The 57,671-nt window shown below is 44.5% G+C and carries 51 protein-coding genes, 1 pseudogene and 1 other annotated feature; of the genes and pseudogenes, 22 read left to right on the top strand and 30 right to left on the bottom strand.

Features of this window, described 5'->3' with window-relative positions; all coding sequences use genetic code 11:
• From bamD to yjjX, 5 genes are all read left to right on the top strand, one after another.
• Positions 1 to 693, top strand: a 693-nt coding sequence (gene bamD, locus R8N46_RS13145) for an outer membrane protein assembly factor BamD (RefSeq protein WP_318189654.1), incomplete at its 5' end; no start/stop codon positions are given.
• 147 nt (positions 694 to 840) lie between these two features.
• Positions 841 to 2,334 carry a transglycosylase SLT domain-containing protein gene (locus R8N46_RS13150; RefSeq protein ID WP_025768442.1) on the top strand — a complete coding sequence of 498 codons (1,494 nt, stop codon included), beginning with the start codon at positions 841 to 843 and terminating at the stop codon, positions 2,332 to 2,334.
• A 313-nt stretch (positions 2,335 to 2,647) separates the two neighbouring features.
• Entirely contained in the window at positions 2,648 to 2,974 is a 327-nt protein-coding gene (gene hpf / locus R8N46_RS13155) for a ribosome hibernation-promoting factor, HPF/YfiA family (RefSeq protein ID WP_005381889.1), read from the top strand.
• A 108-nt stretch (positions 2,975 to 3,082) separates the two neighbouring features.
• Positions 3,083 to 3,204, top strand: a sequence feature (Phe leader region).
• A gap of 12 nt (positions 3,205 to 3,216) precedes the next feature.
• On the top strand, positions 3,217 to 4,395 hold the full coding sequence (gene pheA / locus R8N46_RS13160; RefSeq protein WP_017636154.1) for a prephenate dehydratase: 1,179 nt from the start codon (positions 3,217 to 3,219) through the stop codon (positions 4,393 to 4,395).
• Positions 4,396 to 4,419: 24 nt separating this feature from the next.
• Entirely contained in the window at positions 4,420 to 4,953 is a 534-nt protein-coding gene (yjjX, locus tag R8N46_RS13165; RefSeq protein ID WP_025768441.1) for an inosine/xanthosine triphosphatase, read from the top strand.
• A 110-nt stretch (positions 4,954 to 5,063) separates the two neighbouring features.
• Here the strand turns inward: yjjX and trpR are convergent, their stop codons facing one another.
• Both trpR and sltY read right to left on the bottom strand, forming a co-directional pair.
• Positions 5,064 to 5,372: a trp operon repressor gene (gene trpR, locus R8N46_RS13170; protein ID WP_005381892.1), complete on the bottom strand. Its 309-nt coding sequence runs from the start codon at positions 5,370 to 5,372 to the stop codon at positions 5,064 to 5,066.
• Positions 5,373 to 5,385: 13 nt separating this feature from the next.
• Positions 5,386 to 7,332: a murein transglycosylase gene (sltY, locus tag R8N46_RS13175; protein ID WP_411912876.1), complete on the bottom strand. Its 1,947-nt coding sequence runs from the start codon at positions 7,330 to 7,332 to the stop codon at positions 5,386 to 5,388.
• 364 nt (positions 7,333 to 7,696) lie between these two features.
• Here sltY and ettA point away from each other — a divergent pair, with 364 nt between their 5' ends.
• The 3 genes and pseudogenes from ettA to R8N46_RS13190 all read left to right on the top strand — a co-directional run bounded on the left by ettA (position 7,697) and on the right by R8N46_RS13190 (position 10,995).
• A complete protein-coding gene (ettA, locus tag R8N46_RS13180; protein ID WP_005381894.1) occupies positions 7,697 to 9,364 on the top strand; it encodes an energy-dependent translational throttle protein EttA in 1,668 nt (555 codons plus the stop codon).
• 344 nt (positions 9,365 to 9,708) lie between these two features.
• A pseudogene (locus tag R8N46_RS13185) lies at positions 9,709 to 9,965 on the top strand (PilZ domain-containing protein).
• A gap of 28 nt (positions 9,966 to 9,993) precedes the next feature.
• Positions 9,994 to 10,995, top strand: coding sequence for a M23 family metallopeptidase (locus tag R8N46_RS13190; protein ID WP_005381900.1), 1,002 nt, complete (start codon positions 9,994 to 9,996; stop codon positions 10,993 to 10,995).
• Positions 10,996 to 11,072: 77 nt separating this feature from the next.
• Here R8N46_RS13190 and tyrA read toward each other — a convergent pair whose 3' ends face one another.
• The 3 genes from tyrA to nagZ form a co-directional block, all read right to left on the bottom strand.
• A complete protein-coding gene (tyrA, locus tag R8N46_RS13195) occupies positions 11,073 to 12,200 on the bottom strand; it encodes a bifunctional chorismate mutase/prephenate dehydrogenase (RefSeq protein ID WP_005381901.1) in 1,128 nt (375 codons plus the stop codon).
• Positions 12,201 to 12,221: 21 nt separating this feature from the next.
• Positions 12,222 to 13,298: a 3-deoxy-7-phosphoheptulonate synthase gene (locus tag R8N46_RS13200; RefSeq protein WP_005381904.1), complete on the bottom strand. Its 1,077-nt coding sequence runs from the start codon at positions 13,296 to 13,298 to the stop codon at positions 12,222 to 12,224.
• Between the two features lie 207 nt (positions 13,299 to 13,505).
• Positions 13,506 to 14,489, bottom strand: coding sequence for a beta-N-acetylhexosaminidase (gene nagZ, locus R8N46_RS13205; protein ID WP_318098445.1), 984 nt, complete (start codon positions 14,487 to 14,489; stop codon positions 13,506 to 13,508).
• A gap of 99 nt (positions 14,490 to 14,588) precedes the next feature.
• Here nagZ and R8N46_RS13210 point away from each other — a divergent pair, with 99 nt between their 5' ends.
• Together R8N46_RS13210 and murQ are read left to right on the top strand one after the other, a co-directional pair.
• Positions 14,589 to 15,701, top strand: a complete 1,113-nt coding sequence (locus R8N46_RS13210; RefSeq protein WP_042521865.1) for an anhydro-N-acetylmuramic acid kinase — start codon at positions 14,589 to 14,591, stop codon at positions 15,699 to 15,701.
• Positions 15,702 to 15,737: 36 nt separating this feature from the next.
• Positions 15,738 to 16,667, top strand: a complete 930-nt coding sequence (gene murQ / locus R8N46_RS13215; protein ID WP_017636161.1) for an N-acetylmuramic acid 6-phosphate etherase — start codon at positions 15,738 to 15,740, stop codon at positions 16,665 to 16,667.
• A gap of 51 nt (positions 16,668 to 16,718) precedes the next feature.
• On the opposite strand, the gene R8N46_RS13220 is transcribed toward murQ, so the two are convergent.
• Positions 16,719 to 16,991 carry a hypothetical protein gene (locus R8N46_RS13220; protein ID WP_005381911.1) on the bottom strand — a complete coding sequence of 91 codons (273 nt, stop codon included), beginning with the start codon at positions 16,989 to 16,991 and terminating at the stop codon, positions 16,719 to 16,721.
• 115 nt (positions 16,992 to 17,106) lie between these two features.
• Complete coding sequence (locus R8N46_RS13225) at positions 17,107 to 17,448, bottom strand: DUF2799 domain-containing protein (protein WP_005381912.1); 342 nt, start codon at positions 17,446 to 17,448, stop codon at positions 17,107 to 17,109.
• Positions 17,449 to 17,728: 280 nt separating this feature from the next.
• Here R8N46_RS13225 and R8N46_RS13230 point away from each other — a divergent pair, with 280 nt between their 5' ends.
• From R8N46_RS13230 to R8N46_RS13245, 4 genes are all read left to right on the top strand, one after another.
• Positions 17,729 to 19,213, top strand: a complete 1,485-nt coding sequence (locus tag R8N46_RS13230; protein WP_005381914.1) for a carbon starvation protein A — start codon at positions 17,729 to 17,731, stop codon at positions 19,211 to 19,213.
• Between the two features lie 193 nt (positions 19,214 to 19,406).
• Positions 19,407 to 21,077: a sensor histidine kinase gene (locus tag R8N46_RS13235; RefSeq protein ID WP_005381915.1), complete on the top strand. Its 1,671-nt coding sequence runs from the start codon at positions 19,407 to 19,409 to the stop codon at positions 21,075 to 21,077.
• A gap of 31 nt (positions 21,078 to 21,108) precedes the next feature.
• Complete coding sequence (gene btsR, locus R8N46_RS13240) at positions 21,109 to 21,837, top strand: two-component system response regulator BtsR (protein ID WP_005381917.1); 729 nt, start codon at positions 21,109 to 21,111, stop codon at positions 21,835 to 21,837.
• Positions 21,838 to 21,908: 71 nt separating this feature from the next.
• Positions 21,909 to 22,382: a low molecular weight phosphatase family protein gene (locus tag R8N46_RS13245; RefSeq protein ID WP_115385743.1), complete on the top strand. Its 474-nt coding sequence runs from the start codon at positions 21,909 to 21,911 to the stop codon at positions 22,380 to 22,382.
• Between the two features lie 46 nt (positions 22,383 to 22,428).
• On the opposite strand, the gene ispH is transcribed toward R8N46_RS13245, so the two are convergent.
• The 6 genes from ispH to murJ form a co-directional block, all read right to left on the bottom strand.
• Positions 22,429 to 23,394, bottom strand: coding sequence for a 4-hydroxy-3-methylbut-2-enyl diphosphate reductase (gene ispH, locus R8N46_RS13250; protein WP_042521861.1), 966 nt, complete (start codon positions 23,392 to 23,394; stop codon positions 22,429 to 22,431).
• A 24-nt stretch (positions 23,395 to 23,418) separates the two neighbouring features.
• Complete coding sequence (gene fkpB, locus R8N46_RS13255; protein WP_042521860.1) at positions 23,419 to 23,850, bottom strand: FKBP-type peptidyl-prolyl cis-trans isomerase; 432 nt, start codon at positions 23,848 to 23,850, stop codon at positions 23,419 to 23,421.
• Between the two features lie 144 nt (positions 23,851 to 23,994).
• Positions 23,995 to 24,501 carry a signal peptidase II gene (gene lspA, locus R8N46_RS13260; protein ID WP_005385948.1) on the bottom strand — a complete coding sequence of 169 codons (507 nt, stop codon included), beginning with the start codon at positions 24,499 to 24,501 and terminating at the stop codon, positions 23,995 to 23,997.
• Positions 24,502 to 24,574: 73 nt separating this feature from the next.
• On the bottom strand, positions 24,575 to 27,403 hold the full coding sequence (ileS, locus tag R8N46_RS13265; protein WP_017821497.1) for an isoleucine--tRNA ligase: 2,829 nt from the start codon (positions 27,401 to 27,403) through the stop codon (positions 24,575 to 24,577).
• Positions 27,404 to 27,467: 64 nt separating this feature from the next.
• Complete coding sequence (ribF, locus tag R8N46_RS13270; RefSeq protein ID WP_005381933.1) at positions 27,468 to 28,403, bottom strand: bifunctional riboflavin kinase/FAD synthetase; 936 nt, start codon at positions 28,401 to 28,403, stop codon at positions 27,468 to 27,470.
• A 69-nt stretch (positions 28,404 to 28,472) separates the two neighbouring features.
• Entirely contained in the window at positions 28,473 to 30,035 is a 1,563-nt protein-coding gene (gene murJ / locus R8N46_RS13275) for a murein biosynthesis integral membrane protein MurJ (RefSeq protein ID WP_005381936.1), read from the bottom strand.
• 305 nt (positions 30,036 to 30,340) lie between these two features.
• On the opposite strand from murJ, the gene rpsT reads away from it, so the two are divergent.
• Positions 30,341 to 30,601 carry a 30S ribosomal protein S20 gene (gene rpsT, locus R8N46_RS13280; RefSeq protein WP_005381938.1) on the top strand — a complete coding sequence of 87 codons (261 nt, stop codon included), beginning with the start codon at positions 30,341 to 30,343 and terminating at the stop codon, positions 30,599 to 30,601.
• Positions 30,602 to 30,905: 304 nt separating this feature from the next.
• On the opposite strand, the gene R8N46_RS13285 is transcribed toward rpsT, so the two are convergent.
• Together R8N46_RS13285 and nhaR are read right to left on the bottom strand one after the other, a co-directional pair.
• The gene (locus R8N46_RS13285; protein ID WP_005381940.1) at positions 30,906 to 31,214 is read right to left on the bottom strand and encodes an ArsR/SmtB family transcription factor; all 309 of its coding nucleotides are present in this window, start codon (positions 31,212 to 31,214) and stop codon (positions 30,906 to 30,908) included.
• Positions 31,215 to 31,502: 288 nt separating this feature from the next.
• Positions 31,503 to 32,393, bottom strand: a complete 891-nt coding sequence (gene nhaR, locus R8N46_RS13290; protein WP_005381942.1) for a transcriptional activator NhaR — start codon at positions 32,391 to 32,393, stop codon at positions 31,503 to 31,505.
• Positions 32,394 to 32,779: 386 nt separating this feature from the next.
• Between nhaR and R8N46_RS13295 the strand changes: the two genes are divergently transcribed.
• Both R8N46_RS13295 and R8N46_RS13300 read left to right on the top strand, forming a co-directional pair.
• Positions 32,780 to 33,925, top strand: coding sequence for a Na/Pi symporter (locus R8N46_RS13295; protein ID WP_025768431.1), 1,146 nt, complete (start codon positions 32,780 to 32,782; stop codon positions 33,923 to 33,925).
• Positions 33,926 to 34,072: 147 nt separating this feature from the next.
• A complete protein-coding gene (locus tag R8N46_RS13300) occupies positions 34,073 to 35,215 on the top strand; it encodes a flavohemoglobin expression-modulating QEGLA motif protein (protein ID WP_213972410.1) in 1,143 nt (380 codons plus the stop codon).
• 70 nt (positions 35,216 to 35,285) lie between these two features.
• Here the strand turns inward: R8N46_RS13300 and R8N46_RS13305 are convergent, their stop codons facing one another.
• The 5 genes from R8N46_RS13305 to rppH all read right to left on the bottom strand — a co-directional run bounded on the left by R8N46_RS13305 (position 35,286) and on the right by rppH (position 40,624).
• Positions 35,286 to 36,137 carry a thymidylate synthase gene (locus tag R8N46_RS13305; RefSeq protein WP_025768429.1) on the bottom strand — a complete coding sequence of 284 codons (852 nt, stop codon included), beginning with the start codon at positions 36,135 to 36,137 and terminating at the stop codon, positions 35,286 to 35,288.
• A 9-nt stretch (positions 36,138 to 36,146) separates the two neighbouring features.
• The gene (gene lgt, locus R8N46_RS13310) at positions 36,147 to 36,968 is read right to left on the bottom strand and encodes a prolipoprotein diacylglyceryl transferase (protein ID WP_005381948.1); all 822 of its coding nucleotides are present in this window, start codon (positions 36,966 to 36,968) and stop codon (positions 36,147 to 36,149) included.
• An 87-nt stretch (positions 36,969 to 37,055) separates the two neighbouring features.
• Entirely contained in the window at positions 37,056 to 37,847 is a 792-nt protein-coding gene (locus tag R8N46_RS13315; RefSeq protein ID WP_005385965.1) for a sulfite exporter TauE/SafE family protein, read from the bottom strand.
• A 6-nt stretch (positions 37,848 to 37,853) separates the two neighbouring features.
• The gene (gene ptsP / locus R8N46_RS13320) at positions 37,854 to 40,100 is read right to left on the bottom strand and encodes a phosphoenolpyruvate--protein phosphotransferase (RefSeq protein ID WP_005385966.1); all 2,247 of its coding nucleotides are present in this window, start codon (positions 40,098 to 40,100) and stop codon (positions 37,854 to 37,856) included.
• Between the two features lie 2 nt (positions 40,101 to 40,102).
• The gene (rppH, locus tag R8N46_RS13325) at positions 40,103 to 40,624 is read right to left on the bottom strand and encodes an RNA pyrophosphohydrolase (protein WP_005381953.1); all 522 of its coding nucleotides are present in this window, start codon (positions 40,622 to 40,624) and stop codon (positions 40,103 to 40,105) included.
• 619 nt (positions 40,625 to 41,243) lie between these two features.
• Between rppH and mutH the strand changes: the two genes are divergently transcribed.
• The gene (gene mutH / locus R8N46_RS13330) at positions 41,244 to 41,924 is read left to right on the top strand and encodes a DNA mismatch repair endonuclease MutH (protein ID WP_005385968.1); all 681 of its coding nucleotides are present in this window, start codon (positions 41,244 to 41,246) and stop codon (positions 41,922 to 41,924) included.
• Positions 41,925 to 41,939: 15 nt separating this feature from the next.
• Here the strand turns inward: mutH and R8N46_RS13335 are convergent, their stop codons facing one another.
• Entirely contained in the window at positions 41,940 to 42,251 is a 312-nt protein-coding gene (locus tag R8N46_RS13335; RefSeq protein ID WP_005381772.1) for a DUF6482 family protein, read from the bottom strand.
• 154 nt (positions 42,252 to 42,405) lie between these two features.
• Here R8N46_RS13335 and R8N46_RS13340 point away from each other — a divergent pair, with 154 nt between their 5' ends.
• Positions 42,406 to 43,440, top strand: a complete 1,035-nt coding sequence (locus R8N46_RS13340; protein ID WP_213904805.1) for an NADP(H)-dependent aldo-keto reductase — start codon at positions 42,406 to 42,408, stop codon at positions 43,438 to 43,440.
• A gap of 131 nt (positions 43,441 to 43,571) precedes the next feature.
• Here R8N46_RS13340 and R8N46_RS13345 read toward each other — a convergent pair whose 3' ends face one another.
• The 7 genes from R8N46_RS13345 to xerD form a co-directional block, all read right to left on the bottom strand.
• Entirely contained in the window at positions 43,572 to 43,823 is a 252-nt protein-coding gene (locus tag R8N46_RS13345; protein WP_005381776.1) for a hypothetical protein, read from the bottom strand.
• 528 nt (positions 43,824 to 44,351) lie between these two features.
• The gene (gene vpsR / locus R8N46_RS13350) at positions 44,352 to 45,686 is read right to left on the bottom strand and encodes a cyclic-di-GMP-binding transcriptional regulator VpsR (protein ID WP_017635067.1); all 1,335 of its coding nucleotides are present in this window, start codon (positions 45,684 to 45,686) and stop codon (positions 44,352 to 44,354) included.
• Between the two features lie 244 nt (positions 45,687 to 45,930).
• The gene (gene lysS / locus R8N46_RS13355) at positions 45,931 to 47,448 is read right to left on the bottom strand and encodes a lysine--tRNA ligase (protein ID WP_005382861.1); all 1,518 of its coding nucleotides are present in this window, start codon (positions 47,446 to 47,448) and stop codon (positions 45,931 to 45,933) included.
• A gap of 34 nt (positions 47,449 to 47,482) precedes the next feature.
• A protein-coding gene (gene prfB / locus R8N46_RS13360) for a peptide chain release factor 2 (RefSeq protein ID WP_100068604.1) occupies positions 47,483 to 48,581 on the bottom strand; the annotation gives its coding sequence in 2 pieces (ribosomal slippage) (positions 47,483 to 48,505 and positions 48,507 to 48,581; 1,098 coding nt in all).
• A gap of 173 nt (positions 48,582 to 48,754) precedes the next feature.
• Complete coding sequence (gene recJ, locus R8N46_RS13365; RefSeq protein ID WP_017635068.1) at positions 48,755 to 50,494, bottom strand: single-stranded-DNA-specific exonuclease RecJ; 1,740 nt, start codon at positions 50,492 to 50,494, stop codon at positions 48,755 to 48,757.
• Between the two features lie 43 nt (positions 50,495 to 50,537).
• Positions 50,538 to 51,326 (bottom strand): bifunctional protein-disulfide isomerase/oxidoreductase DsbC, encoded by a 789-nt coding sequence (gene dsbC / locus R8N46_RS13370; protein WP_005381786.1) that lies wholly within the window; start codon positions 51,324 to 51,326, stop codon positions 50,538 to 50,540.
• A gap of 59 nt (positions 51,327 to 51,385) precedes the next feature.
• Positions 51,386 to 52,303, bottom strand: coding sequence for a site-specific tyrosine recombinase XerD (gene xerD / locus R8N46_RS13375; protein WP_005381788.1), 918 nt, complete (start codon positions 52,301 to 52,303; stop codon positions 51,386 to 51,388).
• Positions 52,304 to 52,460: 157 nt separating this feature from the next.
• Here xerD and fldB point away from each other — a divergent pair, with 157 nt between their 5' ends.
• Positions 52,461 to 52,979: a flavodoxin FldB gene (gene fldB, locus R8N46_RS13380; RefSeq protein ID WP_005381790.1), complete on the top strand. Its 519-nt coding sequence runs from the start codon at positions 52,461 to 52,463 to the stop codon at positions 52,977 to 52,979.
• Positions 52,980 to 53,064: 85 nt separating this feature from the next.
• On the opposite strand, the gene brnQ is transcribed toward fldB, so the two are convergent.
• Positions 53,065 to 54,375: a branched-chain amino acid transport system II carrier protein gene (brnQ, locus tag R8N46_RS13385; protein WP_005381792.1), complete on the bottom strand. Its 1,311-nt coding sequence runs from the start codon at positions 54,373 to 54,375 to the stop codon at positions 53,065 to 53,067.
• Between the two features lie 330 nt (positions 54,376 to 54,705).
• Here brnQ and R8N46_RS13390 point away from each other — a divergent pair, with 330 nt between their 5' ends.
• Both R8N46_RS13390 and srmB read left to right on the top strand, forming a co-directional pair.
• A complete protein-coding gene (locus tag R8N46_RS13390; RefSeq protein WP_104978805.1) occupies positions 54,706 to 55,425 on the top strand; it encodes a tRNA1(Val) (adenine(37)-N6)-methyltransferase in 720 nt (239 codons plus the stop codon).
• Positions 55,426 to 55,532: 107 nt separating this feature from the next.
• A complete protein-coding gene (gene srmB, locus R8N46_RS13395; RefSeq protein WP_213972408.1) occupies positions 55,533 to 56,756 on the top strand; it encodes an ATP-dependent RNA helicase SrmB in 1,224 nt (407 codons plus the stop codon).
• 109 nt (positions 56,757 to 56,865) lie between these two features.
• Here the strand turns inward: srmB and yaaA are convergent, their stop codons facing one another.
• Positions 56,866 to 57,642 carry a peroxide stress protein YaaA gene (gene yaaA, locus R8N46_RS13400; protein WP_318098444.1) on the bottom strand — a complete coding sequence of 259 codons (777 nt, stop codon included), beginning with the start codon at positions 57,640 to 57,642 and terminating at the stop codon, positions 56,866 to 56,868.
• Between the last annotated feature and the right edge of the window lie 29 nt (positions 57,643 to 57,671).

The following is a 57,671-nucleotide window of genomic DNA, read 5'->3' on the forward strand; positions in this document are numbered from 1 at the left end:
TCCCTTCTGTTTGGATGTGCAAGCAAAGAAGAAATCGTTCCTGATGTGCCGCCTTCGGAACTGTATGCAGACGCACAGATTTCTCTTCAAAGTGGTAATTGGCTTTCTGCAATTGAGAAACTGGAAGCATTAGACTCACGTTACCCATTCGGTGCCTACTCAGAACAGGTGCAGCTTGACCTAATCTATGCGTACTACAAAAACGACGACCTTGCTTTGGGCTTGGCAACCATTTCTCGCTTTATGCGTTTAAACCCAACCCATGAAAAGATGGATTGGGTGCTGTACATGCGAGGTCTAAGCCACATGGCGCAAGATCGTAACTTTATGCATGATTTATTCAGCGTAGATCGAAGCGATCGCGATCCTGAACCGGTAAAAAAAGCGTTTGATGACTTCAAAAAACTACTTCAACGCTACCCGAATAGCCCATATGCAGAAGATTCACAAAAACGTATGGTTGCGCTGAAAAACCGTCTAGCGAACTATGATTTAGCGACTGCTGACTTCTACCTTCGCCGTGAAGCTTGGGTCGCTGCTATTAATCGCAGCCAAGAGCTACAAAAAGCGTATCCAGACACAGAAGCTGCACGTAAGTCACTGACTATCCAGCTAGAGGCCTACAAGCAACTTGGTTTGGAAGACGCCGTAGCAAGAACTGAAAAGCTTATAGAGCTCAACCCTGTGAAGTAATTGAACTTGCTTTAAACTGAACCGCCACCGTTTTTACCGTGGCGGTTTTTTATTACTCTCAATAGTATATTCAGCCCTTTCTTGATGATCTTCCTAGCTCCACATATGCTTAAAGTTCTCCTCCCCCTTTATAAAAAGGATGTGAACGTGACGATATCTAAGCTTTGCGCAGTTATGCTGCTCCTATTGTCTGCTTCCGTTTACGCACTGCAAATCTCGCCGCTCAAACAGCCTCCTTATACCGGAGACCTCGATGTCATCAAGGAGAAGAATGTACTGCGCGTCTTAGTTTCTGCTGATTTAGGCTTTTACTACATTGAGGGCGGCACACCAAAAGGCATAGGCGCGGAATTGCTGGCGCATTTCGAAAAAGACCTTCGTAAACTCAAACCAAAGCTTAACGTACAAATTATTCCTGTTGCCCGCGACCAGCTACTGCCAGCCTTAGAAAACGGTTCAGGTGACTTAGTTGTCGCCAACCTGACTATTACCGACACGCGCAAACAGAAAGTGGAGTTCAGTTCACCCATCCTCACTGGTATTCAAGAGTGGGTAGTGACAAACAAAAGCACACCAACGATGACGAAAATCGAACAATTGAGCGGCAAAGAGATTTGGGTGCGCGCCAGTTCTAGCTACTTTGAAAGCATTCAGACACTAAATAAGAAACTAAACAAAAAAGGCTTACCGCCTGTTATCGTGCACTTTATTGAAGAAACACTTCAAGATTATGAGCTGGTCGGAATGCTCAACAATGGTTACGTCAAAGCCATTGTTCTCGATAGCCATAAAGCCAAGCTTTGGCTGAAAGTGATGGATGATATTCGGGTGCACAAAAAAATCCCTATCCGCAAAAATGGCAAAATTGCTTGGGCAATGCGAGAAAATAGTCCCAAATTAAAAGCCGTCGTGAATAAGTTCATCCAGAAGTCTCGCTCTGGGACACTACTCGGTAACGTTATTTACGGCAAATACATCGATAACACGGGATGGTTGAACAGAGCTCTTAACCCTAAGAAAATTGCTCAACTAGAAAAACTCGCGGCGCTATTTTCACGCTATGGTGAGAAATACGATATCGACTATTTACTGATCGCTGCAATCGCTTACAAGGAATCAGGATTTAATAACGACCTAGTTGGAAGCCGAGGTGCCGTTGGCATAATGCAAGTCCTACCCAGCACCGCTCAAGATCCGAATATCAATATCAAAAATGTTCGACAATTAGAAAACAACATTCATGCTGGAGTGAAATACTTAGCTTTTTTGCGTAAGCAGTACTTCAGTGATCCTGATATTACTGCACAAAATAAACTCTACTTTACATTGGCGGCTTACAATGCGGGCCCCGGCAATGTAGAGCGTATTCGTAAGCGTGCAGCCCAACAAGGTTACGATCCTAATGTTTGGTTTAATAACGTGGAAGTCGTTATGCGGAAAAGTTTAAGCTCAACGGTTGGGTACGTCACAAGCATTAATCGCTACTACATAATATACAAACAACTAGAAAGTTTGGACCAAGTCAAAAGTTTAGAAGGGGTTTCACTAGCCCCAAAAGACCCCATTTTCATGATACCGCTACGAAAAGTCAGCCAAATGCCAGACAGTAAAAAGCCGCTTGTACAGCAAGCGGCTTTTTAAATGGATTCATTGGAGAGACTCAGTGATCGTCATCACACCTTACGTGTAGTTAAATTTTAACCACCTCAAATATTAGGCCGTAAAACTTCCCTAAAAACGAGGCCGTTTTCAGCTGAGTACTCTATCCAATCTACGGATTTACTAACCGATAACAAGCAATTTCACGATAAATCTCAGAAGTTCTTGAGTGAGATCACATTCATTTTTCATCATAAAAAACCCGAGCAAAATAATGATCTGAATCACATTTTTTTATGCTTAAAGCGGTAATCTGAACTCAACCCATGAGGGATGCAACAGAGGAAAAACACTTATGACAATGAATATCACTGGCAAAAACATCGAAATCACCTCTGCAATCCGAGCTCATATTGAGAGCAAATTTAAAAAACTGGAGAAATGGCAAGTAGACCTAATTGGTTGCCAAGCAACTTTCAGTGAGGAACCAAACAAACAGAAAAAATTCGAAGCGGTTATCAAAGTTCCTAAAGGCCAGCTCATTGCCTCAGCAACTCACGAAGATCTTTACGCAGCTATCAACGAAGTGGAGCAAAAACTAGAACGACAATTGAACAAGCTGACCCACAAACCTGAAGCTCGACGTGCAAGTAAGCCTGAGCTAGTGGAAGAAGAAGAGTAAACTGAACAGATTGAGGAAATAGCGCCGAAAGGCGCTATTTTTTTGCTTGACGCTCTCCCCAGCCTTGCTTATTGTGTTTAAACACTCATAAATTAAGCACTATTTATGCATTTAACCTCACTGTTTATTTTTGACTTCTTTTTCCTCCCATAGTTGGAGGGGCGAACTCGTTTGTGAAAGAAAAGTCAAAAACAAACAGAAAGCCTCCCAAATCGGGAGGCTTTTTTATAAGGAAAGAATTGATGACTGACCAACCTATTTCCCTCGAAGAAATTCGTTTACGCTTGAATGAGTTGGATGACCAACTTCTCAGCTTATTGTCTGAGCGCCGTAAACTCAGCATTGAAGTAGCCAAAAGCAAAGTACAAACCTCAAAGCCTGTTCGCGACGCCGTCCGTGAACAGCAATTATTGGTCAAGCTGATTTCTAATGGCCAAGATAAATACGAACTTGACGCGCAGTACATCACCAAACTTTTCCATACCATCATTGAAGACTCAGTTCTGCTTCAACAAAGTTATCTGCAAAATCTCGTTAACCCACAGCAAAGCCGTAAGCCACTTGCTCGCGTCGCTTTTTTAGGAGCCAAAGGCTCTTATTCGCACTTGGCAAGTCGCGAATACTTCAGTCGTAAAAATACGGAGCTTATCGAGCTCAACTGCGAGCACTTTAAAGAAGTGACTCAAACGGTTGAATCTGGCCATGCTGATTATGGCGTTCTGCCAATCGAAAACACCAGCTCTGGCTCTATTAATGAAGTGTATGACTTACTACAACACACGACGCTTTACATCGTTGGAGAGCTAACTCAACCAATCGAACACTGCTTGGTTGCGAAAAAAGACATTCGTCTGGAAGATATTAAAACGCTGTATTCTCACCCTCAGCCACACCAACAGTGCAGTGAGTTTTTAAGCCGTATGAAAGGGGTAAAGCTGGAATCCTGCGCGAGCACAGCAGATGCAATGCAGAAAGTCCAAGAGATGGATCGTGATGATGTGGCTGCAATTGGTAATGCATCAAGCGGTAAGCTATATGGCTTGCAAGCAATTCAAGGCAACATCGCAAACCAAACCGAAAACCATACTCGCTTTATCGTGGTTGCTCGTAAACCGGTTGAAGTTTCTACTCAGATTCCAGCAAAAACCACATTGATCATGTCGACCTCCCAAGAGGCAGGCTCATTGGTTGAAACACTATTAGTGCTGCAACGTTACGGCATCAATATGACCAAGCTGGAATCACGCCCAATTATGGGGAACCCGTGGGAAGAGATGTTCTACGTAGACTTGACATCACATCTTGCTTCGACAGAAATGCAACAGGCACTTGAAGAGCTAACAAAAATCACTAAGCACTTGAAAGTATTAGGCTGTTACCCGAGTGAGAACGTAAAGCCTACGCAAGTAAAATTGAGTTAATAGACACCAGTGAGTAAAAAGATCATGGCAACCCAAAAAGTCGTAATCGCATCGCTAAACCCAGCCAAAATTAATGCAGTTCAAAGTGCATTTCGTAATGCATTTCCGCATCAAGAGTTCAACTTCGTTGGCATCAGTGTACCGAGTGAGGTCGCAGATCAGCCCATGACGAATGAAGAAACTCATCGTGGTGCGCTAAACCGCGTTAAAAACGCAAAAGTAGAGATGCCAAACGCGGATTACTATGTCGGTCTCGAAGCGGGAATTGAAGCAAACGTGACGTTTGCTTGGATGGTGGTTGAGTCAGAGACTCACCGCGGTGAATCTCGTTCTGCAAGCTTAATGTTGCCGCCAAAAGTCTTGGAAAAACTCAAGGATGCGAATGAGTTGGGAGATGTAATGGACAAAGTGTTTGGTACTGATAACATCAAACAGAAAGGTGGCGCTATTAGCCTACTAACCCAAAACCAGCTAACTCGAAGCTCGGTCTATCACCAAGCCTTGATTCTGGCTTTGATTCCATTCACAAACCCTGAGCACTTTCCTTCAAATTTATAACACTCAGCCTATTCTCTAGATACGCAAAAGGGCGGATATTTCCGCCCTTTGTAATACGTTATCTTAGTCAATTGTAACACCAAGGCCTAAAAGCAAATTGGATATACTGTCTACTTAGATACCGCAACTTGTTCTAACAAGACTTTCAACTTGTCTTTTTCTTCATCAGATTTCGACTTTAGTTCGTTAGAGCCACGAGTAATGGTGGCAATGCCCACACCAAGCATCTGACTGATCTGACGTTGAGATAATTCTCCTTTAAGAAGTTCGTTAATTATATTAACGCGTGATATTAATGACTCTCTCTCATCACGTGACATCAGCATAGTTAACAGCATGTCATCTTGCTGGGTGCCCATACTTGTTCGAATTAGCTCAATAATCTGTTGCCAGTCTTTGTACTCGGGTTCGTGCGACATCAAGTTACCTCACTCAATACTTGGTATTGATCTCATGTTGATTCAAGAACGCGCCATCGATACCCAAAAGATCACGATAGTATGTTTCAAACATCAAGATGTTTTGCACATAACCGCGCGTCTCTTTAAATGGAATTGCCTCAATAAAGGCATAAGCATCCACTTTTCCTTGGGTACGCTCTCGCCACGTTTTTACTCTGTTAGGACCTGCATTATAAGCAGCAAGAGCAAAAATACGATTATTATCGTAATCCTCTAATAAACCTTGCAAATAATGGCTACCAATTTCGATATTTTTTCCTACATTGTAGAGATCCTGCGTACCTTGATAACTCAACTTATATTTACGTGCCGTGTACTTCGCCGTCGCAGGCATGATCTGCATAAGACCACGAGCGCCAACTGGAGAGCGGGCTTCAACATCTAACGCACTTTCCTGTCGAGCGAGAGACATCATCGTGACGGGATCAATGTTGTGCTTTTTCGCATAAAAGTTAAACCACCAGCGGTGTGCTATTGGGAACCTAAGTTCGATATTATCCCACATCTGCGCTTGAATACTCGCGGTCACCGTTAGGTTATGCCAACGTTTAAATGATGCATAAGCCGCCAACATCGCCTTTTCATCTTTCCCTACGCGGCGCAGTAAGTGTGCCCATTCACTCTTCGCTGCTGCGATTTTATCCGTCGCGATCAACTCTTCGATACGAGCTAACGAGTCTTGATAGGGTTGAACAACTTTCTTATCCAACTTAACCGTATGCGTTGGGTATTTGATTGATTGCCCGATTGCATTGGCGGCAGCCACACTGTAGAAGTTTCGTTGCCCAAGCAGAGTTGCTAAACGCTGTTTCCCCGCGATGTCATCACCTAACGCTATTTCACTTCTTCCAAGCCAATATTGCCAGCGTAGCGTGGCTTGTTCTTCTTTATTTAGAACAGCAATCCACTCTTGTACGCCTTTCCAATCTGCATTTTGAATCGCTAAGCGGATGCGCGTTTCAATCAACGGTAAGTACTGACTGGTTTTCGTTTTATCATCGCGCCATTTAGCTAATGACTCAGACTCCGTACGAGTCAATCGAAATGCAATATAGTCGGCAAGTTCTTGCGCTTTTTCTGGAGAAAACTTCTGTCCTTTAATGACAGCATCGTACGCACCTTGTGCTTGGCTAGTGTTCATGCGAGCCAACTTTTCTAACGCATATTCACTTTGCGCTCGATTAAAATCATTCGCAGGTTTTTTCTTCGCGAATTCCGCAACACTTGAAGGATTATCAAATAACGCTTTCATTTCTTTGGCTTGTTGCTTTGCCTGCGCTGATTTAGGCAGTTTGAGCAAGTAACTCATCAAACCGCCATTACGAGCATCAAACGCCAGTAACATACGCTGTAGAATCAGTTCATCGGTACGCTCACCCGCCTTGTCCCATGCCGCAAATAATGGGTCACACTCATCAGCAATGCTGATGCCACGTAACCACATATGTTCAGCCCCTTTAAATGCCGCGACTTTCTTGCCTTGCTTTAACTGGGCGACGTAGAAAATACATTGGTAACGCTCACCACTAGGAATGACTTTTTGAAACTCAGTAATAGTTTTCCAATCTTTTTGCTTATAAAGATGATTGAGGTATGGAGCGCGAACTCGACGAGAAAATGGAAAAGACTCGTGCTCAGAAATAAACTCGTTTACCTGTTGTGGTGACTTTTCCGGTAACTGTCTAATAAAAGTGCGGTAATCCACATAAGGCGTTAGTGGATAGTCAGAAATTTTAGGACGAATCGAAAGGTATCCATCGATGTCATTTTTATCTAATAAATCTTGAGCTTGCTCATATACTTCGCGCTGCTTTTCCAAACTCAGCGCGGCATTAGCACTCAAACTCATAGCACACAACGCGGCGGCGCAGCATACGTTTTTAGCCAATTCAGATACGTTGAATCTCATTTGTGTCATTTTCCCCAGACATATACTGCCCTAAAGCCTAGTTTTGTTAGAGTTCATGTGATGTTAAGGCAATTTTCACACATGCATCTATTTACACAGAATGCAGATGTCCATGTAAAGCAACTTAGTGTATTAAAAATTGTACTCGTCAAACTTTTAAGACGATGGAGACAAAGCGTTTCTAACTCGCATAGAAAACACTTCGTCATTCTTAACGAATAACAAAAGTGTATACCCTAACCGTGTAAGTTTCCGGTCAGCTCAAAATAAGAAATCCATTCGTTAGGGAAATTCTTGCAATGCGGTAACAAAAACAAAGCAGTTGGTATAAAATGATGGGTTTGAATGACAGTTAATTTAGGAACGATCGGCAATGGCTGAATACGTATATACCATGTCGCGGGTGAGCAAAATTGTGCCACCTAAGCGTCAAATTCTTAAAGACATCTCTCTGAGCTTCTTCCCTGGTGCGAAAATCGGTGTTTTAGGTCTGAACGGTGCAGGTAAATCCACACTGCTACGTATCATGGCAGGTATCGACACGGATATCGACGGTGAAGCGCGTCCACAACCTGGTCTAAACGTAGGTTACCTACCTCAGGAACCAGTATTAGACGAATCAAAAACCGTTCGTGAAGTTGTTGAAGAAGCGGTTGCTGACGTTGCTGACGCTCTGAAACGTTTGGACGCAGTCTACGCAGCTTACGCTGAACCAGATGCAGACTTCGACGCACTTGCAAAAGAGCAAGGCGAGCTAGAAGCCCTTATCCAAGCGAAAGATGGTCATAACCTAGAAAATGCGCTTGAGCGTGCAGCAAACGCACTACGTTTACCTGAATGGGACCAAAAAATTGCGCACCTATCAGGTGGTGAACGCCGCCGTGTGGCTATTTGTCGCTTGCTACTTTCTAAGCCAGACATGCTATTGCTTGATGAACCTACCAACCACCTAGATGCAGAATCAGTTGCTTGGCTAGAGCGCTTCTTAGTGGATTACACAGGTACCGTAGTGGCCATCACCCACGACCGTTACTTCCTAGATAACGCTGCGGGCTGGATCTTAGAACTGGACCGTGGTGAAGGTATCCCATGGGAAGGCAACTACACCTCATGGCTGGAGCAAAAAGACGCTCGTCTACAACAAGAAGCCTCCCAAGAGAGTGCTCGCCAAAAGACTATCGAGAAAGAGCTTGAGTGGGTACGTAAAAACCCTAAAGGTCGTCAAGCGAAGTCAAAAGCACGTATGGCTCGCTTTGAAGAACTGCAAAGCTCTGATCACCAAAAACGTAATGAAACCAATGAACTGTTTATCCCACCAGGTGAGCGTCTAGGTGATAAGGTTATTGAAGTGAAGAACCTGACCAAGTCATTTGACGGTCGTGTTCTGATTGATGACCTGTCATTCAGCATCCCTAAAGGTGCGATTGTTGGTATCATCGGTGCGAACGGCGCAGGTAAATCGACGCTATTCAAGATGTTAAGTGGTACTGAACAACCAGACTCGGGCACAATTGAGATGGGCGATACAGTAAAACTGGCATCGGTCGATCAGTTCCGTGACAGCATGGACGATTCTAAAACCGTATTCCAAGAGATCTCTGAAGGTGCTGATATCATTAAGATCAACAACTTCGAAATCCCAGCTCGCGCATACTGTTCACGCTTTAACTTTAAAGGCAGTGACCAACAAAAGATTATTGGTGAACTATCGGGTGGTGAGCGTAACCGTGTCCACCTTGCGAAGCTGCTTAAAGCGGGCGGTAACGTGTTGCTACTCGACGAACCAACCAACGACCTTGACGTTGAAACACTGCGTGCTCTAGAAGAAGCATTACTAGAGTTCCCTGGTTGTGCAATGGTTATCTCGCACGACCGTTGGTTCCTTGACCGTATCGCAACCCACATCATTGACTACCGTGACGAAGGCCAAGTTAACTTCTACGAAGGTAACTACACAGAGTACATGGATTGGTTGAAGAAAACATTGGGTCCTGAAGCCGCAGAACCACACCGTATCAAATACAAGCGCATTGCGAAGTAATCGCAACCCACAAAGTTTGATTGTAATTTGTACAAAGGCCGCTATCATAGCGGCCTTTGTTTTCTTTGTTATAAAAAGAGCTCATTAGCCCGTCTCGTTCGTTAAGAACATGACATAGCACTTACGTCACTCTGTAGCGATCTCGACACTTTTCAAACAACAATCGAACATTTTTTGTTCGTATTGATATACTATTCAATTCTGTTTGACGACCTGACGAGAATATTCATATGACAGAGAGACGACGCTTTTCACGTATTCTCCATCAAGCTCCAGCTAAGATAGAACAACGTGACTTGGCAATTGAAGCTAGGATTCAAGATCTTTCCTAGCATGGTTTACTCATGAAAGTGGAAGAGACTGAGGCTTTGGATCCAACCCTTCCAGTCCATGTGACTTTTTCATTTGATCAATCCGAACAAGTGATTACGTTAAAAGCGCAAATTGTGAATGTCTCTAAGTGTGAGATTAGGTTGAAGATCGCTAAGATAGACATCGAAAGCATTAGCCAACTAAAACGATTTATAGAATTGAATGTAGGCAATAACGACCTTCTGAATCGAGAGTTAGAGCACCTCTCAGGTTTTTAGGAGAAAAATAAATGAACGCCTATTTAAGTAACAATAACTATGTCTAAAAAAATCATCATGCAGATCCCGACGAAAGACGGCGATCAGCAGTTCTATTTGGGCCGCAGTTCGGTCCTAGCAGTATTTGCTTCAGTATTGGCATTACCCGCCGTCGTTGGTGGCGCGTGGTACCTTAATCAGCAGCAGATGCACAATAAAGACGAACTAACACAAATCATCGCCAAACTGGAAAGTGAAAAGGCCGAAGTGACGGCTCTTTACGAAGAGCAGCTTGATACCAATCATTCACTTTCCCAGTCTTTGACTGACAAAAACAATCAAATTCAGCTATTGGGCAAACGGGTATTCGACGTTGAATCGGTTTTAGGTCTCGCAGACGAAGAGTTGATGATCGATGAGAACAGCATGGGGTTAGAGGAGCGAATTGACGCAGCCGCTATCGATTCTGCTGTTCGAGCGACGATGTTCCGTTTGATACCAAATGACAGTCCAGTCACATACCAACGTATTTCTTCTTCTTACGGCAGTCGTATTAATCCGATTTCAGGTAAGAGGCATGTTCATACTGGTATCGATCTGACTTGTAAAAGAGGAGAAGAGATCCTGGCACCGGCTGACGGTGTGGTGGAAACCGTTCGCCCGAGCAATCGTGGTTATGGTAACTATGTCACCATTCGTCACTCATTTGGCTTTATGAGCTCTTTTGCTCATCTACAACGCTTCAAAGTGAAAAGCGGTCAGTTTGTTAGTAAAGGCGACATCATTGCTCAATGCGGTAACTCTGGCAACTCCACAGGGCCACACTTGCACTATGAAGTACGCTTCCTCGGACGAGCACTCAACCCTCAATACTTAATGGAGTGGACGCCAGAAAACTTCAATGACGTCTTTGAAAAAGAGAAAAAAGTGAAATGGGGACCTTTGGTTCAATTGATTGATAACGTTGTACGTCTACAAGTCAATTTAACCAATTCACCCTATCGCGATACCAGTATCAACACAGTATCAAGTGAAGATACGAGTAATACTGCGACGAACTGATTTGTCCATCAACACGAAAAAGAGCAGCTTACGCTGCTCTTTTTGTTTCGGACTCTGCACGGCTAAATGACCCGTGATTAGCCGCGATGAATATTATCATTCGCCTGTTTGAGTAAGTTTTGGCTCTCATTCATAAATTGTTGAGAATAAGTACCAAACCAATCACTCACCTGCTTAAAGCTTTCGATGAATCGCGCTTTGTCTCTGCTATCCAGAATCGCTACCGCATCACCTAAACGCTGATGGAATCGCTTGATCATATCGATATTCTCTTGAGAAGAGAAAATGATATCACCGTACAAGTTCGGATCCTGACCAAACAGTCGTCCCACCATCGCCAATTCAAGGCGGTAGATTGGCGAGCTTAACTTCAACAACTGATCGATGTTCGGGTTCTCTTTGCTTAGGTGCATACCGTAAGCAAACGACGTGAAGTGGCGCAACGCCTGAATCAACGTCATGCCATGATCGTGCTCTTGTGCATCGATTTGGCACAAGCTTGCGCCCCAAATTCCAAACTGTTGCAATAGCCATTGGTAATGCTCGTGACCACGACCATCACAGTACACAATAACCTGCTTGGCAAGGCTCGGAACATCTGGGCCAAACATTGGGTGTAAACCAACTACAGGACCTTGGTGCACATTCAACATTGCTTGCAGAGGCTTCGACTTGATAGAAGTCAGGTCACACAGAATACAGTCTTGCGGCAAGTTCCCCAGTTTTTCGATCACCCCTTCCGTTAGATGAATCGGCACCGTGACCACGACTAAACCCGCGTTGTCTAGAATCTCATCCGCATGATCCCAGTCTTTACTGCCGAGAACTTTGACCTGGTAGCCCGACAATTTGAACATACGCCCAAACAGGCCACCCAATTGACCATTACCACCAATAATAACAACTGAGCGTAAATCAGGGTTCAAACACTTAAAACCGGAATCTTTCTCGCTGGCATAAGACTCACGCATTGTTCGACGCAGAATATCTTCAATAAGCTGTGGAGGAATTCCCATTTTTTCAGCTTCAGCGCGACGAGAAGCTAACATCGCCGCTTCGCGGTCTGGAGCATAAATTGGCAAACCATGTTCGCTTTTTACTTCCCCAACTTTCTCTACGAGCGCTAAACGCTGAGCCAATAGCTCCAACATTTGCTTGTCGACTGCATCAATCTGATCGCGTAATGCGTTAAGTTCAACTGCCATTGATGTTCCTTAAATCCTGTATTAATTAGCCTTTAGACGATTTTCTAAGAAAGGCACTAGCTCTTCATGTGCATGACGTAATAGTGCCTCAGTTGAATCCCAATTGATACATGCGTCAGTGATAGATACACCGTATTTCATCTCTTCAAGAGCTAAGTCAGAAGATTGATTTCCTTCATTGATATGGCTTTCAATCATAAGACCGATAATAGATTTATTGCCTTCACGGATTTGATGAATCACATCCTCCGCGACTAATGGCTGGCGACGGTAATCTTTACGTGAGTTGGCGTGACTGCAATCCACCATTAATGAAGCATCAAGACCAGATTTCGCCATCTCTTGCTCACACTCAGTGACGGATACCGAATCGTAGTTAGTTTGCTTGCCGCCACGTAAGATCACATGTCCATTAGCATTGCCCTGGGTGGTTAATAGTGCGACTTGTCCCTCACGATTAATTCCCATAAAACGGTGGCTAGAGGACGCAGCTTGCATCGCGTTAATTGCGGTTGCCAAACTGCCATCCGTGCCATTCTTAAAACCGATTGGCATAGACAGGCCGCTTGCCATTTCACGGTGAGTTTGTGACTCCGTCGTACGAGCACCGATGGCTGCCCAGCTAAAAGTATCCGCCAAGTATTGTGGGCTAATTGGGTCTAGAGCCTCAGTCGCGAGCGGGATTTCCATCTCTGCCAGCTCCACCAGAAGTTCGCGTCCAACATGCAGACCGTGTTCAATATCGAAACTGCCGTCTAGGTGTGGGTCATTGATCAGGCCTTTCCAGCCGACCGTGGTGCGCGGCTTCTCAAAGTAAACACGCATAACAATATACAGTTGGTCACTTAGTTGTTCAGAGAGTGCTTTAAGGCGCTTTGCGTAATCCTTCGCCGCTTCTACGTCGTGGATAGAACATGGACCGCATACAACAAGCAGGCGGTGATCCTTCTTGTGAATAATATTAGCGATAGTTTGACGAGACTCTTGAATAAAGCGACGTGCTTTTTCACTCAAAGGAAGCTTGGTTTTTAGTTCCTCCGGAGTAATAAGAACCTGTTCTTCGATAATATTAATATTGCTCAACTCACTTTTCTGCATAACTCTAACCTGTATATTTATTTTTACACCCAACCAAACCCTTGGTGAGACAACTAAGCTTTAACGACAAGATAACAGGCTAAAAAAGAAAAACAAGCGTACATAATAAAAAACATTTAGTGTAAAATAAAGTTTACAGCTAAATAAAAAGCCAAAGCATAATTAACTTTGGCTTCTCATCGCCGTTTTGAATCTTTTACAAGAGGTTTAGCTAGTCAAGCGTTTCATCGCTTCACTCGCCGCTTTCCACTCTTGAGATAGCTTAAGTTCGCTTGGAGAAAATGACTGTTTTTTCAGTAATGCATCCGCGAGTGGCACGGTTGAAACCGGTAAGTTGTCTAATACTTCAACGTGCGCTTCTCGTTTATTACACATTAACAACATATCGCAGCCAGCTCTCAATGCTTGAGCACCTCGCTCGGCTGGGCTGCCCATAATCGCAGCGCCTTCCATGGTCAAGTCATCCGAAAAAACCAAACCTTTAAAACCCAATTGCTGACGCAGAACCTGTTTTAACCAGTATTCAGAACCGCTGGCTGGTTGAGCATCATAATGTGGGAAAATCACGTGAGCAGGCATCATGGCATCTAAAATACCGGCATCAATTTGCGCTTTGAAGATCGCCATATCTTGTTCAAAAATATCACTGCGCTCGTCGTATGGTGTTTCTAGATGTGAGTCTGCAATCACGCCACCATGTCCAGGGAAGTGTTTGCCTGTCGTTGCCATGCCAACACTCTTCATTCCTTGCATATAAGCAGTGCTATAGCGAAGAATGGTATCGGCATCTTCACCGAATGCACGGTTACCGATCGCTTTACATTGATGGCCTTGGTCAAGTACCGGGGCAAAGCTTAAATCAATATCATGGGCAATCAGCTCTGCTGCCATTAACCAACCGCCCATACGAGCAAGCTCTTCACCATTTTGATGTTTAGCGTACTCATCAGCAGCAGGAATTAATGAGAAACCTTCACTAAAGCGCTGCACTCGGCCGCCTTCTTGATCCACACCGATCAAAAACGGGCGCTTAGCCGCCTTTCGGATGGATTGAGTAAGTGCTTGAAGCTGTTCGCTATCATGATAGTTGCGAGCAAATAGAATTAAGCCACCAACCGTAGGATGCTCCAAGATTTCTTTGTCTTCAGCGGTCAGTTCATACCCCGCAACGTCAACCCATAACGGTCCCATGTTTTCTCCTCAAAATCGGCTGAATATCTCGTATTCGATGAGGTTATTCGCTTCAGATTTGCTTTACAATAAGTGAATGAAGAATTGACGAGATCGGCTATGAAATTTAACGAACTGTACATTGGTGTGATGTCTGGAACGAGTATGGATGGTGTTGATACCGCTCTAGTTGAAATAAGCGATGAGCACGTTCGCCTGATTGCGCACGACGACTACCCAATGCCCGCAGCGCTAAAAGACATGCTGTTATCTGTTTGTACCGGTCAAGGAACAAATTTAAAAACCATAGGTGAACTTGACCACCAGCTCGGCCACCTATTTGCAGATGCCGTGTTACAGCTGCTCAATAAGTCTGGTTACGTCGCAGAGCAAATTCGTGCGATTGGTAATCACGGTCAAACAGTGTTCCATCAGCCTACCGGAAACTTGCCGTTTACCACTCAATTGGGCGATGCCAACATTATCGCGGTCAAGACAGGCATTGATACGGTAGCGGATTTTCGTCGTAAAGACATGGCGCTAGGTGGACAAGGTGCCCCACTCGTCCCTGCTTTCCATAAATGCATTTTTGCGATGCAGGATTCCACAACTGTGGTGCTTAACATTGGAGGCATTGCCAATATCTCGGTACTGCATCCAGAACAACCAGTCATTGGCTATGACACAGGCCCGGGCAATATGTTGATGGACGCATGGTGTGCGCTGCATACTGGGCAAAGCTTCGACGAAGATGCACAATTTGCACTTAAAGGAACGGTAAACGCTACTTTGTTGACTCAATTACTCAAAGAAGCTTACCTCGCCATGCCAGCCCCTAAAAGTACCGGACGAGAACTGTTCAATATTGACTGGCTGCATCAACAACTGGCCCATCACAATTTACCAATCGAAGACGTACAACGTACACTTTGCGAGTATTCTGCAATTACCATTGCCAACGAAGTCGACAAGTTTTCTCATGGCATCACACCTCAACTATTGGTCTGTGGCGGTGGAGCAAGAAACCCACTTTTGATGCAGCGACTAGCTAAGTTATTGCCACAATGGAGCGTTGCGACAACGGCAGAAAAAGGCGTTGATGGCGACTACATGGAAGCAATGGCGTTTGCTTGGCTTGCGCAGCGCCATATTCACGGCCTCCCTAGCAACTTACCGGAAGTTACGGGGGCAAGTCGTCTCGCTTCACTGGGTGTACTCTATTCAAAAAATTAAGGGCAATAGATCCTAAACAAAAAGGCTTAATTCATTATGACGAACGATGCACTTATCGCAGCTTTATCCCATCTGGTATCTGAAGGGCGAAATCCAGACACCATGGACATCGACTTGCTGCCTTCTCTCGATATTGTTCAACGCATCAACCAACAGGACAAACTCGTTCCTCTTGCCGTTGAAAAAGTATTGCCTGAGATCGCTGAAGCCGTTGATAAGATCACGGAAGCATTTAAGGTCGGAGGTCGGTTGTTTTACATCGGTGCGGGTACCAGTGGTCGACTTGGCGTTTTGGACGCTTCAGAATGCCCACCAACTTTTGGCACAGATCCAGAGATGGTCGTTGGTATTATTGCCGGTGGAAAAGAGGCAATGTTCCGTGCAAAAGAAGGGGCGGAGGACGACCCAGCATTGGGCGAGCAAGATCTTAAAGAGAATACGCTAACACAACGCGATGTCGTCGTTGGTATTGCGGCAAGTGGACGAACACCTTACGTGATTGGTGGCTTAGAGTATGCGAACGAGCTTGGTGCCACCACTGTAGCACTATCTTGTAACCCTGACTCTCCGATTGCAGATATTGCTGATATTGCGATTAGCCCCGTTGTTGGACCTGAAGCGTTAACGGGATCCACTCGCTTAAAATCAGGGACGGCACAAAAACTCGTACTAAACATGCTCACTACCGCAAGCATGATTCGCCTGGGCAAAAGTTATCAGAACTTAATGGTAGATGTGAAAGCGACGAATGCAAAGCTAGTTGCAAGAGCGGCTCGTATTGTTATGCAAGCAACAGATTGTACTAACCAAGAGGCTAAAACGGCGCTCAAAGAAACGGACTACGACGCCAAGTTAGCGATTTTGATGATTTTAACCGGGCTGGATAGAGAAAGCGCGACTGAGCAACTGAACGCCAAGCAAGGATATTTAAGAAAAGTCGTGATCGCGCAAACTAATCAATCTTAATCAATAAAGCGCCTCACTTATTTAAAAGTCAGGCGCCTTTTATGGCTTAATTTAGTAGTTCAATCGTTCAATGTGAGTAATACCGACTTTACCTTCAAGGTCACTGAACATATGAACCATTGCTGGGTATGGTTGTGCTCCAGGGTAGACAACTTCTGCATTACAGAAAAACGCATAGTTTTGTCCGGCTACGACTTGAGTAGCCACAACCAAAGGGGAGTATTTGACACCGACAAACCCCTCGATACCTTTAGCAAATACTTCTTTATTCTCTGCTGTGAGTTCATGAAATGGACTCCAGCCACCAGCCATTTGCGTTGACATAATGTGATTCCTTTTTTTGCTGTGCTCACTATCAAGCAATATGAACATAGTTTAATAAGGAAGATTTTGCCACATTTATGTGATGCAGACAGTGTAACAACGGCTTTATTGACTATTAATTTGAGTATTCATTCCAACCACGTTGCCATTCCATGCGGAATTTTTGCGCTTGCTCAGTACCTTCACAAACCCCTTCGTAATACTGACCAGATAACCCCATTTGATACGCAAAAGCAGGATTACAGTACTCACGTAAACCTTCTAAATAACCTTGGTCGTAGTCACTTTGCTTAACACTACCCAACTCACGAAGCTCGCTCATCGTGCGCGATGTGTGTCCGGTTATGCCATCTTGATATCCGATCTGATGCCAATCTCCCGACTTGGCAAGATCTGCTGTCGTTGCTGTGCATCCTGCAAGTAAAGCCAGTGCCAGACCTACCGTTACCTTTTTCATGGTTCTTCCTTAAGTAATTGTTTTCAAAAATAAGCTTACCACTAATTATTGGCGCTTGCCGCTGAGCTTGCAGATTTAACCACTGATGACTCAAATCAGCCGCTCAAGACTGTCATCAACCTTTCGCCATTTTTAAAAACCGCTCAAGCAGCATATCGACCACTCAGTGCTCTATTCGACCACTCATCTACTAACCGAATGCATTTAACACAAGTGACGCATAACATGCATCCTGAGATTAAAAAATTACCCTACCCAACTAAGACCAAGGACAATTGCTATGATGTGGTTTCTAACCTGTGTCGCAGCCCTAATCGGCGGATACTTCATCTACGGCGCTTTCGTCGAGAAGATTTTCGGCATCAATGAAAAACGCCAAACGCCAGCTCACACCAAATCGGACGGTGTTGACTTCGTTCCAATGTCAACAAAGAAAGTTTACCTAGTTCAACTACTTAACATCGCAGGTGTTGGTCCAATTTTTGGCCCGATCATGGGGGCACTATACGGTCCTGCGGCGATGCTTTGGATTGTAGTCGGTTGTATTTTTGCTGGTGCAGTACACGATTACTTCTCAGGCATGCTTTCAGTGCGTAACGGCGGTGCATCTGTACCTACCATTACAGGTCGCTACCTAGGTAATGGCGCAAAACACTTTATGAATATTTTTGCCATTGTCCTATTACTTCTAGTTGGCGTAGTGTTCGTTTCAGCCCCTGCTGGCATGATTACTAACCTCATCAATGATCAAACAAGCTTGAGCGTAAGCATGACTACAATGGTTATTGCTATATTTGCTTACTACATCATTGCGACGATTGTTCCTGTCGATAAAATCATTGGTCGTTTCTACCCACTGTTTGGCGCCCTACTTATCTTTATGTCTGTTGGCCTAATGACAGCCGTTGCTTTCTCTAGCGAACACACAGTAATGGGTGACTTCCAAGTTTCGGACATGTTCTCTAACCTCAACCCAAATGACATGCCGTTATGGCCTGCATTGTTCATCACTATCGCATGTGGCGCTATCTCTGGCTTCCACGCAACTCAGTCTCCACTGATGGCGCGTTGTATGGAAAATGAGAAAAACGGTCGCTTCGTATTCTACGGTGCAATGATTGGTGAAGGTGTTATCGCGCTAATTTGGTGTGCTATCGCTCTGTCTTTCTTCGGCTCTCTAGACGCTCTATCCGAAGCTGTGAAAAACGGTGGTCCTGGTAACGTGGTATACAGCGCATCATTTGGTCTGCTAGGTGTGTTCGGTGGTATCCTTGCGTTCCTGGGGGTGGTTATCCTACCAATTACGTCTGGCGATACAGCGTTCCGTTCAAGCCGCTTGATCCTTGCTGAATACTTCAACATGGAACAAAAAACGCTACGTAACCGTCTACTGATGGCACTTCCACTGTTCGTTATCGGCGGTATCTTAACTCAAGTAGACTTCGGCATTATCTGGCGCTACTTCGGTTTTGCAAACCAAACAACAGCGGTAATGATGCTTTGGACTGCGTCCGCTTACCTACTGCGTCACAACAAGCTGCACTGGATTACCACTATCCCAGCTATCTTCATGACCACGGTATGTGTCACGTTCATCTTAAACAACAGCTCGCTAGGTTTTGGTCTGCCAATGCAACTATCAACTATCGTAGGTATTGTGTTTGCCCTAGCTGTGACAGGTTACGTTATCAAAACCTCTAAGGGTAAAGGTGAAACTGAACTGGCTGACGAAGAGAAACCACAAGCCGTATCAGAAACAGCGTAATACTCGTCACATCTGAGTGACTAAGATAGGAGCCTGCCAATTGCAGGCTCTTTTTGTTTTATACCCAAGTCACTTTAAGACTCAGAAAGCACAGCGCAGCATCATTTACTTAGCTGTTCTTATCTATCTGAGCCAAGCATCTTGAGGTTACTTAGGTATACAATAACAACATTGATTCTAGGTTAGGTTCACTATGGAACTGGTCATCTCCCTTTTACAACAGATGTGTGTGTACTTAGTTTTGGCTTACATGCTAAGTAAAACGCCAATCATCTTACCTTTGCTGAGTATTTCTTCGCGCTTAAGCCACCGCCTAATTTGTTACGTACTCTTCTCTGGCTTTTGTATTCTCGGCACCTATTTCGGTCTGCACATCAACGATGCTATTGCCAATACTCGTGCGATCGGCGCAGTTATGGGCGGGCTGTTTGGTGGACCTGTTGTAGGTTTCGCCGTCGGATTTACTGGTGGCATCCATCGATACTCTCTTGGTGGTTTTACCGACCTAGCCTGTGCAATTTCAACCACCGCCGAGGGCGTAATTGGTGGTTTGCTCCACGTTTACCTTATCAAGCGAAATAAAGGTGCATTGCTGTTTAATCCAAGCGTTGTATTCAGCGTCACGTTTGTTGCAGAAGTGGTGCAAATGATTTTGCTGCTCGCCGTCGCGAAACCTTTTGATCAAGCCTATGAACTGGTGTCCGCTATTGCAGCGCCTATGATCATCGCGAACTCATTTGGTGCGGCGTTGTTCATGAGTATCCTGCAAGACAGAAAAGCAATCTTTGAAAAGTTTTCTGCGACGTTTTCGCGTCGAGCGCTCACCATTGCTGATCGCTCAGTGGGAATTCTAAGCAACGGCTTCAACACCGAAAACGCAGAGAAAATCGCACGTATTATTTACGAAGAAACCAAAGTGGGCGCTGTCGCGATTACTGACCAAGAAAAAATCTTAGCGTTTGTGGGCATTGGCGATGATCACCATAAACCAAACACGCCGATTTCATCGCAAAGCACATTAGACTCCATGGAGAAAAACGACATCATTTATCTTGATGGCGCGGAGCGTCCATACCAATGCTCCATTGCAAAAGATTGCAAGCTCGGATCTGCGCTGATCATCCCACTGCGTGCAGGGAAAGAGGTCATTGGTACCATAAAGCTGTATGAACCGAAGCGTAAATTGTTCTCGACGGCCAACATGTCGATGGCGGAAGGAATAGCCCAGCTTCTATCTAGCCAAATCCTTTATGGCGATTACCAACAACAACAAGCCTTACTCGCCCAAGCAGAAATAAAATTGCTTCACGCTCAGGTGAATCCACACTTTTTGTTTAATGCACTCAATACTATTAGTGCGATTACTCGTCGTGACCCTGACAAAGCGCGCGAGCTAATCCAAAATCTATCGCACTTCTTCCGCAGCAATTTAAAGCAGAACATTAATACCGTGACGCTAAAGGAAGAGCTTGCACATGTGAACTCGTACTTGAGCATCGAAAAAGCGCGTTTTACGGACCGCTTAGAGGTTGAAATCGATATTCAACCTGAATTGCTGGACATCAAATTACCAAGCTTTACACTCCAGCCTTTGGTTGAGAACGCCATTAAGCATGGCATTTCAAACATGCTTGAAGGTGGTAAAGTTCATATATACAGCGAAGCACACCCACAAGGTCACTTGATTACCGTCGAAGACAACGCAGGCAGTTTTGAACCGCCAAAAGAAAACCACTCAGGGCTAGGTTTAGAAATTGTCGACAAACGTCTCACTAATCAATTTGGACGTGATGCAGCGCTAAAAATTACGTGCGAGCCACATCAATTTACTAAAATGAGCTTTATCATTCCCCCAAAATCATAAAAGCACGCTGAAGCAATAAAGGTAATGTTGGATGTTAACCGCACTCGTCATTGATGATGAACAGTTTGCTCGTGAAGAGCTAGCAGAGTTACTGGATGAAACAGGCCAAGTTGAGGTCGTGGGCGATGCCTCAAACGCAATCCTTGGCCTAAAAAAAATCAATGAACTCAAGCCTGATGTGGTGTTTCTCGATATCCAAATGCCTCAAGTCACGGGGATTGAATTACTTGGGATGCTTGATCCAGAAACCATGCCTTATGTGGTTTTTGTCACGGCTTATGATCAGTATGCGATTCAAGCATTTGAAGACAATGCCTTTGATTACTTGCTCAAACCTGTCGACCCATGCCGGTTAACTAAAACGGTCAAACGACTAAACAAAGTCATTAGCCAATCCGCCCTAACGCAACAACTGTCTGCTATTACACCTGACACGTTGGATCAGATACCGTGCATCGGACACAACCGCATCGTTATCATGGCCACCGACACGGTGGAATGTGCTTACAGTGATATCAGCGGCGTGCATGTACGCTCCACCAGCCAAACCGCGAGCACCCAACTGACATTAAAAACGTTGGAAGAGAAAACCCCTCTAGTCCGCTGCCATCGTCAATACTTAGTCAGTATTAAAGCGATTAGCGAAATCAAGTTACTGGAAAATGGGTTAGCGGAAATCATCACCAAAACAGGCTTTGAGATACCAGTAAGCCGCCGCTACTTAAAGGTGCTCAAAGAGATGCTCGGCATTAGCCACTAACACAAAAACTTCACACATCATCGCTGAGTTTCCGCTAGCGTATAAATAGGACGCTCTGAAAAGACGAGGCGATGATGTATAAAGTTTTATTCATATGTAAGCACAACGCTGGACGAAGCGTCCTCGCGGAGTCAATCGCAACCAATATCCTGCCAGCAGATTTTAGTGTCACCAGTGGAGGCTCACATCCCACAGGCAAGGTGCACCCAGTGGTGCAAAAATATTTAGATGACCACCAACTCCCCATTCCGCATATCCACACGCATTCATGGGAGGAGCGAACTCAGTTTCTTCCCGACATCGTTATTATTCTCTGTGATTCTTTACATCAAGAAACCGCTCCTCAGTGGCTTGCAGGTGGTGTTCGAGTAAACTGGCAAGTTGATGCTTTTCCGACCTATGGTTCTGATGAAGACATGTACGCACATTGCGAAAAGGTTGCTCAATCGCTTGAGCGAAGAATCACGAAGATGTCTGATATGATTATCGATGGTTTAGGAAAAGACCAAATTCGTGATTACCTAAATGAGTTAAGAGAGATGTAAAAAAGGCGACCCACAGGTCGCCTTTTGAATATTCGATAAATAGAGACTAATTCACTTGCTTGATTTGAAGTTCTTTAGGTACTTCAAAGAACATATTCTCTTCACGGCCAAGTACTTCATCAACCGCTTCGGCACCAACGAGTTCTTTGATTCGCTCTAGAATCTGATTAACGAGCTCTTCCGGAGCAGATGCTCCCGCAGTCACGCCGACCTTTGTTTTGCCTTCGAACCACTCAGGTTTGATATCTTCCGGACAGTCGGTTAAGTAGCCAGGTGTCCCTAGCTTTTCAGCTAGCTCTTTAAGACGTGTAGAGTTTGATGAGTTTTTAGAACCCACCACAACCATCACATCTACGTCACCAGCTAATTCACGTACGGCATCTTGGCGGTTTTGTGTCGCATAACAGATATCGTCTTTACGTGGACCTTGGATATCTGGGAACACGCGGCGTAGCTCTTCGATAACATCGGCAGTTTCATCGACAGAAAGCGTCGTTTGGCTTACGTAATGAAGATCGGATGGATCTTTCACAATCGCCTTCAGTTTCTCAACATCGGCTGGAGTTTCAACCAAGTACATACCACCGGTTTCACTGGCGTATTGCCCCATCGTACCTTCGACTTCAGGGTGACCTGCGTGACCAATCAGAACCACTTCCATATTACGACGGCTCGCACGCGCCACTTCCATATGCACTTTGGTTACTAAAGGGCACGTTGCGTCAAATACGGTCAAATCACGCTGCTTGGCTTCCTGACGAACTGCCTGCGATACACCATGAGCAGAGAAAATCACAATGTTGTTGTCTGGCACTTCGTGCAGTTCTTCAACGAAGATAGCACCACGCTGTTTTAGACCTTCAACCACAAAACGGTTATGCACCACTTCATGTCGAACATAGATAGGTGGCTGATACATCTCTAGCGCACGCTCTACGATGCTAATCGCGCGGTCAACACCAGCACAGAAACCACGTGGGTTAGCTAACAGGATTTTCATTTCATTGCTCATGGAAGTTATCTTTTATTTGGTTCGCTATTCTACTGACAAAATTTCAACTTCGAAAGTCACGTCTTGTCCCGCTAGAGGATGGTTGAAGTCCACAGTGACTGAATCGCCTGCAATCTCTGTAATAATGCCCGGGATTTCCATGCCATCAGGGCCACTGAAGGCCATGATTGTACCAACTTCCACTTCTGCATCACCTACAAATTTAGTGCGATCCATATAGTGAATATGATCAGGGTTTGGCATACCAAAAGCGTCCGCCGCTTTTAGTTCAATTGCCTTTTGTTCGCCTACTTGTAAGCCTAGTAGGCATTGCTCAAAGTTCTCACTCAAGCTGCCATCGCCCATAACAAACTTCGCTGGTTTACCCATGTTATGAGTACTATCTGCAACCGATCCGTCTTTCATTTTAATCGTAAAGTGAAGGGTTACTACCGATTCATTGGTTATTGTTGTCACGTTAATGCTTCCTTGTTCTTGGGTTATTACGCTGTCAGCTTGGTCTTTTTATACATTGATATGCTGATTGGCGCTCCAACATAATAAAAAGCGTCGCTCGAATCAACGGACGACGCTTAGGGTTATTCGATATACCGCAAAAGATTACTTGTCAGCGTCTTTTTTACGGAAGCCATCCAGAATAATCATTGCCGCACCAATACAGATCGCCATGTCAGCAAGGTTGAATGCTGGCCAGTGGTAGTTACCCCAGAAGAAGTCTAGGTAATCAACAACAAAGCCATGAACGACGCGGTCAAACACGTTGCCCACTGCACCACCAATAATCAGTGCATAAGCAATGTTGTTCCATTTTTCTTTTGCTGGAAGCTTGCTCATCCAGTAGGTCAAAAGACCCGTCACAACAAACGCGATACCTGTAAATAACCAACGCTGCCAACCGGCTTGATCGCTCAAGAAGCTGAATGCAGCACCGTAGTTATGAACATAAAGTAGGTTGAAGAATGGCAACACCTCAATTCGGTTTGCCCATCCGTAGCCCATGTTGTCCATCACCACCAATTTGATGCCAATATCTGCAATAAATACCAGAATTGCTAACCACAGCCAGCGAACTCCAGATTGCTTTAACGTCAGTGCTTTTTCACTCATTACTTTACCTACAAACAGCCCCAGTAAATACTGGGGCTGTTAATTTTAAAAAAAGTTCAGTCGTTCTAGGCAATTACGCGAATTTACGTACTTCACCTTCGCCGTCTACGTTAGACACACAACGACCACAGATCTTCTCGTGACCTTCAATTGTGCCTACGTCTGGCGTGTGGTGCCAACAACGGTCACACTTCTCGCCTTCAGCTGCTGCTACTTCTACAAACAAGCCTTCGATATCTGTGGCTTGTGCTGCATCCGTCTTCTCACCTAGAGGCTTAACTTTCGCCGCAGAGGTTAGTAGAACAAAGCGCAGTTCATCTTCAAGTTTGTTGATCTTCGCCGCTAGTGCGTCATCAGCAAACAGAGTCACTTCAGCTTGTAGTGCACCACCAATGGTTTTCTCTTTACGCGCATCTTCTAGAAGTTTGTTTACCGCACCACGAACCGCTTGGATCTCAGACCAGAATTCGTTGTTCAGCTCTTCACCTTCAGCAAGACCGAATAGACCGTCGAACCACTCACCAGTGAATACGAACTTGTCGCGTTGACCTGGCATTTCGTTCCAGATTTCATCTGCAGTGAACGACATGATTGGCGCCATCCAACGAACTAGCGCTTCTACGATGTAGTAAAGTGCAGTCTGACAGCTACGTTGAGCGTTGCCGCCACGTTTTGCTGTGTACTGACGGTCTTTAATTACGTCTAAGTAGAAAGAGCCCATTTCGATTGAACAGAATTGCATTAGACGCTGAGTTACACCGTGTGTGTTGTACTCTTCGTATGCTTTAACAATCTCTTCTTGTGCTGCTAGTGCACGACCAACCGCCCAGCGATCTAGCGCAACCATCTCTTCAACAGGAACGATGTCTGTTTCAGGGTTGAAGCCGCTCAAGTTAGCTAGGAAGAAACGCGCTGTGTTACGGATACGACGGTACGCATCTGCGCTGCGTTTTAGGATTTCATCAGAAACCGCAACTTCACCAGTGTAGTCTGTAGAAGCAACCCATAGACGAAGAATGTCAGCACCTAGCTTGTTGGTTACGTCTTTTGGCGCAACCACGTTACCGATAGATTTAGACATCTTACGACCCTGACCGTCAACCACGAAACCGTGTGTCAGTACTTGTTTGTAAGGTGCTTCGTCTTTCATCGCAATAGATGAAATTAAAGAAGATTGGAACCAACCGCGGTGTTGGTCAGAACCTTCTAGGTATAGGTCTGCACTGTTGCCGTTGTACTCTTCACGAGCATCAACAACAGAGAAGTGAGTGACACCTGAATCGAACCATACGTCTAGCGTATCTAGCACTTTTTCGTATTGGTCAGCGTCAGCACCTAGTAGTTCAGCGGCATCTACATCCCACCATGCTTGGATGCCTTTCTCTTCAACCAGCTTAGCGACTTTCTCGATCAGCTCTAGCGTGTTTGGATGAAGTTCTGCTGTTTCTTTATGAACAAACAGAGCAATTGGCACACCCCAAGTACGTTGACGAGAGATACACCACTCAGGGCGACCTTCGATCATACCTTCGATGCGGCTTTGACCCCACTCAGGCATCCACTCTACATTCTTGATTGACTCTAATGCTTTAGCACGTAGGCCAGCTTGGTCCATAGAAACGAACCATTGAGGTGTAGCACGGAAGATGATTGGGGTCTTATGACGCCAACAGTGTGGGTAGCTGTGCTCGTAAGCGTGGTGGTGTAGTAGTGCACCTTTTTCTTTTAGTACTTCTACTACTGCATCGTTCGCTTTAAATACGTGCTGACCAGCAAATAGCTCTGTATCTGGTAGGTAAACACCGTTTGAGCCAACTGGGTTTGCTACTTCTAGGTTGTACTTGTTACCAACCGCGAAGTCTTCTTGACCGTGACCAGGAGCAGTGTGAACAACACCAGTACCTGAATCAGTCGTAACGTGATCACCAAGGATCGCCGGTACAGTGAAATCGTAGAATGGGTGTTGGAATTGAGAAAGCTCTAGGTCCGCACCTTTAGCAAAGCCAAGGTTGTGGAAGTGCTCGATACCCGCACGATCCATTACGTCTTTCGCTAGCTCAGCAGCAACGATGATACGCTCAGCGTTGTCGCCTTCTGTTTGGATAAGCACGTACTCTAGATCATCACGTAGACATACTGCGCGGTTTGCAGGCAGTGTCCAAGGTGTTGTTGTCCAGATAACGATAGATACGTCACCGTGACCTTCATGACCTTCTGTCAGTTCAAATTTAGATAGCAGTGCCGCTTCGTCAGCCGCTTTAAAACGAACGTCGATAGATGGCGATACTTTATCTTTGTATTCTACTTCCGCTTCAGCAAGAGCAGAACCACAGTCTGTACACCAGTGAACAGGTTTGAAACCTTTTAGAAGGTGACCATTGCTTGCAATCTTACCAAGAGCACGAATAATGTTCGCTTCAGTTGCGAAATCCATAGTGCGGTATGGCTTGTCCCACTCACCCATGATGCCAAGACGTTTGAAGCTCTCTTTCTGACCTTCAACCTGACCTGCTGCGTATTCACGACATTTCTCGCGGAATTCCGCTGCTGTCACTTTTTGGCCTGGCTTACCTACTTTCTTCTCTACCATTAATTCGATTGGTAGACCGTGGCAGTCCCAGCCTGGGATGTAAGGTGCGTCAAAACCTGAAAGTGTTTTGGATTTAATAATAATGTCTTTAAGAATCTTGTTTAGTGCGTGACCAATATGAATGTCACCATTTGCGTAAGGAGGGCCATCGTGCAATACGAATGACTTTTTGCCTTTCTTAGCTTTACGGATTTCACCGTAAAGATCTTCTTTGTACCAACGCTTAAGCATTTCTGGCTCACGATTGGCCAGGTTGCCGCGCATTGGAAACCCTGTTTCAGGTAAGTTCAGGGTATCTTTATACTCACTCATCGATTCTTAATTCCGTTATATTGGGCGAAAATTAGACATTATGTTGAACGGTGGAATAAACCGCTCAACGCTTAAGCTGACGCAGCCACACCCTTGCTGCTTCAGCATCCAATTCAATTTGTTGTTTAAGTGCTTCAAACGACTCAAACTTTTGCTCATCTCGAAGTTTATGCAAAAGTTCCACTTCTAGTTGCTTGCCATATAAATTGGCATGAAAGTCGAATAAGTGCACTTCTAACTGTTGGCGAACACCATTGACGGTTGGTCTTTGACCAATATTAGCAACACCACCAACTGGCTTATTTCCTAAGCCAAGCGCTTGAACAACATAGACTCCGGAAACCGGAGAAACACAGCGTTTCAAAGGAATATTTGCAGTAGGGAACCCAATGGTTCGACCTAGCTTTCTTCCATGAGAAACACGACCGCTGATGCTGTAGTTTCTTCCCAGCATCTGTTGCGCGGAATGCAAATCGTCACGCGCCAGCGCTTGACGGATAGCCGTACTGCTGACACGTAATTGTTGTAAACAAAAGCTCTGGGTACTTACGACATCAAAGCCGTATTTTTCCCCTGCTTCCTGCAGCATTGCAAAGTTACCTGTACGGCCTTTGCCAAAGCAGAAATCATCACCAACGACAAGAAACTTAACACCCAAACGCTCGACCAACAAGTCACGGATAAACTCTTCCGCGGTTAAACTTGCAAAATGGCGATTGAAATTGACACACAGTAAGCGGTCAATATCGAGCTTACTCAATTGCACGAACTTATCGCGTAATCGCGTCAACCTTGCAGGTGCCTTGTCTTTGGCAAACAGCTCCATCGGCTGAGGTTCAAAGGTCATCACAACAGAAGGCAAGGATAGCCTGTCCGCTTGCTCAGACACTTGCTGCAATACTTGTTGATGGCCTTTATGGACACCATCGAAATTGCCAATAGTCAGCACACAACCATGATGTCGCGGGTTGATATTGTGAATGCCTCTAATCAGTTCCATTGGATACTGCTTTCTGCCTCTGTTTTACTTTACACTGTGTGAAACTGACGGATTATATACTAATCACCCTCAGTCTGTCCCAGCTTTTAGGTCTTTTAAACGCGCACCAGTTAAAAATAGAACCACTAGGTAAACTACGGCTCCTAAACCGATCAACATCCCTAGCACCGCGCTTCGGTGAGCAAAGCTCCAGCCCAGCCATACTGACATATCTTCCAGTTGCCATAAGATTGCCGCCACCATCGCCGCGCCAGCAATAGCTAAACGTATAATAAAGAAGACGGTTCGCTTAGTGATTTGGTATACCTCTGCGATGTGCAGGCCACGATACAGCAGTGCCATATTCACAAATGCCGATAGTGCCGTCGCGATAGCCAAGCCAACGTAGCCATAGAAGTACGCAAAAATTGCATTAAATACCATGTTGGTCACCATCGCAATGATGCCGTATTTCACTGGCGTTTTAGTGTCTTGACGCGAGTAATAACCCGGAGCGAGCACTTTAATCAGCATAAAGTTCAACAAGCCTGAAGCGTAAGCAAAGAGTGACAATGATGCTTGATGTACGTCTTGTGGCGAAAACTCACCTCGCATGAATAACACCATCAACATAGGTTTTGCCAGTACCATCAAACCAAGCATTGCAGGAAGGCCAAGTAAGATCACCATGCGCACCCCCCAGTCCATGGTTTGTGCGAATCCTTCATTTTGTGCGTCAACATGTTTGCGTGATAATGCTGGTAAAATCACCGTTGCAATAGCAATACCAAACAGACCTAACGGGAATTCCAACAAGCGATCTGAATAGTACAACCAACTGATCGAACCGGTTTGCAGAAAGCTGGCAATAAAAGTATCAAACAACAAATTGATTTGGCTTACCGACACACCGAACAAAGCAGGAATCATTAAGGTTCGGATCTTCACCACGCCCGGATCGCGCCAGCCCCATTTCGGCTTAACCATAACCCCCGCTTTAATAAGGAAAGGGATTTGAAATAAGAACTGAACCAAACCACCAAGGAAAACACCGATGGCAAGGCCAATCTCTGGCTGTGACATCTGCGGCGAGATAAACCATGCTGCCAAAATGATCATTACGTTGAGGAAGACGGGAGTAAACGAAGAAACCGCAAACTTACCTAGTGTATTGAGAATGGCTCCCGATAGGGCAACAAAAGTGATGAACCATAAATAAGGAAAGGTAATCTTGAGCATCACGCTAGCAAGTTCGAACTTCTCAGCCGCGGGACCACCATGCATCCAGTCTAGGAACCAACCAAAACCAAACAGTGCAGTCACCACTCCGGAACCTAGAACACCTAAGATGGTAACAATTGAGACTATCACCCCTAATGTACCCGCCGCACGAGCAATGAGCTCCCGAGTTTTATCCATGTCGCCTTGAGCATGGCTTTCCGTTAAAACAGGTACAAACGCTTGGGAAAAAGCACCTTCAGCAAACAAACGTCGTAAAAAATTAGGAATTTTATTGGCGAAGAAAAAGACGTCTGCGCTTGCTCCTGCCCCCATTAAATTTGCCACTACAACATCACGAACTAGGCCAAGAACGCGGGAAATAAATGTCATAGCACTGACGATCATGCCAGACTTGAGTAGTCGTTTACTCACTGTAACCTCGGAATATCACCATAAGACAGCTAACCCTATACTGTTTCTCTGACAGGTGCTGCAAATAGACGTCAAAAATCTATCCGCGGGTTGTAAGGAATAAGTGTGCCTTTCGCGGATAATTATTAGCATTGGTATAAAAATGCTGTTAGAATCCCCGCCATCTTAACCGCGATAACCTCTCTTACCAAAATTTGTTTTGGCTTAGATCGGTTTTTGCACAAATCATTTGACATTTAAGCGCAAATGAGGGATATTCCTCGCCCTTAAATTGTCACAGAACTAAGTTTTTGGGAGTTAGACCCTTGGCAAATAGTAAATCTGCTAAGAAGCGCGCTATCCAAGCTGAGAAACGTCGTCAGCACAATGCTAGCCGTCGCTCAATGATGCGTACTTACATGAAGAAAACTGTTGCTGCTATCGAAGCAGGCGACAAAGAAGCTGCAACTGCTGCATTCGCTGTAGTTACACCTATCCTAGACCGCATGGCAACTAAAGGCCTTATTCACAAGAATAAAGCAGCTCGCCATAAGTCTCGTTTCGCTGCACAAATCAAAGCTCTTTAATAGAGTCCTGATTTTACAGTGAAGAAAAAACCGACCTTGTGTCGGTTTTTTTATATCTACAAAGTTTTCTTAATAAAAAAAGCTGGCAATGCCAGCTTTTCTTTTTCTGAATGTCCCATTTAAAGACATCAGCTTATTCATTACCCATATAACGCTCAAACTAGAAAGCACTAATAAAACACTTGAGAACAAAGCAAATTGGTCGATGAGTAGTACCCTATCATCAAAAGTTTAACGCCACTCTCAAATATTCCAACAAGTTAGATTCACACTCTAAGATGAGCAGTATATTAGGACTATTTAATTAATGTTGAGCACTCTCAGCACAATAAAGACTATGCAGTGTTTTTATTAACGCTTTCACTTCATCACTCTTTAATGTGTAGTACACCGTCTGTGCTTCTTTCCTTGTCGTGACTAACTCATCACGGCGAAGCCAAGCAAGATGCTGAGATAATGCCGACTGGCTTAGCTCTAACTTTGCACACAGCTCTCCCACGGACAGCTCTTGGTTATGCAGCATACAAAGGATTTGTAGGCGTCTCTCGTTTGCCATCGCTTTGAGCAACACGACGGCTTTTGCGGAGTTCTGCTCCATTTCTTGTAGATTCATGTGTTGGACCTCTAGCTACAACTTACTTATTCCAACCCTGGCCAGCTTGTTGTGTTGCACTGATTTATATATCTAAGAAAATCAAGATACACTTCCAGAGTCTTCATTATTAGAACCTCTAATTTAGTTGTTAGTGATACACCAATATTATCCACCAAGGATTTTAATTGGTGCGCCATCAATAATTAATAGTTTTGCTCACTAAAACAAGTATCTTGCTTACTTAGATATTATTTAGAATTATATTTTTATTGATAGTAATCTATTTATTTACGCAACGATACGGGTTTACTCAAACATTTGACTGAAATCAGCATCACAAACATTTTTTACCGCGGGGTGTTGGATCATTCGTTCCGCAAAAATCACGTAGTACTCTTCTTTTAGCCCATCGACATGGCCAATTAGCTGTAAATTTCGGTCGTCTTCAATCTCCGACATGTATACGGTCGGTGCCAAGAAAATCACATCATCGTGGTACCGAGCAAAAGCTTTCATCAACGCAACATCATCAAACTCCCCCAGCACATTGGGTTGAAGACCTTGACGATCAAACCATTGAATAACTTTACGCCCCATAGCCGTTCGGCTCGCGGGAATCAGAAGTTTTTTTTGTTCCAAGATCTCAGGGAATCGCACATTTTCAATTTCAGAAGAAGCAAAAAAGCTCATGCTACTTTCACCTAACTTTTTGCTATAAAGGCCAGGACTTTGAGTAGAATCAACGGGACAATCCGAAAGGATCATATCTAGCTTGTGCTGAGAAAGGCGTTCAAGTAGCAGTTCGTGGGTCGATTCATAACAGCGTAAATGAATACTGTTATCTTCCGGGACGGTCGTCATCAGTACTTTACTGACCAAGCGTTTAGATAATGCATCGGCTACACCAACTTCAAATAGAATGTTCGAGTGCTGGCTGTAATTGACGATATCTAACATCTCATAGCTCAAACCGAACATCCGGTCGGCGTACTTAAACACAAGCTGACCTAACTCAGTGGGCTCAACTGTACGACCATTGCGCTTGGTTAACTTTCCTTTCATGCGCTCTTCAAGCGCTTTAATCTGTCCTGTCACGGTTTGCGGTGTCAGGAAGAGCGCGTCAGCCGCCTTAGTTACAGAGCCCTGTTTGCACACCATCCAGAAATAATAGAGATGGTTGTAGTTTAGATGTGACATGATCGAGTCCCGAAAAGAAAGTGATACTTTTTATACCAAATGTGACAGAGACAAACAATAAACTCGACAAAACCATACAATACCTTACAAAAGCATAAGTTTTACCGAAAGTATAAAGTCAACACTGTCATAAAAGTTGAACTGAGGCGCATTTTCTCTACAAAAAAAACTCAAAAACCAAACAAAACTAAATCAAAATTTAACCATTAAAATCAACAAGTTAAAAATTAATTTTCTTCCTCTTTTACGCCATTATCAAAAAGAACAATAAAAATCTCTCACAGCAAGAAATCTGTAATATTACTGAAATATTTGTTCTCTAACATCGCCCGCAGATTCAACTACAGACCGAAAAATGAACTGAAAGGTCAACGGAGAAAATTATGATGAACCAAGCTACTTCAACAGTGGCACCAATTTCGAGCACAGCTCGTTGGTTACGCTGGGCTAACTTGGCATTCATGTTATATCTGCTTCTTCTAGCAGTATCTATGGTTGGTAGTGGCTTTAAATGGGCAACTGGCGATCAAGCTAAGGTGCTATTTGAATTTGCCGCACACCCAGTTGCAGGTCTAATGATCGGCTTGGTGGCAACAGCCTTAATTCAGTCTTCAAGTACTGTAACGTCTATTATTGTAGGCTTGGTTGCAGGTGGCTTACCTGTAGAAACCGCTATCCCTATGGTGATGGGTGCTAACATTGGTACCACAGTGACCAATACGCTTGTGTCTCTTGGCCACGTGCGCTGTAAAGAAGAGTTCAAACGTGCATTTGCAAGTGCAACCATTCATGACTTCTTCAACTTGCTTGCTGTCGCTATTTTCCTTCCGTTGGAAATGATGTTCGGCATTTTAGAGAAAGTTTCTCACTGGCTTGTTTCTCCACTGCTTGCTACTGGTGATATGAGCATTAAAGGCTTCAACTTTATTAAACCAATTACAAAGCCAGTCGTAGGCGCAATTAAAGAGCCACTTTCTACCTTCGGTGATACTGTTGGCGGCGTCATGCTTATTGCTTTGGGTATTGCGACTATCTTCGTTGCAATCACAGTGATGGGTAAATTGATGAAGAGCCTAATGGTTGGTCGCGCACGTGAAATTTTGAAAAACGCCATCGGTCGTGGTCCTATTCACGGCATCGTATCAGGCTCAATCGTGACCGTTCTAGTACAATCTTCCTCAACCACGACAAGTTTAATGGTTCCGTTGGTTGGTACTGGCGTGTTGAAAGTACGAGATATCTACCCTTTCACTCTGGGTGCTAACATTGGTACTTGTATTACGGCACTACTAGCAGCGACAGCGGTATCTGGAGAGTTCGCAGTATTCGCACTACAAATCGCTCTAGTCCACTTAGTATTTAACATCATGGCGACGCTGTTTATCTTTGGAATTCCATTCCTACGTGAGATTCCGGTTAAAGGCGCTGAGATGATTTCTGAAATGGCTATTAAGAATAAAGCAGTTGTTGGTGGTTACCTAATGTCAGTATTCGTTATTCTACCAGGTGCAATTCTAGCCCTAACAACGTAACAACAACGACATACCATCGCTTATTGTTTAGGCTCCACATCGTGGAGCCTTTTTTATGATAATTAAACTGTTCAAATCGATTGTCCGGTGATAATTTGAGCCACATCAGCATGCTTATGCTGAGCTATCTCATTTGGAGTCGACAACATGACGCAGCTTAATGACGCTATTTCTGATCAGCTACTCGCAATAGACGAAAACCTAACCCAACTGGTTGCTGATATTGATATCCTCAGTAGCGTGAATCCTCTTAATTATGCTCAAGAAAGAGAACGTTTCATTAAAAACAAATATTCTCAAGAGCCTAATTTTCAATATTCAATTACTAACGTAGATACCCACAGCGCAAAGCGACGTCTATATGAGCTACCTCTAGAAAACATTCAAGACACCCAACTGCAGAGGCTGTACGCGGATGTAATTCAGTCTTATGCAGATAAACTGGATCAAGTGAATACCATAGGTACGCAAGAGTTTCTTTATAACTCCTTACGCTATTATGGGGAACCGAGCGCCAAAGATATTGCCAACGCCCATTTCATATTGCACCTTCCTACAGAAGAAGAAAAAGAACCTCAGCACAATAGCCGTGCAATAGCACGTTTCATGCAAAATTTTGCTCAACGCAATGGGTATGAATGTGAAATACAGGTGTTGGACGGGATGTTAGCAAACGCACTAGTTTCAGGATCTAGAGTCAAAATTAACCACGCGGCGTACATCACCACTGATGAGCTGGAGGCTCTTGCACATCATGAAATGGGAGTACATCTCCTAACTACGCTTAACGGTCGTCAACAACCGCTAAAAGTCCTGAGCTTAGGTTGTCCTGCCAATACCAACACTCAAGAAGGGCTGGCTATATTATGTGAGTATCTGTCAGGACATTTCAGTATCAAGCGCCTAAGAACCTTAGCCTTACGAGTTCTGGCAGTAGAGTCGATGATCAAGGATCGCGATTTCCGCCATACGTTCATGCTATTAAAAGAACAGTATAAAGCTTCTGATCTTCAAGCATTTACAACGACTGCCCGAGTCTATCGAGGTGGAGGTTTAACGAAGGATTACTTGTATCTTAGAGGATTCCGAGAGGTGCTCAATGCCTATGATAGATTGGGCGATGACTTTTCACTATTGTTGTGCGGGAAAACAGAGCTGAAGTACTTTGAGCTTATCCGTTCATTAGTGAGTAAAGAAATATTCACTCAACCTAAGTTTATTAGCCCGGCACTGTCCACACCGATGCAGACCAACCCAATTCACCGTTATATTGTCAGTGCACTAAAATAATACCTTCTAAGTACAAAAAAGAAAAAAGCTCCATTCGGAGCTTTTTCTATATCTTGAAGAACGATACTCGTTACACTGAGAATGGGTAACGAATAGGATCGTGATGCTCGTACCCTTCAACCCAAAAGTCATCCAGTGTGACCCATGTTTCCAAATCTTCTAGAGATTTAATCTCTGGGTTGATATGGAACGTCGGCGCTTTTAATGGCTCACGTTTCAACTGAACATCGCGCATCAGTTCAAGCTGATCTTCATAAATGTGAGCATTCACAATCTTATGAAATGCCTGACCAGGTTTCTTGCCCGTAATTTGCGCCATAATCACCAAGAACACGTAAACTTGAACCATATTGAAGTTTAAGCCAAGCGGTACATCACACGAACGCTGAGTACTATTCAGGTAAAGCGTATCATCCAGCAATGAAAAATGGTGACTGTACATACAAGGACGCAAGCACCCCATGTGGAACTCACCCGGATTGTAGAAGTTCAAGATTTCACCGCGGTCATCAACACCACGCGTTAAGTCATCCACTATCTTACGTAGCTGGTCAACATGACCACCATCAGGTTTCGCCCAGGCGCGCCCTTGAACCCCATAGACACGGCCCATGTCGTCTTCACCTTTACGGTATGGGTTATTCAACCAGGCATCATTTAGGTTGGCATTGGCATCCCAGGTTTTCGTGCCCAGCTTACGAAAATCTTCCGCATTATCGTAACCACGAATATACCCTAATAGTTCTGCAACGGCCGCTTTCCAAAAACTTTTACGTGTGGTGACCAACGGAAATTGATTGTTCGCAACATCGTAGGTTAAATCCGCGTTGATTACGGTCAGGCAGCGCTTGCCTGTACGCTCATTTTCAACCCAAACACCTTGGTCAACGATGCGTTGACACAAATCTAAATACTGTTTCACACCAATACCTTACTTCGTCTTTTGTGGTAATTCGTCTTTGTAATGACCACGTTTGTATGCCCAAACCATCATGAGGACACCGATAACCACCATTGGCAGGGATAAAATCTGTCCCATGGAAATAAAGCCACCGAATAAACCCAAATGAGCGTCTGGTTCGCGCACGTATTCTACTAGGAAACGGAAGGTTCCGTAACCCGCAAGAAAGAGTCCTGAAACAGAACCTAGAGGACGAGGTTTCTTGATGAACCAATTCAAAATGAAGAAAAGGACGATACCTTCAAGCGCCATTTCATAAAGTTGCGATGGATGACGTGGCAGTGGACCGCCATTTGGGAAAACGATCGCCCAAGGCACATCCGTTACTCGGCCCCACAACTCGCTGTTCATGAAGTTACCTAAACGCCCCATACCCAAACCAAATGGCACAAGCGGCGCGATAAAGTCAGCAACACCGAAGAAAGTTCGCCCGTTTTTGTGTGCATACCAGAACATCGCGGTAATCACACCCAGTAAGCCCCCGTGGAAAGACATACCACCGGTCCACACTTTAAATAGATACAAAGGGTCAGCCAGGAAGAGCTCAAAATTGTAGAAAAGCACGTAGCCTACACGGCCACCAATCACCACGCCAAGGAAGCCTGCGAACAACAAATCAGAAACCTGCTCTCGTGTCCAACCACTTCCAGGCTTATCCGCACGTCGGTTCGCTAACCATAGAGCAAACATAAAGCCCACAAGGTACATCAAACCGTACCAACGAACCGAAACAGGACCAATAGAGATTAAAACCGGATCAATATTGGGAAATTCAATATATCCCTGAGACATAAATCATTCTCTTCTTATCACAACAAAATAAATATACCCAAGTAACCTCTAGATGCTTGGTTCAGCGAGAATGACTTGGGTACAAACTTAGAGCAGCATGGTCGCTGCAACAAACATTAAGAACACCGCGAATATCTTTTTTAATACCGCAGTTGGAAGGTTAGTTGCCAGCTTCGCACCCACTTTTGTTGTGAGCATCGAGGCCATAGCAATCGCTAATAAAGCGGGAAGATAAACATAGCCAATACTGTATGAAGGTAAGCCTTCCACTTTATAGCCATGTAAGATGAAGCCGATCATACCAGAAATGGCAATCACGCAACCACAAACGGAGGATGAGCCCACCGCTTTACGCATCTCTATCCCATGTTTATTTAAAAATGGTACCGACAGTGAGCCACCACCAATACCAGCAAGGCTTGATACGACACCAATTCCCGTGCCGTAAACTACAGTCACAGGGCTGCTCGGCATAGGTTTACTGCTCGTAACTTTAATGGAACGAAACATTTGTACTGACAGGCAAAGAACAATGACACCAAACACTTTCGGCAAATAGTGTGTAGGGATCCACTCAGCAATATTGGCACCAACAAAGCCACCAATGACCACACCAGGCATCAACCATTTTACGACAAACATATCGACATTGCCGAGCTTAAGGTGATTCATCGCCGATGAGCCAGACGTGACAATAATACTCGCTAACGAAGTGGCTAAGGCCATGTGCATACTCATTTCTGGAGAGATCCCAGCAAGAGGAAGCAAATACAACAAGGCAGGAACAACAATCAAACCACCACCGATACCGAGTAACCCCGCCATCACACCCACAAAAGCGCCTAGCGCCAACAATAACAAAAATAAAGAGACGGTCACGATTTCCTACTTTTTACCTGCACGGATAAAGCCCGCAAAGCCCTGTTGAATGAAGAAGTCATGCATCATTTGATGAATGTCCTCCCCATAGGACTTTGTCATTGCTTGCTCCGCTAATTTTTCTAATTCTTCTTGTTGACTATGACGAATCAAATATTTCACCTTAGCCACGTTGGAGGTGTTCATACTCAAACTGGTATACCCTAACCCAAGTAAGAGAAGAGCGCCAAATGGATCACCCGCTAGCTCACCACAAATACACACGGGCACCTGATATTTATCACACACCTCATGGATTTGCTTAAGCGCTAACAGTACCGCAGGATGCATAGATTCATAGACATCCGCTACGCGCGAATTGTTCCTATCTACCGCTAATAAATACTGAGTTAAATCGTTTGTCCCGACAGAAACAAAATCAACACGGTGAGCAATCGTTGGCAACAGATACACCATCGATGGTACTTCAATCATGACCCCAATTTGTGGGAATTGAATTCTATCATCAAGCAAAACGGCTTCGCTGTGAGCTTGATTAATCAAGCTAATGGCATCGTCTAGCTCTTTTACCCCTGACACCATTGGCAATAAGATACTTAAGTTTCCGCTTTCTGCACTCGCTCTTAACATTGCACGCAGCTGGATCAAGAAAATGTCTGGATGATCCAATGTAAAACGAATGCCACGCCAGCCTAGAAACGGATTATCTTCTTCGATGGGCAAATACGGCAAAGGTTTGTCACCACCAATATCCAAAGTACGCATCACTACTCGTTGATTCGGATAGCTGTTAAGTATTGCTTGGTATTGATGATACTGCTCATCTTCCGAAGGAAAGTGATGCTGAAGTAAAAATGCAATCTCAGTTCGGTACAACCCAACACCATCAACACCTGTGTTGATGGCAATATTACTGTCTGCACTGAGTCCCGCATTCAGCATAATTTCGATATGGTGATTATCTTGCGTAACCGCAGGGAGTGCGAGGTCCTTGTTTACCATGGCAAACAGTTCAGACTCTTCGCTTACTAAGCTGCGATACTCTCGCAACAACTGGCGGTTTGGCTCTAAGAAGATCTCACCCGTATAGCCGTCGACTATCCCGAGTTTGCCATTCACCACATCCGGATTAATGTTGGCGCCCATGACTGCAGGGACCCCAAGAGCTCGAGATAAAATGGCAGCGTGAGAGTTTGCGCCTCCCTCTAATGATACGACGGCTAACAAAAACTCTTTAGGTACAGAAGCGAGCAAGGTGGCAGTGAGTTCGTTCGCCACCAAAATAATGGGACGATCAATTGCAGAATTTTCTTGCTCACTGTTGTGCAGAAAATAGAGCAGCCTTTGCCCTAACTCTCGGATATCTTGCGCTCTTTCACGCATGTATACATCCGACATTCTTGCAAATCGATTCGAGTATGACTCTACAACTTGGCGTAACGCCCAGTCTGCCCTATCTCCTTTTTCAATCTGCTTCTTCAAATCACCGCGAAGCATCGGATCATTCAGTAAGTGAGTAAACAGATCGAAGATCGCCAGCGCATCTTTGTTGATTTCACTGTCCAGCTTTTTCCGCATACGGCGAAAGTCATTTAACGCTCGCTCTATGGCCACCAGTAATGTCTCGTGCTCGCGTTCCTTATCTAACGTGGACGAAGGGAAAACATCCGATAAACTCGGCTGGGTATTGTCGAACCAAAACTCTCCAATCGCGACACCAGTAGACGCAGGCAAACCTTTTAATACCGTGGGTTTAGATGCTAACTGCCAATGCCCAAGATTCTGCGCATGTGCAATGAGCACCGCTAACTGAGCGGATAAGGTAACAAGAAACGATTCTTCCATTTCACTAAACAAGCGCGGCGTTTTTTGTTGGATCACCAACACACCTAAAACTTGTTTACGATGAATGATTGGAGTAGCTAAAAAAGAGTGGTAAATCTGTTCGCCGAGTTGAGGAAAGAATTTGAACTCGGGGTGTTTTGAGGCTTCGGCAAGGTTAAGGGGTTCAGCGCTTCGTTTTACCAACCCAACCAAGCCTTCATTGAAGTTGATATGAATACTATCACCTTCAAAAATAAGGCCTTGAGTTGCCATTAACTCAAGGCGCTGCATTTCTTCATTAGCAAGATAGATAGTACAGCACTCAGTACTAAGGGCAGCACAAGTCTCTTTCACCAATATATCGAGTGCCAGATGCACATCATCGACCCTGGAGACTTTCTCAACTATTTCCCTTAGCTGACTGAGCATGATTATCCTCTACGTTGCTTTTTTCTTTTCCCTTTCGCTTTTCTCTCTCGAAAAGGCATGGCTAAGGATGCAAATTCTTTCATCGCTCGTCGATAAACATCTCGCTTGAAAGAAACAACTTGCCTAACTGGATACCAGTAACTTACCCAGCGCCAACCATCAAATTCAGGGGATTTTCCGCGTTGCATATTAATGCGAGACTCATCGCATTCTAATCTCAGCAGAAACCATTTCTGTTTTTGGCCGATACAAACAGGCTTGGAGTCCCAACGCACCAATCGCTTTGGTAGCTTATATCTTAACCAATGACGACTTGTTGCAATGATCTTAACGTCTTTTTTCGTTAAACCGACTTCTTCGTATAACTCCCTGAACATGGCTTGTTCAGGGGTTTCACCTTCGTCAATCCCACCTTGTGGAAATTGCCATGAGTGTTGCCCGTATCGTTTAGCCCAGAAGACCTGACCATGGTTATTACATATCACAATACCAACATTAAGTCGGTAACCATCGCCATCTATCACTGGCTAACCTCTATGAATAAATTTTTTATTACCGTGATTTTTCCACATATCCCCATTACTAGCAAACTTACTGATGTGATATGAGCAAGATTTATTACCTTTTCACCATTTTTGGATATCTTTTAATCAAACCATACCTTATCAACACAAGAGTGAGACATTGCCCACATTTATTCACCTTTTCTGTGAATAACTTTGTGAAGAATTCAATTCAAATGAGTAATTCAGTTCAATCCCATCAAAAGCAAAACAGATGAAGAAACAAAAAAACAAACATAAAACATTGATAAAAAAGTATTTATTTTTAAAAACAACGATAATTCGATCTTCAGTTTCTTGATGATCTTTTCACCAAACTCAGATCGGTCAAAGATCCACCAACAGGCTATTTATCCACACTCACCTGCTATTCGTTTAGATGATTACAACAAAATCAACCCCAAAAATGCATTTTAACCCCTGTTTATTCATACAGACCCCGCCAGGATCTTATCAATACCTCCTCCACCTGTGGATAAGTTATGAATTGATCGTTCTTACACCGCCTCGGTGAAATCTTAAACAGTAGATTTGGTCGGAGTTTGATAAACTATATTTTTTGTAATACCACCTTGTAACTATGAAACCAGAACCACAAACAGAAGCAGAGCTATTGGAACGAGCGCATGATATGGCAGGACTCTGTTTTGCTGAGTTGGCCGCCGAGGCGAATATGATTGTTCCTGAAAACTTAAAACGTGATAAAGGTTGGGTGGGTCAATTACTCGAATGGCACTTGGGCGCTCCAGCTGGCAGTAAACCTCAACAAGATTTCGCAAAACTAGGGATCGAGTTGAAAAGTATTCCGATCAGTTACTCTGGCAAACCTTTAGAAACAACCTTTGTTTCTGTGGCGCCCCTCACTGGTGTTCATGGTCTTACATGGGAAACAAGTCATGTTCGAAACAAGCTATCTCGTGTCCTTTGGGTACCCGTAGAAGGAGAACGAGAAATCCCACTCCCTGAAAGACGTGTGGGCAGTCCACTCATTTGGTCACCAGATGAAGAAGAAGAACGGATTTTGCGAAATGACTGGGAAGAGTTAATGGAGATGATCGTCTTGGGAAGATTTGATCAAATTTCCGCCAGACACGGAGAAGCGCTGCATCTTCGCCCTAAAGCCGCAAATGCAAAAGCGCTCACCGAAGCATATAACTCAAATGGTAAGCCGATGAAAACTCTGCCCCGAGGCTTTTACCTTAGAACACAGTTTACTGAACAGATCTTACTCAAGCACTACATTAACACTCAACCAGAATAAAACTATATCAGCTATTTAGTGCGTCACGAGCGATAACTCAATATCGCAGTATGAGGCTGCCTCTTCAGTGCCACATTCGTCATACGCATTGCGCAGCCTTAAATACGCTTTATCGACCCCTAGCCTCAATAGTTCTTCTTTTACTAAGTCTAGAGAGCCAAAATGTATCGGGTCTTCACCGTCTTTAATCGGCTCAAGTTGATGCTTGTACTCCACAGCTAAAAGATAGTCAGAGACATCAGAACACCCAATCACAAATACTTTGGGAGTTTTATAAGTATCTTTATGTGGACCATGTAGCCACATGTCCAATTGATGCTTCTGCATAACATACCTCCTTCACACGATCATTTAAGTGTAGTTAGGCTAACTGTAGCTTTCGAGTTTGCTCTTCCTTTATACGTAAATCATTTGCGATTGCGGCTACAAATCCCCTATATTGGAGTCACTTATTTAGTCGGTAACTCTTCAAGGACGTGATATGCAATACACAAAACTACCGCACTCATCACTTGAGATCAGTAAAATCTGCCTCGGCACTATGACGTTTGGCGAGCAAAACACAGAAAAGGACGCCTTTGAACAGCTCGACTTTGCCCTCGATCATGGGGTGAACTTCATCGATACCGCAGAGATGTACCCTGTACCGCCAAACTCGGAAACACAAGGGCTCACCGAGCAATACATCGGTAATTGGTTAGCAAAAAGCGGCAAAAGAGAGAAAGTAGTACTGGCAACAAAAGTGGCAGGCCCTCGCAATGTTCCTCACATCAGAGACAACATGAGCCTTAATCGTCGCCACATCCATACAGCAATTGATGACAGCCTTAATCGTCTACAAACCGATTATGTCGATTTGTACCAACTACATTGGCCGCAGCGTCAAACCAACTGCTTTGGTCAACTCAACTACCCATACCCTGACAAACAAGAAGAAGTCACGTTAATTGAAACGTTGGAAGCGCTTACTGAATTAGTGAATGCAGGTAAAGTGCGCTATATCGGCGTATCCAACGAGACGCCGTGGGGTGTGATGTCGCTATTGCGTTTGGCAGAAAAACACGATTTGCCAAGAATTGTCTCCATTCAAAACCCATATAACTTATTGAACCGCAGCTTCGAAGTTGGCTTGTCTGAAATCAGCCATTACGAAGGCGTTCAGTTACTTGCCTACTCTCCTTTGGCATTTGGCTGCCTGAGTGGTAAATACCTAAACGGGGCAAAACCTGAAGGCGCTCGATGCACTAAGTGGGAGCGTTTTGCGCGCTACTTCACTCCGCAAGGTGTTAAAGCGACCGAAGCTTACGTCAATTTAGCTCAAGAGCATGGTCTAACCCCTGCACAAATGGCGCTCGCGTTTGTCAATCAGCGTCCATTTGTTGCTTCTAACATTATCGGAGCAACAAACCTAGACCAATTAAAAGCCAATATCGACAGTATTGATTTGCAACTTAGCGACGAACTACTTACTGAAATTCAAGCAATAGGTACAACTTACTCGAATCCTTGCCCTTAACAGTACCACCTTCAAACGAAAACAGCTGATCTTCAAGATCAGCTGTTTATCCAATGAAGTCATACTTCATATAAAAAGTTAAGCGTGTTGAATGACTCGTTAGCAACTCAGTCAGCCCAACACGCTAACGATTACGTCATTATTCGCGACGTTAAGACTCGACGAAGGTGACGAACTCGACGTTCAACTTTTACTGCATCCGGAACATTGGCACGTGTAGAACGACCATCGCGATCTAAACCAATATCCCTCAATAGATGAACATTCGTCCATGGAATATCATGAGCAGTTCGGCGTATGGTACGCTGCCATTGCTTTTCTTCGCGTTTAAGGTCTGCTTTCAATAGCAAAGTGGCCAATTGTAAGTAAATAGAGTGACGCATAATATTTTCTCCGATTATCGATGTATTCGACTGGGAAAAATAGTGCGTAAAATGAACAGAAATATTCTGTTGATACTAAGCCGCTACTTTCCCGCAGCCTAGTAATAAATATGATAGGTTACGGATTAATTTTTATCTTGTGAGCCAGTGGTATTGGTATCATCCGATTTAAGGGTTATCGGAGCGATAGGCATACGATCAGCGCAAGCAGTGGTGTTAACAACGTAATGTTTCATCTTGCGCCTCCTAGCTAAAAATTAATCCGTTTATGAAAGGTATAACTCATTGAGTTACGGTTAAATTGTAAGCTTTGATGAATATATATCAAACATTTTTTGCCTTTTTGATTAAAAACAAATCAATACACCGCAATTTAGTTTCATATACTTTTATGTATAACATATTCACCTGAGGAATATATAAATTTGCGGATTTTATAAATCAAACCAAACAAAAATAAAAAGAGCGGCTCTGTGGCCACTCTCTTTTATTGTATTTATTCGCCTATTTAACACAGGGAAAGGCCAACTACATGGCTTGTTCGGAAATCAAGTTATGTTTATTAAGTAGTCGATACATGGTTGCACGCGAAACTCCGAGCTCTTTCGCCGCATTTGAAACTTGACCAGAATGAGATTCCAAAACAACCAGCAACGCATCACGTTCACTCTTCTCTCGGATTGATTTCAAGCTGCGCTTTGAGTCATTACGTTGAGGTAAATCTAAGTGATGCTCTTCAATCATTACGCTGTCGGACATTAATACCGCTCGCTTCACTTGGTTCATCAGCTCACGCACATTTCCAGGCCAGAAATAACGTGTCAGTGCCTTGAATGCATCCTCAGAAAAGCTTTTTGCTTGCGAGTTGTACTCTTTTGAGAACTCTTGTAAGTAGAAACGAGCCAGCAATGCGATGTCACTCGCACGTTCTTTCAAGCTAGGGACATTGATGCGCAGAACGTTGATGTAATGGTAAAGCTCTTCATTGAAGTCACCGTCAATCAAAGCTTTTTCAACATCCGACGAGTTAGCAGCAAGAATACGCACGTTAACCGCTTTTACGCCATCTTTGGTATCAATGGTGCCTTCTTGCAAGAATCTCAGCAGATTCATTTGCTGCTCTTTTGAAATGGTAAGAATGTCATTAAACAACACGGTGCCACCATCTGCTTGTTCAAGCAGGCATGCTTCCATATCTTCATCGGCGTTAATACCAAATACTTCAGCTTGGAAACGTTGTTCATTGAGTGCGCGACAGTTAATTGCCATAAACGGTTTATGAGAGCGTGAAGAGACTTTATGGATGGCCCTAGCAACCGCCTCTTTACCAGTCCCACTTTCCCCAGAAATCAGAATGCTGACGTCCGTTGGACCAATGCGCTTCACTTGATCGCGTAAACGTTTCATCGGGATAGATTCACCGATCAAACCCATATCTAAACTGCTACCAAAACTAGGCCAAACTTTTTTCTCCAATTTAAGCATGCCAAGCTGGTGACCTATTGTGCTTAATAACTGTGCATCTGGGATCGGCGCTGTGAAAAAATCGATACAAAAGTTAACAATGAACTGGCATATGGTGTCAGTGCCAAGCTGAGATTCACGAATAAACGCTAACCAACGTACGTGTTTGTGAGAGCTGACTAAGTTCGCCAAACCATTCAAGCTGAACTCGTCATGGCTGAGATCAACAATACCGATACATGGACCAATATCTTCTAACAGCGTATTAGCTTTGCGTAAGTCACCTACTTGATGACACTTCCAGCCCACTTGCTCCAGTACCGATAACCAAGGCTCATAAGTACCGCCAACTACCACAAGCGATCCCGGGATGGAATCCATCTTAAACTGCCCAGCCATTCTCTAACCCTTTTTCATTGTTAATAGAAATTTTGTGCCACAAACTTATCTTTGCGAGCGGGTAACATTATCGAGACTCCGCCCCCTCACGTCTGTCTCAGTATTAAGACTATGCAATAGATTGAGATTTGGCGAATGTTTATTTGCATATCCCATTAAAAGGCAAGTGCAACAACTTGAATTACCTTAACTAAAAGGCAAAAAAAAACCACCCGAAGGTGGTTTTTTTACTCATCCTATCGAATTACGCTTGCGGGCGCATTGCAGGGAATAAGATCACGTCACGGATAGTGTGCGTGTTAGTCAGTAGCATAACCAAACGGTCGATACCGATACCTTGGCCTGCTGTTGGCGGTAGGCCGTGCTCTAGAGCAGTGATGTAGTCTGCATCGTAGAACATTGCTTCGTCGTCACCAGACTCTTTCGCTTCAACCTGTGCTTTAAAGCGTGCATCTTGGTCTTCAGCATCGTTAAGCTCTGAGAAACCGTTCGCTACTTCACGGCCACCGATAAAGAACTCAAAGCGGTCTGTAAAGAACGGGTTATCGTCGCTACGACGAGCTAGTGGAGAAATATCTGCTGGGTAACCAGTGATGAACGTAGGCTGCATTAGCTTAGGTTCTGCTGTTTCACCAAAGATCTCTTCAAGAAGCTGACCACATGTCCAGAAAGGTTCTACTTCAACGTGAACAGATTTCGCGATAGAAACCATTAGATCACGGTTTTGTAGGTCTTCTTCTGTTAGCGCTTGGATTTGCGCGTGGTCTGGGTTGTAGTGCTTGATTGCTTCGAACATGCTCATACGAGTGTAAGTACCACCAAACTCAACCGTTTCATCACCGTAAGGCATTGACGTTGAACCTAGAACTTCTTGCGCCACTGAGCTTAGTAGTTCTTCAGTTAGGTCCATCAGATCTTTGTAGTCTGCGTACGCCATGTAGAATTCCATCATTGTGAATTCTGGGTTGTGGCGTGGAGAAAGGCCTTCGTTACGGAAGTTACGGTTGATTTCGAATACGCGATCAAAACCACCAACAACTAGACGCTTCAGGTATAGCTCTGGCGCGATACGTAGGTACATTGGCATGTCTAGTGCGTTGTGGTGCGTGATAAATGGACGCGCACTCGCACCGCCAGGGATAACGTGCATCATTGGCGTTTCAACTTCCATGAACTGCTTAGAGATCATGAAGTTGCGGATTGCAGACATTACTTTAGAACGTACTACAAACGCTTGACGAGAGTCTTCGTTAACGATCAGGTCAACGTAACGTTGGCGATAACGCATCTCTTGGTCAGTTAGACCGTGGAACTTCTCTGGAAGTGGACGTAGTGCTTTGGTTAGCAACTCGTACTCTTCCATGTTCACGTATAGGTCACCTTTACCAGACTTATGAAGTGCACCTTTAACACCGATGATGTCACCGATATCTAGACCTTGGTATTTTTCTTTAAGTACTTTTTGAACCGCTTTGTCAGCATAAGCTTGGATACGGCCAGAAGTTTCTTGAATTACCAAGAATGGACCACGTTTAGCCATGATACGGCCTGCGATTGCTACTACGTGGTTAAGCTCTTCTAGCTCTTCCTTCGTCTTTTCACCGAACTCTTTCTGAAGGTCGCCCGCTAGTGCGTCACGACGGAAGTCGTTTGGATGGCCGTTCGCTTTGCAGCTCTTTCGGATTGCATCCAGTTTAGCGCGGCGTTCAGCAATCAGCTTATTTTCTTCTAGTACAGTTTCGTTTTGAACAGCATCAGTCATTTTCGATGTATCCTGTTTTTGTCGGTGAAAAGCTTTATAGACCTGATTTCAGGCTAGCTTCAATAAATTTGTCCAGATCGCCATCAAGAACCGCTTGAGTATTACGGTTTTCAATGCCCGTACGGAGGTCCTTAATACGTGAGTCATCCAATACGTAAGAACGGATCTGGCTACCCCAGCCAATGTCAGACTTAGCGTCTTCATTAGCTTGTTTTTCCGCATTTTGCTTTTGCAATTCAAGCTCAAATAGCTTCGCTCGAAGCTGTTTCATTGCCTGATCTTTGTTCTTATGTTGAGAACGGTCATTCTGACACTGAACCACTGTGTTCGTAGGTACGTGCGTAATACGTACCGCAGATTCTGTGGTGTTTACGTGCTGACCACCTGCGCCTGACGCACGGTAAACGTCAATGCGTAGGTCGGAAGGATTAATGTCGATGTCGATGTTTTCATCAATCTCTGGATAGATGAACGCAGAAGCAAATGACGTATGGCGACGACCGCCTGAATCGAACGGAGATTTACGAACAAGACGATGAACGCCCGTTTCAGTGCGTAACCAACCGTACGCATACTCACCAGAGATGCGAACTGTTGCCGACTTAAGACCCGCGACTTCACCTTCAGAGACTTCAATCACTTCAGCTTTGAAGCCCTTCGCTTCTGCCCAACGTAGGTACATACGCAGCAGCATGTTAGTCCAGTCTTGTGCTTCTGTACCACCAGAGCCAGCTTGCAAATCGATGTAACAATCAGAGCTATCGTGGTCGCCAGAGAACATACGACGGAATTCAAGCTTTTCTAGCTTCTCTTCCAACTCAGCAAGTTCTGGTTCAATTTCGTCAAATGTTTCTTGATCTTCTTCTTCTACAGCCAGCTCAAGAAGACCTTCTACATCTTCCACACCTTGCTCTAGTTGATCAATGGTTTCAACAACCGCTTCTAGTGATGCACGCTCTTTACCCAGTGCTTGCGCACGCTCAGGTTCGTTCCATACATCTGGTTGTTCAAGTTCTGCGTTGACTTCTTCTAGACGCTCTTTCTTCGCGTCATAGTCAAAGATACCCCCTCAGGACATTTGTGCGCTGAGACACGTCCTGCAGACGGTTTTTAATTGGATTGATTTCAAACATGTTTACTCAACATTTTAGAATAGAATTTAACCGAGAAATTCTACTGAAAAATGTGACCGAGATACAGGAAAATTTCGGATGAGAAATCAGATTGCGGTGAGAGAGAGCACGGTCATAAAATTTTACACCCACTTCGGGGCAACCGTACTCTATAAGAAAGGTTAATCTAGGTATTACTTAGCTTCGATATGATCGATCATCAATTGCAATGATTGATTACCACGAAATTCATTCACATCCAGCTTATACGCGAGACGTACTGTTTTAACCGATGCATCTGGCCATCGGCGTAGATCAACATTGAATGCAATGCCGTCGATCATCACATTGGTAGGGTGACCTTTATAAAGCGGCTCTAACATCAATTTAAGATGCTTCTCACCCACCAGCTTTTGATGCAGTACTTTAAACTCACCATCAAAGATTGGCTCTGGGAAAGCTTGTCCAAAAGGGCCACCCGATCGCAGCTGTTCAGCAACATGCATAGAGAACTCTTCCGGCTTAAGTTCACCATCTGACATGATCACGCCTTTTAGCGCCGCTTCATCGAGTTCCTTTTTTACCACTTCATCAAACAAACGACTGAAACGCTCAAAATCCTGCTCTTTAATCGTTAAGCCTGCTGCCATGGCGTGTCCACCAAACTTGATGATCAAACCCGGGTTTTGCGTGTCGATGAAATCCAACGCATCGCGCATGTGTAGCCCCGGAATAGAACGACACGAGCCTTTAATCGTCCCTTCTCCGCCATCAGCAAATGCAATGACTGGACGGTGAAACTTCTCTTTAATACGCGAAGCCAAAATACCAATCACACCTTGATGCCAATCACGTTGGAACAAGGCTAGGCCATAAGGAAGCTCATTGCCTTCACCAAACTGAAGGCGCTCACAGAAAGCCATCGCTTCTTGCTTCATGCCTTCTTCAATCTCTTTACGTGTTTGGTTCAAGCCATCCAATTCACTTGCCATGCGACGAGCAGCGTGGATGTTGTTACACATCAGCAGTTCAACACCGAAAGACATGTCATCAAGACGACCTGCAGCATTAATACGTGGACCTAAAGCAAAGCCAAAATCGGACGCAACTAAACGACGCGCATCGCGCTTCGCGACCTCAATTAACGCTTGGATGCCGGGACGCGCTTTGCCCGCACGAATACGTTGCAAACCTTGGTGTACAAGAATGCGGTTGTTTTCATCCAATGGAACGACGTCGGCGACGGTACCCAGTGCAACAAGGTCAATCAGTTCCATCAACTTGGGCTCTTGCATCCCCTGTTCTGCAAACCAATTGTGTTTTCGCATATGAACGCATAGTGCCATCATGAGATAAAACGCGACCCCCACACCCGCAAGCGCTTTAGATGGAAAGCTACAGCTCTCAAGGTTTGGGTTCACCATTGCATCCACATCAGGCAACACTTGTCCTGGCAAGTGGTGATCGGTAACAAGCACAGTAATGCCATTTTCTTTTGCGTAACGCACGCCTTCGATTGATGAGACGCCGTTATCCACCGTCATGATCATCTCAGCGCCAAGCTCTAAGGCTTGGTCAACGACTTCTGGACTTAACCCATAACCGTCTTCAAAACGATTTGGCACTAGGTAATCCACATTGTGACTACCAAGCATACGCAGCGCGAGTACTGATAATGCTGAGCTTGTCGCACCATCAGCGTCAAAATCACCGACAACGATGATGCGTTTTTGTTCTTTTATCCCCTGAAACAAAAGATCGACAGCTTGCTCAATCCCCCCGAGTTTTTGATATGAATGCAACCCACGGGCCGACGTTTCTAATTGTGAAAGATCCGTTATCCCACGGTTGATGTAGATACGTTTAAGAATCGGAGGAATGGAATCAGGAAGAAGGGAAAGATCAGGTTCAGGACGTCGTTGAATTTCTATCATGCTTAAAAGAGCCGACAACTTTGCCGACTCTGCTCCTAATGGATTATAGTTGCTTTAAACGTTTCAATAGCTCTGCAGGTGGTAGGTAGCCACCAACCATTTCGCCATTCGGTAAGAAGATTGCTGGCGTACCAGAAATACCCAATTGGCGACCTAGATTGTAATGCGCCTGGATGGTTTCTTTACACTGTTTCAGGTCTTTCGCAGGGTTATCAAATGTACGATTCACTTTCGCGTTGTGCATTGCCGACGCCGGATCTTCAGCACACCAAATCGTTGCCATTTGTTCTGCCACAGGGCCAGTTGCACCTTGGCGAGGGTAAGCCATGTAACGCACTGTAATACCTAGATCATTATAGCCTTGCATTTGGCTATGCAGACGCACACAGTAACCACATGTGATATCGGTGAATACGGTCACAACGTACTTTTCATCGTCGGCTTTGTATTCGATCATGCTATCGGAGAACTGCGCAATTTTCTCGGCGTTAAGCGGCGCTTGACGCTCTGCTATGACATCTTTGTAACTGCCATCATCATTAATGGCATAAAGCGTACCGGCGATAAAATGGCTACCATCATTTGAAGCAAACAGGATCCCGCCATTGGTTTGAATTTCCAATAAGCCAGCGACGTCTGATGGTTGAATATCAACGATAGATAAACCAAGCTTTGAGAACTTAGTTTTTAATGCTGCTTCATCAAAGCCGCTTTGTGCAGCTGGCGCCACTTGTTGCGCAGGAGTCTCCGTTTGAGCCTGACTTTCTTCTGCACCACAAGCGGTAACAAAAAATGGTAAAGTCAGCAGAGTTAGTCGGCGTAATACGCTCATGAAATTCACCTTAATGTAAAATCGTTTTTCCAAGAGGACATGGATGAATCTAACCATTGTTATGCTCTTGGGTGGTGTTGACTGTGGATCTGCTTCAATCGTTCAGTCGCCACGTGAGTATAAATTTGCGTGGTCGATAAGTCACTATGTCCTAAAAGCATCTGTACGACCCTGAGATCTGCGCCATAGTTCAATAAATGCGTGGCAAAGGCATGACGCAGTACGTGCGGCGACAGCTGATCAGTATCAATCCCTGCTATCAAAGCATAGTATTTAATACGGTGCCAAAACGTCTGACGAGTCATCTGTCTTGCGCGTTTACTAGGAAAAACAATATCAGATGATGTATCACCAAGTAACGCAGGGCGCCCTTGTTGAATGAACGTCTCGATCCAATCGACCGCGTTTTCCCCCATAGGAACCAGGCGTTCTTTACCACCTTTACCAGTCACGCGCACCACCCCTTGGCGCAAGCTAACATTTTCCATGGTCAAACTGACGAGCTCTGTCACACGCAACCCTGTCGCGTAGAGTAGCTCTAGCATCGCTTTATCGCGCAATTCTATAGGGTCATTCGGGTCTGGCGCTTCGAGCAACGCGTCCACTTGCTCTTCACTAATATCTTTGGGTAAACGTTGTGGCAGTTTAGGGCTAACCAAGAGCGCACTCGGGTCATCAGCGCGCACCTTCTCACGATGCAGGTATTGAAATAAACGACGAATAGCCGACAACATACGCGCACGGGACGTCTGTTTGTAATCTAAGTCTACAAGGTGGCTTTGATATTCTTGCAAGCCAGACAAACTGATAAAATCAAGACGGTATCGATGTTTTTCCATCCACACGAGCAGCTTCATTAAATCGTTTCGGTAGGAAGCCAACGTGTTCTCTGATAGACCACGCTCCATCCACATCGCATCTAAGAATTGCTCAACAAGCGAAAAATCTTGTTGATTGACAGGCTGTTGTGCCGTCATGAATGCTTCCTTATCTGTTTATATTTACAGTATTTAGATTAAAGCACCTGCCAATCCAATACCATAAAAAATCATCCCACATAGGATATTCGCTGCAATCTTCCTCAATTTATGGTTAGAATCTTCCACAACAGCAACACAAATAACGACGAATATAATGAAAATCGGACTCTTTTACGGCTCAACGACCTGCTACACCGAAATGGCAGCAGAGAAAATTCGTACCCTTATTGGTGAAGACCTTGTCGACATTCACAATGTGAAAGAGACACCGTTATCACTAATGGCGGACTACGACTTATTACTCCTTGGCATCTCAACTTGGGATTTTGGTGAAATTCAAGAAGATTGGAACGCGATTTGGCAAGACATCGCGACCACGCCACTGAAAGGCAAAGTTGTAGCGCTGTTTGGCCTGGGTGACCAAGAAGGTTACGGAGAGTGGTATTTAGATGCGATGGGCTTACTTCACGATGAATTACAAGCCACAGGCGCAACCTTTATCGGTTACTGGCCAAATGAAGGCTACGAATTTGAAGCATCGAAAGCACTGATCGAAGATGGCAGCAAGTTTGTTGGACTTGCGTTAGATGAAGACTCACAGTACGAACTGAGTGATGAACGCATCGAAAAATGGTGTGAACAAGTTCTTGTGGAATTCCACGACACGCTTTAATAGCGCAAACACGTAATCATTAAAAAGTAAAAAGCCCGATGAAGTAATTCATCGGGCTTTTTATTATCTTGATAACGCGAAGTGATTACGCGGTTTCTTGTGCTAATTCTGGGCGAGGTTTCGCGATGAAGAACATGCACACGATAGCCGCAAATGTTGGAAGCACCCAACCCATGCCGACTTCGAATAGTGGCAACATGTTAAACGCAGAAACATCAATACCCGATACTTTTGCCGCATCAACCAACGCAAACAACAGAGATACAAGCAGTACCGCGCGGTAAGCAAAGCGTGGATTCGGCAGTTTGCTGCGCACAAATGTTAGTGCAACCAACGCAATCGCCACAGGGTACAGCGCAAACAATACTGGCACTGACAGAGAAATCAGCTGCGCAAGACCAACGTTTGCAACCAATGCACAAACAGAACCATTAATCAGTACCCATTGCTTGTATGACAGTGGTGTTTTCGAGCTGAAGAAATCTGAACACGCAGAAATCAAGCCAATCGCGGTTGTCAGACACGCTAGCAATACGATGACAGACAGAACGATTTGACCGTATGGACCAAACAACGCTTGAACGTATTGGCTAAGCACTAGGCCACCATTATCAGCACCAGCAGCAACAGTTGCACTCGTCGCACCTAAGTAAAATAGTGAGATGTAAACAAACGCAAGACCAGCAGCAGCAATACAACCTGCATAGATCAGATATTTAGTAGTTGCAGAGCGCTCAGTAATGCCTTTGCCGCGCAGTGCATCAACCATCAGCATACCAAACATCAATGACGCGAACGTATCCATTGTGTTGTAGCCTTCTAAGAAGCCTTTGGTCAGAGGCTGCGTTAGGTATTCACCGTGCGCGCCAATCATATCGCCCTGAGGATCAAGGAAGACAGCGACAGCAAGAATGATCAAACCAACAAACAATGCTGGTGTCAGTACTTTACCGATAAGATCGATCAAACGGCCTTGGAACCATGAGAACATCATCGCTGCGATAAAGAAGATCACTGAGAACGCTGTCAGATGCGTTTGTGACGCCTCAAGGAAGAAAGGTTTCACCGCCATCTCGTAAGCCACTAGGCCAGTACGAGGCGCTGCAAACGCTGGACCAATGATGATGAAAATCAGTGCAGCCATAAGAACTGCCGCTTTTTTCGGAAGATCTTGCGTCAAGTGATCCCAAGAACCACCAGCAACAGCAATAGCAACGATAGTAATAAGAGGTAGACCTACCGCTGTTAGCAAGAAACCAAACATAGCTGGCATTAAGTTTTCACCCGCTAACTGACCCGCTAGAGGTGGAAAGATAATATTGCCCGCACCTAAAAAGAACGCAAATAGCATAAAGCCTACTGCGATAATATCTGTTAGTTTTAACGTCTGCTTCACAGATAACCCTTGTCTTTTAATTAATGAATGTTGTGTATGCTTAGACCACTTTTTGTATACCTAAAGTCAATAAGTACACGTGGTTCAATCTATAAAATTTTCGCCGCATAATGACGAAAGACTCATCATTTGGCAACCTTTAAGAAAAAAACACCATATTAATTTAGTTTTCAAACTTAAAAGCAGTGGATATAACCAGATCCAAATAACAGACCAGTTCTTTATCTCGATCAATTAACAATACAATTTAATAACCAACAAAACAACAATCTATACAATTAATAAACAATAGAGCAATCCACTTAATTATTGAGCAAATATAAAACAATCATGAAGAACAAAAAACTGAAAACTAAAGGCTTCAATTTTAAGCAATTTTGTATTGAGGGCGGCGAGAGTGGTATGCCAGTCAGCACAGACGGGGTAATGCTTGGTGCTTGGATTCAAAGCCCTAACGACGCTAAAATTCTCGATATTGGCACTGGCACTGGCCTGCTTGCCCTGATGTGTGCTCAACGCTTTACGGAAGCTCAAATAACTGCGGTCGATATCGAATTAACAGCCGTTGCTGCCGCGCAAAAAAATATGGCCCAGTCTCCTTGGTCAGATCGTGTAAGTGTGCATCACACCGACATACTGCACTTTACGCCGACACATTCATTCCAACGCATCATTTGTAACCCGCCCTACTTCAACAGCGGCGAGCAATCGAAACACAGTCAACGTGCAACCGCGAGGCACACTGATACGCTAGGCCATAACGCATTGCTACAGCGTTGCTATCATTTGCTTGATGACGAAGGGAGAGCTAGTTTTGTGTTGCCAATCACCGAAGGCGAGCAGTTCATTGAGCTAGCATTAAACCAAGGTTGGTATCTATCGAGGATCTGTCGTGTGCAACCATCAGAAAAGAAACCAGTACACCGATTGTTATTTGAACTGTCAAAACGACCTTGCGATTTGCAGACGTCACATTTAATTATCCGTTCAAATGACGGCTATAGTGATGATTTCATCCAGTTAACCCGCGAGTTTTATCTTAAGATGTGAAATAACATGTGATCCTTATCACCAATCACTTTATAATGTGCGACCTTTTTGTATTCTATGCTGTTGTGGCGAACCATTAACCAAGCTTTGCTTGTGGAGAACTCATTGTGATCAGAACCTTTGCTGAACTTGATCTAGACCAAAACCTACTTGAAGCCATTGAAGAGATGGGTTACGAACGCCCAACAAAAATTCAGGCAGAAGCGATTCCACAAGCGTTGGACGGTCGTGACATTCTAGCGTCAGCGCCAACAGGAACTGGTAAAACGGCCGCCTTCGTCCTGCCAGCATTGCAATACTTGCAAGACTTCCCTCGTCGTAAGCCTGGGCCTGCGCGTATTTTGATCCTAACGCCTACTCGCGAACTGGCGATGCAAATTGCCGATCAAGCACGTGCTTTGGCAAAAAATACCAAACTCAACATTTTCACCATCACTGGTGGTGTTCAGTACCAAGAGCACGCCGACATCCTTGCAACAACACAAGACATTGTGGTTGCGACACCTGGCCGTTTAAAAGAATACATTGATGCAGAACGTTTTGATTGTCGTGCAATCGAATGGTTAATCCTTGATGAAGCAGACCGTATGCTAGATATGGGTTTTGCTCCTACTGTCGATCGCCTATCTAACGAATGTCGCTGGCGTAAGCAAACCCTTCTGTTCTCAGCAACGTTAGAAGGGAAAGGCGTAGAAGGCTTTACCGCTAATCTGTTGAATGACCCAGCAGAAATTGATGCAAAATCACCGCTGCGTGAGCGTAAGAAAATTGCTCAGTGGTATCACCGAGCTGATGATGCTGAACACAAACTAGAATTACTAAAACACATTATTACTCAGCAAGCTGAGCGCACTATCGTCTTTTTAAAGACTCGTGAGCGTTTGGCTGAGCTACGAGCGCAGCTTGAAAGTGCACAGATTCCATGTTCTTGGATTCAAGGTGAAATGCCGCAAGATCGTCGTAACAATGCAATTTCTCGCTTCCGCGATGGAACTGTGAACGTTCTGCTCGCGACGGACGTTGCTGCGCGTGGTATCGATCTTCCGGATGTATCACACGTTATCAACTACGACATGCCGCGCACGGCTGATGTTTACCTTCACCGTATCGGCCGTACGGCTCGCGCGGGTAAAAAAGGTAACGCTATCTCAATCGTAGAAGCACACGACCAACCAATGATGGATCGCGTTGCGCGCTACGTGAAGGAAGACATCAAAGAGCGTTTCGTGAAAGAGATGCGTCCTAAACACAAAAAGCCTGTGTTTAAGAAGAAAAAGAAAAAAGACGACAAGAAAAAAGTAGCGAAAAAGAAAACCGCTAAGAAGAAGTAACCTTGTTGGGGCGAAGTAGCTCAAGCTAAAAAATAACAAAGGGTTGGCAATGCCAACCCTTTTTCGTTTGTGCTGATAGAGATTAACGTAAACTACGTCTCAATCAGCTTTATTTTTGCTCTTCGCGTTTAAATACTAACTCTGTTGGCGTCGATTCATCTTCCACAAAGTAGTAACCCGCCGTATCAAACTTAGTCAGGTCTGCCACGCTCTCAACACGGTTTTCAATGATGTAACGCGCCATCATACCGCGCGCTTTCTTCGCGTAAAAACTGATGACCTTGTATTGACCATTCTTACAATCTTTGAAAACTGGCGTGATCACTTGCGCATCTAAATTCTTTGGCTTAACCGCTTTAAAGTATTCATTTGATGCAAGGTTGATAAGGATATTATCACCTTGAGCAGAAATCGCTTCGTTAAGCTTGTCCGTAATAACATTGCCCCAAAACTGGTACAAGTTCGTACCTTTGTCGTTTGCAAGCTTGGTACCCATTTCAAGACGGTATGGCTGCATCAAATCAAGTGGTTTTAGTAAACCATAAAGACCCGATAGCATACGCAGATGATCTTGAGCATATTCGAAGTCCGCTTCAGATAAACTTTCGGCGTCTAGCCCTGTGTAAACGTCACCTTTAAATGCAAGAATGGCTTGTCGTGAGTTTTCAGTGGTAAACGTTTCACTCCACTCTTGGAATCGACCCACATTTAAATCGGCAATCTTGTCGCTCACTTTCATTAAAGAGGCAACATCAGCAGGAGTCAGTTTGCGGCAAACATCGATAAGCTCTTTTGAGTATTCGACCAACTCAGGTTGAGTAAATTTTTCTGTCGCTAACGGAGACTCGTAATCAAGAGTCTTCGCTGGAGAAACTACGATAAGCATGACTTTCCCTTCTCTAATTTTGTTTTTAA

Source organism: Vibrio sp. 1874 (assembly GCF_033344395.1).
Classification (GTDB): Bacteria; Pseudomonadota; Gammaproteobacteria; order Enterobacterales; family Vibrionaceae; genus Vibrio; species Vibrio alginolyticus.

What these genes read in the sequence shown, in the direction of transcription:
- hpf (WP_005381889.1), top strand. Translation starts at nt 2,648, where the DNA reads ATGACAATGAATATCACTGGCAAAAACATCGAAATCACCTCTGCAATC.
- pheA (WP_017636154.1), top strand. Translation starts at nt 3,217, where the DNA reads ATGACTGACCAACCTATTTCCCTCGAAGAAATTCGTTTACGCTTGAAT.
- yjjX (WP_025768441.1), top strand. Translation starts at nt 4,420, where the DNA reads ATGGCAACCCAAAAAGTCGTAATCGCATCGCTAAACCCAGCCAAAATT.
- trpR (WP_005381892.1), bottom strand. Translation starts at nt 5,372, where the DNA reads ATGTCGCACGAACCCGAGTACAAAGACTGGCAACAGATTATTGAGCTA.
- sltY (WP_411912876.1), bottom strand. Translation starts at nt 7,332, where the DNA reads ATGACACAAATGAGATTCAACGTATCTGAATTGGCTAAAAACGTATGC.
- ettA (WP_005381894.1), top strand. Translation starts at nt 7,697, where the DNA reads ATGGCTGAATACGTATATACCATGTCGCGGGTGAGCAAAATTGTGCCA.
- R8N46_RS13190 (WP_005381900.1), top strand. Translation starts at nt 9,994, where the DNA reads ATGTCTAAAAAAATCATCATGCAGATCCCGACGAAAGACGGCGATCAG.
- tyrA (WP_005381901.1), bottom strand. Translation starts at nt 12,200, where the DNA reads ATGGCAGTTGAACTTAACGCATTACGCGATCAGATTGATGCAGTCGAC.
- R8N46_RS13200 (WP_005381904.1), bottom strand. Translation starts at nt 13,298, where the DNA reads ATGCAGAAAAGTGAGTTGAGCAATATTAATATTATCGAAGAACAGGTT.
- nagZ (WP_318098445.1), bottom strand. Translation starts at nt 14,489, where the DNA reads ATGGGACCGTTATGGGTTGACGTTGCGGGGTATGAACTGACCGCTGAA.
- R8N46_RS13210 (WP_042521865.1), top strand. Translation starts at nt 14,589, where the DNA reads ATGAAATTTAACGAACTGTACATTGGTGTGATGTCTGGAACGAGTATG.
- murQ (WP_017636161.1), top strand. Translation starts at nt 15,738, where the DNA reads ATGACGAACGATGCACTTATCGCAGCTTTATCCCATCTGGTATCTGAA.
- R8N46_RS13220 (WP_005381911.1), bottom strand. Translation starts at nt 16,991, where the DNA reads ATGTCAACGCAAATGGCTGGTGGCTGGAGTCCATTTCATGAACTCACA.
- R8N46_RS13225 (WP_005381912.1), bottom strand. Translation starts at nt 17,448, where the DNA reads ATGAAAAAGGTAACGGTAGGTCTGGCACTGGCTTTACTTGCAGGATGC.
- R8N46_RS13230 (WP_005381914.1), top strand. Translation starts at nt 17,729, where the DNA reads ATGATGTGGTTTCTAACCTGTGTCGCAGCCCTAATCGGCGGATACTTC.
- R8N46_RS13235 (WP_005381915.1), top strand. Translation starts at nt 19,407, where the DNA reads ATGGAACTGGTCATCTCCCTTTTACAACAGATGTGTGTGTACTTAGTT.
- btsR (WP_005381917.1), top strand. Translation starts at nt 21,109, where the DNA reads ATGTTAACCGCACTCGTCATTGATGATGAACAGTTTGCTCGTGAAGAG.
- R8N46_RS13245 (WP_115385743.1), top strand. Translation starts at nt 21,909, where the DNA reads ATGATGTATAAAGTTTTATTCATATGTAAGCACAACGCTGGACGAAGC.
- ispH (WP_042521861.1), bottom strand. Translation starts at nt 23,394, where the DNA reads ATGAGCAATGAAATGAAAATCCTGTTAGCTAACCCACGTGGTTTCTGT.
- lspA (WP_005385948.1), bottom strand. Translation starts at nt 24,501, where the DNA reads ATGAGTGAAAAAGCACTGACGTTAAAGCAATCTGGAGTTCGCTGGCTG.
- ileS (WP_017821497.1), bottom strand. Translation starts at nt 27,403, where the DNA reads ATGAGTGAGTATAAAGATACCCTGAACTTACCTGAAACAGGGTTTCCA.
- ribF (WP_005381933.1), bottom strand. Translation starts at nt 28,403, where the DNA reads ATGGAACTGATTAGAGGCATTCACAATATCAACCCGCGACATCATGGT.
- R8N46_RS13285 (WP_005381940.1), bottom strand. Translation starts at nt 31,214, where the DNA reads ATGAATCTACAAGAAATGGAGCAGAACTCCGCAAAAGCCGTCGTGTTG.
- nhaR (WP_005381942.1), bottom strand. Translation starts at nt 32,393, where the DNA reads ATGTCACATCTAAACTACAACCATCTCTATTATTTCTGGATGGTGTGC.
- R8N46_RS13295 (WP_025768431.1), top strand. Translation starts at nt 32,780, where the DNA reads ATGAACCAAGCTACTTCAACAGTGGCACCAATTTCGAGCACAGCTCGT.
- R8N46_RS13300 (WP_213972410.1), top strand. Translation starts at nt 34,073, where the DNA reads ATGACGCAGCTTAATGACGCTATTTCTGATCAGCTACTCGCAATAGAC.
- lgt (WP_005381948.1), bottom strand. Translation starts at nt 36,968, where the DNA reads ATGTCTCAGGGATATATTGAATTTCCCAATATTGATCCGGTTTTAATC.
- ptsP (WP_005385966.1), bottom strand. Translation starts at nt 40,100, where the DNA reads ATGCTCAGTCAGCTAAGGGAAATAGTTGAGAAAGTCTCCAGGGTCGAT.
- mutH (WP_005385968.1), top strand. Translation starts at nt 41,244, where the DNA reads ATGAAACCAGAACCACAAACAGAAGCAGAGCTATTGGAACGAGCGCAT.
- R8N46_RS13335 (WP_005381772.1), bottom strand. Translation starts at nt 42,251, where the DNA reads ATGCAGAAGCATCAATTGGACATGTGGCTACATGGTCCACATAAAGAT.
- R8N46_RS13340 (WP_213904805.1), top strand. Translation starts at nt 42,406, where the DNA reads ATGCAATACACAAAACTACCGCACTCATCACTTGAGATCAGTAAAATC.
- R8N46_RS13345 (WP_005381776.1), bottom strand. Translation starts at nt 43,823, where the DNA reads ATGCGTCACTCTATTTACTTACAATTGGCCACTTTGCTATTGAAAGCA.
- vpsR (WP_017635067.1), bottom strand. Translation starts at nt 45,686, where the DNA reads ATGGCTGGGCAGTTTAAGATGGATTCCATCCCGGGATCGCTTGTGGTA.
- lysS (WP_005382861.1), bottom strand. Translation starts at nt 47,448, where the DNA reads ATGACTGATGCTGTTCAAAACGAAACTGTACTAGAAGAAAATAAGCTG.
- recJ (WP_017635068.1), bottom strand. Translation starts at nt 50,494, where the DNA reads ATGATAGAAATTCAACGACGTCCTGAACCTGATCTTTCCCTTCTTCCT.
- dsbC (WP_005381786.1), bottom strand. Translation starts at nt 51,326, where the DNA reads ATGAGCGTATTACGCCGACTAACTCTGCTGACTTTACCATTTTTTGTT.
- xerD (WP_005381788.1), bottom strand. Translation starts at nt 52,303, where the DNA reads ATGACGGCACAACAGCCTGTCAATCAACAAGATTTTTCGCTTGTTGAG.
- fldB (WP_005381790.1), top strand. Translation starts at nt 52,461, where the DNA reads ATGAAAATCGGACTCTTTTACGGCTCAACGACCTGCTACACCGAAATG.
- R8N46_RS13390 (WP_104978805.1), top strand. Translation starts at nt 54,706, where the DNA reads ATGAAGAACAAAAAACTGAAAACTAAAGGCTTCAATTTTAAGCAATTT.
- yaaA (WP_318098444.1), bottom strand. Translation starts at nt 57,642, where the DNA reads ATGCTTATCGTAGTTTCTCCAGCGAAGACTCTTGATTACGAGTCTCCG.